Source organism: Curtobacterium sp. Curtsp57 (assembly GCF_047324335.1).
Lineage (GTDB): Bacteria > Actinomycetota > Actinomycetes > Actinomycetales > Microbacteriaceae > Curtobacterium.
In genome coordinates this window covers 3,624,176-3,678,759 of record NZ_CP168511.1, presented here as the reverse complement: position 1 = coordinate 3,678,759, position 54,584 = coordinate 3,624,176, and the positions used below count along the sequence as shown (strand labels likewise).

Genomic DNA, 54,584 nt, shown 5'->3' with positions numbered 1-54,584 from the left:
AACGGCACCGCGGACACGGCCAGGCGGAACAGGCTGCCGCCCGCGTGCGACACCCGGAACGTCTCGAGCCGGAACGCGTCGAGCCCCATGATCGGGTGCTGCGCCCGCCGGAAGTGGCGGATCGCGAGCCAGCAGCAGGCGGCTCCGACCACGCCGGACACGATCGTGGCGACGACCGGCACGGTGTCGAGCGCGAGCAGCGACGCCATCGCGACGACCCCGCCGAGCCCGACGCACGCCAGCAACGACCCCGGCCAGTCGAACGGCACGCGCTCCGGCGCACGTTCCTGCGGCACGAGGACGAGCGCGGCGATCAGTGCGATGACCCCGAGCGGGATGTTGACGAGGAAGATCCAGTGCCACGACAGGGTGTCGACGAGCACACCACCGACGAACGGCGCGATGATCGGCGCCGCGAGGGCCGGCCACGTCAGGATCGCGATCGCCGTGACGAGCTGCTCGCGCCCGGCGCTCCGCAGCACGACGAGCCGCCCGACGGGCACCATGAGCGCCCCACCGATCCCCTGCACGATCCGCCAGATCGTCAGCTCGACCAACCCGGTCGACAGGGCGCAGAGTCCGGACGCGATCGTGAACACCGCGATGGCGCCCACGAACACCGTGCGCGAGCCGACCCGGTCGGTCAGCCAGCCGCTCACCGGGATGAACACGGCGAGCGTGACGAGGTACGCGGTGATCGCGATGCCGATCGCCGCGGAGTCCACGCCGAGGTCACGGCCCATCGCCGGCGCGGCGGTGGCCAGGATGGTGCCGTCGAGGAGCTCCATGAAGAACGTCCCCGCCACGAGCACGGCGACCGCGGTGCTCCCGGTGCGTCGGCGGGCAGGGGGTGCTGTCGATGTCGTCCTCGTCATGTCAGACCAAATGCTATGCCCGCCACCACCACATGACGTTCTGCAATGTGGAACGGTGGACGTGACGACGTTGTCCGGGCGAGCGCCGCTGGACCAGCGTGGGACCCGTCGAAGGAGGATCGATGCCGACCACCCCCGCCACCGTGACCGCGAAGGGCTCGTGGGAGCCGAGTGCTCCCGCACCGCACCACGTGCTGCAGGACGCGCACCTGCCCGTGATGACGCTCCGCGAGTCCGCACTGACGAACAACACCGCCGTCATGCAGGCGTACGTCGAGCGGCACGGGCTCCTCTTCGCGCCGCACATGAAGACGCACATGGCGCCGGCACTCGCCCAACGGCAGATCGACGCCGGCGCGTGGGGCGTCACCCTGGCGTCCGTGCAGCAGGCGATGGTCGCGTGGGAGCACGGCATCCGGCACGTCCTGATCGCGAACGAGGTCCTCGACCCGGCAGGACTCCGCTGGCTCGCATCGCGCCGCGCCGTCGACCCCTCGTCTGACGTGCTCTGCTACGTCGACTCGACCGCCGGGGGCGACGCGGCCGCCGCCGCCGCGTCCGCCGTCGACGGCGAACTCCACGTGCTGGTCGAGGTCGGGTTCCCCGGCGGTCGTACCGGCGCCCGATCCGCGGCGGCAGCGGTATCGGTCGCGGGAGCCGCCTCCGATGCCGGTCTCGTCCTCCGCGGGGTCTCCGGGTACGAGGGCGGTCTGCCCGGCGTCGACGAGGCCCGCGCGTACGTGGCCGGCGTCCTCGACGTGGCCGCGGCCGTCCGCCCGCTGGTCGCCGGTCCGCGCGCCCTGCTGACCATGGGCGGCAGCGCCTGGTTCGACGCCGTGAGCGAGGCCGTCGCAGCCCGCCCGGACGACCTCGACGTGCTGCTCCGCTCCGGTGCGTACCTCACGCACGACGACGGCTTCTACGAGGAGCGCACACCGTTCCACCGACACCCGACGGAGGGCGCGCTCCGCGCAGCCATCGAGGTGTGGGGTCGGGTCACGTCGTGCCCCGAGCCCGGTCTGGCACTCGTGGCCGTCGGCAAGCGCGACATCTCCTTCGACGAGGGGCTGCCGGTGGTCCGGCAGATCCGGACGGGAGGCACGGCTGACGCCACACAGAGCGTCCCGGCACCCGGGACGGTCACCGTCACCCGCCTCGACGACCAGCACTGCTACCTCGCGCTGGCGACCGGGGTGGCCCTGACGCCGGGCGACGTCGTCGTGTTCGGCATCTCGCACCCGTGCACGGTGTTCGACAAGTGGCGGCAGGTGCACGTCATCGACGACGACGACACCGTGCTCGAGACGATCGCGACGTGGTTCTGATGACCGTGACGGATGCGCAGGAGCTGCCGGCCCGCAACGCCGCCCTGTCGCTGCGCCGCGGCCTGCGCATCCTCGACCTCGTCGCGGACCGCACCAGGAACGGAGAGCCGTCCGTCAGCCTCACGACCCTGAGCGTCGAGCTCGGCACGTCGAAGTCGACGGTCCTGCGGCTCACGGCACCCATGATCGAGAACGACCTGCTGCGCCGCACCGCGGACGCCGGGTTCACGCTCGGGCTCGGGGCGCTCCTGCTCGGCCAGAGCTACCTCGAGGGCATCGACCTCCGCGCAGCCGCCGCACCGTTCCTGCGGCGGACGGCGGAACGCACCGGGCTGACGTGTCACCTCGTCGTGCCGGACGGCACCGACATCGTGTACGTCGACAAGGTCGAGACCCGCGGGACCGTCCGGATGGGGTCCAGGATCGGCAACCGTCTGGCGATGCGCAACACCGCCTCGGGCAAGGCCATGGTCGCGTTCGGGGACCCCGAGCTGCTCGACCGCGTCCTCGCGCACCCGGCGACCGCGATGACCGAGCACTCCATCACCGACGACGACCGGTGGCGGCAGGAGATCGGCAGGACCCGGGAACGCGGGTACGGCATCGACGACCGCGAGAACGAGCCGGACATCCGGTGCGTCGCCGCCCCGGTGTTCGACCACGCCAACCAGGTCGTCGGGGCGATGAGCATCTCGGGGCTCGCCTCCCGTTTCCGCACGACCGCGGTGCGCGAGCTCGGTGACGGGGTCGTCCGCACCGCGCTGGAGATCTCGGTGGCGCTCGGGTCGTCGTCCGCGCAGCTCGCCCTCGCGCGGGGTGCCCGGTGACCGGCGTCCTGACCTTCGGCGAGACGATGCTGCTCCTCGCCGGACGCGGAGCGCTGACCGAACTCGACACGATGCGCGTCGACACCGGCGGCGCCGAGAGCAACGTCGCGATCGGCCTGGCGCGTGCCGGGGTCGACGTGACCTGGATCGGCCGCGTCGGTGCCGACCCCGCCGGTGACCGGGTGCTCGCCGACGTCGCAGCAGAGGGCGTCGACGTGGTCGCGGTGCGGGACCCCGAGCGGTCGACCGGGATCATGGTCAAGGAACGACTGGCGGACGGCCGCACCCGTGTGACCTACCACCGACGCGGCTCCGCCGGTTCCGCGTTCACGCCGGGAGACCTGCCGTCGGGGATGGTCGAGTGCGCGTCGCTCCTGCACGTGAGCGGGATCACCCTGGCGCTGTCCGGGACCGCCCGTGAGACCGTGCACGCCGCGGTCGTCCGGGCGCACGACGCCGGGGTGCCGATCGCGTTCGACGTCAACCACCGGCCGAAGCTCGTCGACGACGTGACCGGACGCGAGTACTACCGCGCGGTCGCTGCACGGTCGTCGGTCGTGTTCGCCGGTGACGACGAGGCTCGACTGGTCCTCGGGCACGACGAGGACGACGGCGACGAGGAGTCGCTGGCGCACGAGCTGGCGGCCCTCGCGAACGGTCGCGCCGTCGTGAAGCTCGGGTCGCGCGGTGCGGTCGCCTCGATCGACGGCGTGCTGCACCGCCGCGCGGCGAGCCCCGTCGCCGTGGTCGATCCGGTCGGTGCCGGTGACGCGTTCGTCGCCGCCTGGCTCGCCGCCGACCTGGCCGGCGACTCCCCCGACCAGGCCCTCGACCGTGCCGCGGACGCCGGCGCGCTCGCCTGCACGGTGGACGGCGACTGGCGCCGTCCCGACCCGGCAGCGCTCGGCGTCGTGGACCCGGCCGGCATCGACCACGCCGTCCACGACCGCGTCGACCGCTGACCACGATCCGAAGAAGGAACGCACGATGACCGACACCGCATCCCCCGCCACGCGCCCCCAGCGACACCGTCACGACGCCGGCCCGACGATCGCGATCCTGCGGGGCGGGACCGGCGACCACGTCGAGGACGTCATCCGCACGCTCGTCGACAGCGGCGTGAGCGCGATCGAGATCACGACGAACACCCCGCGGTGGCGCGAGGGCATCGCGTGGGCCGCCGAGCGCTACGGCAGCGCTGCGTCGATCGGCGTCGGCACCGTGCTCGACACGCGACAGCTCGACGAGGCAGCGGCAGCGGGAGCCACCTTCGCCGTCAGCCCGCACACCGACCAGGCGATCGGCGAACGGGCCCACGAGCGGGGGCTCGGCTGGTACCCGGGCGCCGCGACGCCGACCGAGATCGTCCGGGCGTGGCAGCTCGGTGCCCGGGCCGTGAAGGTCTTCCCCGCCGCGCCGCTCGGCGGCCCCGCGTTCCTCAAGCAGGTGCTCGCGCCGCTCGACTTCGTGGACGTCATCCCCACCGGGGGCATCGGGGTCGACGACGCGGCCGAGTACCTCGCCGCCGGCGCGGTCGCGGTCGGTCTCGGCTCCCCGCTCGTCGGCGACGCGCTGACGTCCGGCGACCTCGAGGGGCTCCGTGGGCGGGCCGAACGCCTCGTCGCCGGGCTGTCGAGGTGACGGGCGTCCTGCTCCGCGGCGGCTCGGTCGTCGGCGAGACCGGAGCGCTCCGAGCGGACGTGCTCGTCGAGGACGGCCGGATCACCGCGGTCGGGACCGACCTCGACGTCCCGGCCGGCGCGACCATCGTCGACTGCGGCGAGCGCCTCGTCATGCCGGGATCCGTCGACGCGCACTCGCACGGTGGGTCGCTCGTCTTCGAACCGGAGGTCCAGCGCGCGCTCCTCCGGCAGGGCGTCACCACGATCGTCACCGGACAGGACGGCGTCGGCCCCGCTCCGGGAGACGCGTCCTACGCGGACACCTACTTCGCCGCGATCGACGGGCAGCACCCGACGTACCGCGGCGGCGGCATCGGCGCGCTGCTGGACACGTACGACGGGACGACCCCGGTCAACGTCGCGACGCTCGTCCCAGCCGGCACCGTCCGGCAGCAGGTCGTCGGCGACGTCGACGGGCCCGCGACCCCCGAACAGCTCGCGGCGATGCGGGCCGCCGTGCGAGCGGGCCTGGACGCCGGCGCCGTGGGGCTCGCGACCGGGCTCGACTACGTGCCGGGGCTCTTCGCGGACACGGCGGAGCTCATCGCGCTGTGCACCGAGGTCGCGGCCGTCGACGGGCTCTACGTGTCGCACATGCGTGGCGGCTACGAGACGAACGCCCGCGCGGGGCTCGACGAGATCGCCGCGATCGTCCGGTCGTCAGGGGTCCGGGCGCACGTGTCGCACCTGCACGCCCCGGTCGACCTGTTGCTCGAGGCGCTCGCCGACCTCGAGCGGGCCGGCGCCCCGATGTCGTTCGATGCGTACCCGTACTCCCGTGGGTGCACGATCCTGTCGATGCTCCTCCTGCCGGCGGCCCTCGCCCGCCCGGGGACGACGGACCTCGCCCGGACGATCGCCGATCAGGACGGTCGTGCCCGTGTCCGCGGTGCGGTGCTCGACCGGGTGCTCGGCCGCGCCGACCTCGGCACCGGGTGGGCCGAGCAGATCACGCTCTCGCACGTCCCGGCGGCGGAGTTCCACGCGCTGCAGGGCCGGACGCTCGCCGACGCGGCCGAGGCCACCGGGACCGACCCGGTCGACCTCGCCCTCGACGTGCTCGTCGACTCGGACCTGCAGGTCACCGTGGTGATGCGGGTCCCCCGGCCGCGGACCGCGGACGACCTCGCGCCGCTGTTCCGGCACCGGGGACACTCGGCGGGCTCCGACGGCATCTTCGTCGGCACGCACCCGCACCCGCGGGCGTACGGCACGTTCGCGCGGTACCTCGAGGAGTACGCGGTCGCGGGTCGGCTGACGTGGCCAGAGGTCCAGCGGAGCCTGTCGACCACCGCCGTCGAGCGCTACCGGCTCGGCGACCGCGGACGGGTCGCCGTCGGGGCGGTCGCCGACCTCGTCGTGGTCGATCCGGAGACCGTCGCGGCGCAGTCCACGTACGACCACCCGATGCGTGTCGCCGAGGGCATCGACGACGTCCTCGTCGCCGGGGTGCTGGTGCTCGCGGACGGTGCGCTGACGCACGAGACCCCCGGTCAGGGTCTCCGTCGAGGTCGGTGACGGGACTCCATGACCGGGGGTCGCTGAGACTGGACTCAGCTGCGCGGGATCAGGCGTCCTCGACGTCGGTGACGCGGGTCTTCGTCGGCAGGACCGCGACGACGTCGATCTCGACGAGGATGTTCGCGAGGTGCGACTGCACGGTGGTCCGGACCGGGTACGGCTCGGAGAAGTGCTTCGCGTACTCCTCGTTGAAGGCCGGGAAGTCGCGGTCCGAGTGCTCGAGGTGCACGGTCGACTTCACGACGTCGTCGAGCGTCGCGCCGTGTTCGGCGAGGACGGCGGCCACGTTCGCCAGGACCTGGGCGGTCTGACCGGCGACGTCGTCGGCGAGCGCCCCGGTCGCGGGGTCCTGCGGGCCGAAGCCGGCGGTGTAGATGAACCCGCCCGCGACGATGCCCTGGCTGTAGGGTCCTGCGGGCTTGGGGGCGTTGTCGGTCACGATGGCGGTCTTCGTCACGGTGGCTCCTCACGGTGGGGGTCGAACGGGGCCTCCAGGCTAGAGCGCGCCACGGGGGCGTGCCCGGCCGTCCGCTGGACGGATTCTGGCCTGCAGAACGCACCACGAGCCTCCAGTGCGAGCACCACTCAGCCACCGTGACTATCGTCGTGTCGTGCCGTCCGCCCCGTCGTCGATCGCCGCCGGCCGTCGCCGCGCGGTCGATCTGGTCACGAGCCTGCCCACCTGGGCGACGGTCGTGCTCGTCTGGGTCGGTGGGCGCGTGCTCTCCACGCTGTGGCTCGCGCTCGCGTACCCGCTGATCGGGCGGTCGCAGCCGGAGAACGCGATCTGGACGAACGACCACGGGTTCCTGCGGTTCCTCACCGCGTGGGACGGCCAGTACTACGAGCAGATCTCGCTGCACGGCTACCCCACGACGCTGCCGCTCGACGCCGCCGGACACGTGGCACAGAACCCGTGGGCGTTCCTGCCGGCGTTCCCGTTCACGATCCGGTTCGTGACCGTGTGGACCGGGATGACGTTCGAGGTGGCGGCGCCGCTGATCGCGCTCGTGGCCGGGATCGTCGCCACGTTCCTGCTGCACCGACTCGTCCGGGAGCGTGCCGGGGACACCGCCGCCCTGTGGGCCGTCTTCTTCTTCACCTGCGGGCCGCTGTCGTTCCTGCTGCAGGTCGGCTACGCCGAGAGCACGTTCCTCGCGCTGACCTTCGGTGCGCTGCTCGCGATCGAGCACCGGCGGTACGGGCTCCTGACGGCACTCGGGGTCGTCGCTGCCTTCACGCGGCCGGGGGCGCTGGCGATCCCGTTGACGCTCGGCATCGTCGCCCTGGTGCGCTGGGTCCGGCTGCGTCGTGCAGGCGATCGCGTGCTCGACCGGTTCCCGTTGCGGGAACAACTCACGGTCGTGCTGTCGGGGCTCGTGATGGTCGCCGCCGGTGTGGCGTGGCCGGTGATCGCGTCGCACGTGACCGGGCGGGCCGACGCCTACCTGGCGACCGAGATGTCGTGGTGGGTGAACTTCATCGGGCGTGTGGACTTCGTGCCGCTGACGCCGTGGTTCCTCACGACGCTGCAGTGGGTCGGGATCGGTGGGATCCCGATCGTGATCGGGCTCATGGTCGGGTACCCGATCTGGCTCCTGCGCCGCTCGACGCGGAAGCTCGGGCTCACGACGCTGGTGTTCTCCGGCGGGTACGCGCTCTACGTCTTCGCGGTCTCGCTGCCGATGGCCTCGACGCCGCGGCTGCTCATGCCGCTCGCGCCGCTGATGGGCTCGCCCGAGCTCGTCGCGAAGCCCTGGATGCGCTGGACACTGGTGTCGTGCGCGCTCATCGGGCAGCCCGTGCTGGTCGCCGTGCTCTGGCTGCTGGGCCCCCCGTGACCCCCGCTCGGTCCGTCCTCGTCATACGGGCGGACCGAGCGCGCCGGGACTAGAGCTCGACGGTGCCGTGACGGCCGACGTCCGGCTGGGACTGCCCGCCGAGTGCGGCCTTCATCGTCTGGACCAGGCTGCCGACCGTGCCGGTGTCCTGCGTCCAGTACTCCACGGATTCGCCCTCGACGGTGAGCAGTCGGATCGAGGGGTCGTCGCGGCCGTCCGGGAACCACGCCTCGGCGAACGGTGACCAGAGTTCGTCGATCACCGAGTCGTCCTGGGTGACGGTCGCGGTGCCGGCGATGGACAGGTACCCGCCCTGCGACTCGATCGCGACGTTCACGTGCGGGTTCCTGGCGATGTCCTCGACCTTCTCGCTGCCGTCCTGCACCAGGAAGCGGAGTGTGCCGTGGAAGGCCTTGTCCTGCACGGCGAGCGGCCTGGCGTGCAGGGAGCCGTCCTCGCTGACCGTGGTCAGCAGGGCGGTGCGGGCTCCGTGGACGATGTCCGAGATGGCGGCGCGCTGGTCCGTCTGGGTGTCGGTCATGGTGCTCCTTCGCATCGTGCGCCCCGCCGCCCGACGAGCGGCCTGGCGAGCGGGGCCGTACCGTTCGGACCAGTCTGCCCCCGATCCCTGGAACGCGTCCGAACGGCTCAGGCGGGCTCGTGGATCGTCGTCTCGACGTCGACGACCTGCGGGATGCGCGGCATCGACGCGAACCCGAACCGGACCGGCGGGTCGAGCGGCACTAGGGAGCCGAGCGGTTCGTCCGCCCAGGTCCCGCGGACACCGGTGACGTCGTGCGCCCCGGTCACGCCGTAGTACTCGCGTCGGCCGCCGCCCGCGGTGCCAGCGGTCCCTGCACCCGGTGCCACGAGACGTGCGATCGGGTCGATCGCGCGCAACCACCGAGGGTCGCGGGCGATCGGCTTCGGGACGACCCGCAGCACGCGACCGAGCGGCGAGATCGTGCCGACGTCGATCGCGGCGCGGAGCGGCCCCGCGTCGAGGTCGATGCCGGATGCGGTCCGCCTGGCGGTGACGTCGACGACCTCGACGGCGTCGAAGCGGTACGTGCCGGAGACGTACGCGGCGACGATCTCGTCGGGGGCGAGCAGCACGCTCGACCCGTCGGGGAGCTCCACGAAGACGTCCGTGAACGCTCCGAACGGGGACCGCTCCCACATCCCGACGACGAGTCGCACGCCGGAGCTGGTGCCGACGCCCGTGATGCGTCCGCGGAACCGGCGTTCGACGATGGCAGGGCGTGACGACATGCCCTGGACCGTACGCGGCGCTGCCGTGAGCCGACGCTCCGGGCCCGTGCCGAGCCTCCCGACCGCGCCGTGTGCGGGAACCCGCCCGCGCTACGGGACGGGGACCGGCTCCGCCAGGAGCTCGCGCACGCGGGGTGCGACCGCGGTGCCGTACAGCTCGATCGAGCGCATCATGTCGGCGTGCGGGAGACGCCCGGTGGCGTAGCGCATGTCGAACCGCGTCACGCCGAGGATCCGCATGTTCCGTGCGATCTTGCGCGCGACGGTCTCCGGGGACCCGACGTAGAGCGACCCGCCGGCCGACAGCCCGGCCTGGTACTGCGCCGCGTCGAGGGGCGGCCATCCACGCTCGCGCCCGAGGCGGTCGGTGACGGCCTTGTGGTACGGCCAGTAGCGCTCGGCGGCCTCCTCGTCGGTGGCGGCGACGAACCCGGGCGAGTGCATCGCGATGGGCTGCTGCGGCAGCTCGAGCTGCGTCAGGGCCTGCCGGTAGAGCCGCGAGAACGGGGCGAACTGCGCGGGCTGCCCGCCGATGATCGCGAGGAACAGCGGCATGCCGTAGGACGCCGCACGGATCACGGACTGCGGGGACCCCCCGACGCCGATCCACGTCGGGATCGGACCGTGCTCGAGCTTCGGGAAGACGTCCTGGTCGGTCAGGCTCGCGCGCTTGGTGCCGCTCCACGTGACGGGGTCGCCGCCGCGCAGTGCTGCCCAGAGCTGGAGCTTCTCCTCGAACAGGACCTCGTAGTCGGCGAGCTCGTAGCCGAAGAGCGGGAACGACTCGGTGAAGGAGCCCCGCCCGAGGATGACCTCGGCGCGGCCGTTCGAGATCGCGTCGACGGTGGCGAACCGCTCGTAGACGCGGACGGGGTCGTCGGACGACAGCACCGTGACCGCGGACCCGATCCGGATGCGCTCCGTGCGGGCGGCGATCGCCGCGAGGACGACCTCGGGGGCGCTGACCACGAAGTCCTCGCGGTGGTGCTCACCCACGCCGATGAAGTCGATGCCCACCTGGTCCGCGAGGACGGCCTGGTCCACGACGTCGCGGATGCTCTGCGCATCGGACTGCAGCGAGCCGTCGGCGAGTTCGGTGACGTCGCCGAACGTGTCGAGGCCGAGCTGCACGGGTCCGACGCGGTCGGGTGCGGGCGGCGGGACGTCCGACGGACGACCGGTACCGAATGCGTTGCTCATCGCGCCCTCCAAGTGAATGCGTTTGCATGAATCTAGCACAGTTGCGTGTCCTCGGACAGTCCGCGTGTACGGTCGCGCGCATGCCCAAGATCCCCGACCAGACCGGCCGCCGCATCGTCGTGACCGGAGCGAACAGCGGCACGGGCAAGGAGACCGCCACCCGGCTCGCCGAGGCCGGCGCCTCCGTCGTGCTCGCCGTCCGGACGCCGTCGAAGGGCGACGCCGCCGCCGCCTCGATCCGGCAGGCACACCCGGGCGCCGACGTCGAGGTGCGTGAGCTCGACCTGGCCGACCTGTCGAGCGTCCGTCGGTTCGCCGCGGGGATCGTCAACGAGGACCGGCCGCTCGACGTGCTCGTGAACAACGCCGGCGTGATGATCCCGCCGAAGCGCTTCGAGACCGTCGACGGCTTCGAGCTGCAGTTCGGGACGAACTTCCTCGGCCCGTTCGCGTTGACGAACCTCGTGATGCCGGCACTGCTCCGGTCGTCGTCGCCCCGGGTCGCGACGATGTCGAGCCTCGCGGCGATGCCCGGGAGGATCCGGTTCGACGACCTGCAGTGGCTGCGCGGGTACTCCCCGTGGCGGGCGTACGCGCAGTCAAAGCTCGCCGATCTGCTGCTGTCGCTGCACCTCCACACGCTGTCGGTCGAGCTCGACTGGCCGCTCGTGAGCACCGCGGCGCACCCCGGGTACACCCGCACGAACCTGCAGTCGTCCGGTCGCTCGCTCGGTCGATCACGGCCGGTGTCGACGAAGCAGCGGGCGTGGCCGTTCACGCAGGACGTCGCGCAGGGCAGCGAGCCGCTGTTGTACGCGGCGGTCGGGCCGAACGCCGTCGGCGGCGCGTACTACGGCCCGTCGGGGATGTTCGGCATGGTCGGTCCGACCACGAACGCCCCGATCCCCCGCTCGGCGCGGAGCCCGGAGCTCGCCCGCAGCCTGTGGGCCGTCGCCGAGGACCTCACCGGGACGCACCTGCCCGCCTGACGCGCGCCGCACGGCCGGGAGGCTCGGCGCACGCCCGCCCCGCCGGCCCGGCGGCGAGCACGGCCGGCGGCGCCGACGCCTCAGGCGTGGTGGAGCTCGACGCTGCCGTCGATGTCGCCCGGGTCGGCCAGGCGGGCGTGCTGCAACACGGTGCGCCCGGGTCCGACGGCCGCGGCCACGATCGACAGGGTCGCGAAGTGCCCCTCCGGCTCGTGCGCGTCGCGGAGGATCGCGTCGGGATCGTCCGACGGCAGCGCGGCCGAGGCGGCGAGGACCCCGAACCAGGGGCTCCACCCGTCACCGGCGTCCGTCCCGGCGTCGGCGGCGCGGAGCTCGTCGAACGGGGCGAGCTCAGGCGGCCCGACCGGTGCGTCGACGGCACGGAAGGGCTCGAGCCAGCGACCGATGCGCGGCGCTGCCGGATCATCGGGCTCGCCGTGCGTGATCATGTGCACGCCGGGCTCGAGCACGGTCGTCCGGACCCGCGACCCGTCCCAGGAGATCACCGACGCCCCGGACGACGTGGCACGGACGAGGTTGAACGCGCGGGTGGTCGGGACGGTGTCGTCGTGGCCGGGCAGCACGCCGTCTGCCACCGCGTCGACGGGCAGCGCCCCGCGCGTGGTCCACGTGCCGTCGGCGGAGGGGACGTCCTCCCAGCGGTTCAGCACGACCGCGAGCCCGCCCTCGTCCGAGGCCGCCAGCCAGGCACCGCCGGCCTCGCGGTCGCGGACGCCGCGCAGCCCGGGGTCGCGGTCGGGCCACCACGCCGCCGGTGGGTCCCACGGGCGGGTCGGGAACTCGTCGCGCATGGCGAGCACGGTGACGGGCCACGCCGAGCCCGGTTCGACACGGACGACGACGGTGCACATGGAGCCGATCCTGCCATGCGCGCCCGAGCACGAGCACACGCCGGCACCCGTGCCCAGCACACGCCCGCTCCGGCCACGCCCCGCCGGGTAGCGTGGCCGACGTGACCAACGCACCGCAGCAGCGCAGGACCATCGTCGTCGGGATCACCGGGGGCATCGCGGCCTACAAGGCCGTCCAGGTCGTCCGGGAGTTCGTGAAGGCCGGCCACGACGTGCACGTCGTCCCCACCGAGGGCGCCCTGCGCTTCGTGGGGCTCCCGACGCTCGAGGCGCTCAGCAGGAACCCCGTCTCGACGAGCGTCTTCGAGGAGGTCGCCGAGGTCCGCCACGTGTCGCTCGGGCGTCGGGCCGACCTCGTGGTCGTCGCACCCGCGACCGCCGACTCGCTCGCGCGGATGGCCGCCGGCCTCGCCCCCGACCTGCTCGGCACGACCCTGCTCGCGACCGAGGCGCCCGTCGTCGTCGCGCCGGCGATGCACCCGCAGATGTGGGAGCACCCCGCGACCCGGGCGAACATCGCGACCCTCCGCGAGCGCGGCGTGCACGTCGTCGGCCCGGAGGTCGGGGCCCTCACCGGCGACGACGCCGGCATGGGGCGCATGTCGGAACCCGACACGATCGTCGCGGCCGCCCTGGCGGTGCTGGGGCAGACGACGGACGCGGGACGACCCGACGGGGGCGAGCCGAGCCTCCAGGCCGGAACGACCGGGACAACCGGGACGACCGCCCGCGGCGAGCAGGGCGACCTGTCCGGCGTCCGCCTCGTCGTCAGCGCCGGTGGCACCCGCGAACCGTTCGACCCCGTCCGCTTCGTCGGCAACCGCTCGAGCGGCCGACAGGGCATCGCGATCGCCACCGCGGCCGCTGCCCGTGGCGCCGACGTGACCCTCGTCAGCGCGAACGTGGACGGCGGCCTGACCCGAGGACTCGACGCGCACGTCGTCCAGGTCGGGTCGGCGCTCGAACTCGCCGAGGCCGTGCACGCCGCGGCAGCGGATGCGGACGTCGTCGTGATGACCGCCGCCGTCGCCGACTACCGTCCAGCCGAGGTCCGCGCCGAGAAGCTCAAGAAGGACGCGCAGGGCGACCGGATGACACTCGAGCTCGTGCGGAACCCCGACGTACTCGCGGACCTCGTGGCGAACCGCCGGACCGGGCAGATCGTCGTGGGCTTCGCCGCCGAGACGGAACCGGACCGCGATGCCCGGATCGAGCTCGGCCGCGCGAAGATCGCCAGGAAGCCGGCCGACATGCTCGTGGTGAACCGGGTCGGCTGGTCAGAGGGGTTCGAACGCGAGGAGAACGCGATCGAGGTGATCGTCCCCGGCGGCGAGGTGGTGCGCGCCGCCTCCGGCACGAAGGCGGAGGTCGCGGCCGTCGTCCTGGACCTCGTCGCGACGGCGCTGGCCTGACCCGCCCCGGCCCCGTGCCCGCCCGATCGCGGCGCTGGCCGGATCCTGGGCCGGCTCTGAGAACGTCGACGGCCACGCGGGCCACGATGGTGCCATGGGACGACGCTCAGCACGCGCCAGACGCGCCAACCGGACGGCGGCACTCCTCGCCGTGATCCTCGGTGGCGCCGGCGTGACGCACTTCCTCCGCCCGCGCGGCTACGACCGCATCGTCCCGGAGGGCCTGCCCCCACGGACCACGACGCTGGCCTCCGGCGTCGCCGAGCTCGGGATCGCCGCGGGGCTCGCCGTCCCGGCCACCCGCCGCGCGGCCGGCATGGCGGCTGCCGCCCTCTTCGTCGCGGTGTTCCCCGCGAACGTCAAGATGGCGAAGGACCTGCTCGACAGCCCGCGGTCGACCCGCACCATGCGGGTCGTGTCGGTCCTGCGCCTGCCCCTGCAGGCACCGCTCGTGTCATGGGCGCTCCGCGTCGGCCGGTCAGCCCCACGCCGATGACGCCCTCGCCGGACAGTCGGGCCGCGGAGCCGCTCCTGCACCGTCCGGTCACGGTGCACGCGTGGGAGGACGTCGTCTTCGCGCACTGGCGGCACGACCCGGCGTCGCTCGACCGGCTCGTCCCCCGCGGGACCCGACCGGACGTGGTGGACGGGAACGCATGGGCCGGCCTCAGCGCGTACGTGTTCCGCGAGACGCGCGTGCCGCCGTTCCCGCCGTCGGGTCGTCTTGGCACGATGACCGAGGTGACGATCGAGATCCTCACCGTCGACGACCGCGGTCGGCACGGGGTCGCCTACCGGACGATCGACACGGCGAACGTCCCGGCCATCGTCGCGGCGCACGCGTTGCTCGGGGTCCCCTACGCGTTCGCGCACGCCAGGGGGAAACGGCGAGGGGACGCGCTGCGGTACCGCTCGGTGCGGCACCCTGACCGGTTGCGTCGCGCACGGCCGGGAGGCCCGGCTCGCCCCCGCCACGCCGCGTTCGTCCGCGTCGTGGCCGGTGCCACCGACTCCTCACCGCTCGCCGCCGAGCTCACCACGCGCGCGGGGATCCACGCCAGACACCTCGCGCAGACCGTCTTCTGGCAGCGGGAGCACCAACCCCTCGTGCTCCGCTCGGCGACGCTCGAACGGCTGGAGGGCGACCTGCCGGACGCCGTCGGCATGCCGGGGCTCTTCGACCGGGCACCGGATTCGCTCCTCGTCCTCGACGGCACGACCGTCCGCTACGGCTGGGGTGACGTCGTCCGATGAGCGACCCGTTCGCACTCGACCGCTTCGTCCGCGCGCAGGACGGCGTGCAGGACACCGCGCTCGCCGAACTCGCCCGGGGCCGGAAGTCGTCGCACTGGATCTGGTTCGTGTTCCCCCAGCTCCGCGGCCTCGGACACAGCCCGACCGCCGAGCGCTACGGCATCTCCGGCGCCGACGAGGCCCGCGCCTACCTGGCCCACCCCGTGCTCGGCCCGCGACTGCTCGCCGCCGCCGAGGCAGCCGGCACCGCCCCCGCGCGCTCGGTCGAGGAGCTGGTGGGCGGCATCGACGCGCTGAAGCTCCGGTCGTCGATGACGCTCTTCGCCGCCGTCGCCGAGGACCCCCGGCCGTTCCGATCGGTGCTCGACCGGTGGTGGGGCGGGGCCGAGGACCGCCGGACGACGGACCTCCTCGGGCCGAACCCGTCGACGGGTACGTGACACTCCCGGAACCGACCGGAACGCCGTTCGCATATCAGGTATCGTGACCGATGCGTCCGCACAGATCCCGAAACAGGTGCGGAGCCCCCGATCCGAAGGACACAACATGCCGGTCCCCAGCAGCGCCCCGACCGAACACCAGCTGCTCCGCGACACCGTCCGCCAGAAGATCCACGAAGCGATCATGGACGGCACGCTCGAGCCCGGTGAGCGACTCAACGACGACGAGCTCATCGCATGGCTCGGCGTCTCGCGCACCCCCATCCGCGAGGCCCTCAGCCAGCTCGCCCGTGCCGGGCTCATCGAGATGGCGCCGAACCGCTACACGCGCGTCACCACGCCGGACCCCGGAGAGGTGATCGAGGCGCTGCAGACCCTCGGCGTGCTCTTCGGCGGCGTGGTCCGGCTCGCGGTGCCGCGACTGGGCACCGCCTCGCGGAAGAAGATCCTCGCGGCGCTGGACAAGACGATCAAGGAACTCGAGTCGCACGACATCAAGGGCGTCAACACCGACGCCCTCGGGGTCTTCGCCCTCTACGTCGAGGAGTGCGGCAACGAGAACCTGCGGCGCGTCTGCGTCGACACGATGGACGGGCTCGCCTTCCGTCTGCGTCTGCCGAACCTCGACGAGCTCGTCGACTGGGACCGCATGACGGCGGACTTCAAGCGCCTCCGCACCGCGACCGAGAACGGCGACAACATCGAGGCCGAACTCGCGACCGAGGCGATCCACCAGCTCCCCGGCGAGAAGCACTGAGCTGCATCGATCCGCTGTTGCACTGAGCAGCCGTACAGGAACCGCCCGTCCCGGACCCCGGGGCGGGCGGTTCGTCCTTCGTGTGCCTCCCCACGCGACGCCCCTGGCACGCTCCCAGCGACGCGATCCGGGCAGCCGGTAGCATCGCCACGACCGCTCGACGACGACCCCGGAGCAGCAGATGACGCAGCGCCAACCCGAACCGCACACGGGGCAGACGGACCGCACCGAGATCGCCGCGCGCCTCGCCGCCGCGGTCGGCCGCATCAACCGTCGGGCACGCACCGATTCCGCCGCGCTCGGGTACGGGATCGTGTCGGCGCTCGCGACGATCCAGCGCGACGGACCCCTGCGCCCAGGCGACCTGTCGCGGCTCGAGGTGGTCACGAAGCCCACGATGACCCGTATCCTCACCGAGCTCGAGCAGCGCGGGTTCATCGCCCGCGAGGCCGACCCGACCGACGGCCGCGCATTCATGGTCAGCGCCACCCCCGAGGGCATCGCGGCGGTCGAACTCGCCCGCTCGGAGCGCACCGGGATCGTCGCGTCGCTGATCGCCGAGCTCCCCGCCGAGGACGTCGACGACATCGCCCGCGCCCTCGGAGCACTCGAGCGCGTGGCGCAGGGCCAGGTCACCCAGGAGATCCACAGCTCCACGGCCTGATCGGGCCGTTACCGAACCGTTATCGACGGGTGGACGGACGGTTCTGCCAGTGTTCCCGGACGGACCGTCCAGGGTGACCCGTCATCGTTGCCGCTTCGCCATCGCGGCGGCCGCCCCACACGGCTGCCCGCCCGGCGAACGGACGGGCCCCACACCACCGTCCGGTCTCACACCGGCTCTCGGTGCTCTCTCGCGATGACGCAGTGCGCACGTACGAACCGCCCGAACCACCGGAATCGATGACAGGACAGAACTCCGACCTCCCGACCACCACCACGACCGGCACCCGCCGAGCAGCCCTGGACTCCCCCAGCCGCAGGATCCGACGCACCCTCCGCAAGCGCGGTGTGCTCATCGCCAGCGGTGCAGCGGTCCTCGCGATCGCCGGCGGTGCACTCACGGTCACGACGCAGCCGGCACTCGCCGAGGCCGTCGGCATGCCGACGTCGAGCCCCACCCCCGGGCTCAGCGGCACCGCCCTCGACCGTGCCCAGGCAGCGGCGACCGTCGCGACCGCGAAGACCGTCGTCGAGAACGCCAACGACAAGACGGACACATCGAAGCTCGAACAGCAGATCTCGTCGCTGTCGAACCCCGCGAAGCTCTCCGGCGGTGCCCTGTCCGAGCGGATCGCGTCCACCGTCGACACGACCCAGGACGTCGCCCAGGCGAGTGCCGACCAGGACAAACAGGACGCCGACGCGAGGGCGGCGGCGGCGAAGGCAGCGGCGGACAAGGCCGCCGCGGAGAAGGCGGCCGCCGATGCGGCAGCGGCAGCGCAGGCCGCGGCAGCAGCGCAGGCGGCGGCGAACTCCCCCGCCGGGGCGAAGGCCACCGCGAGCTCCCTCGCGTCGTCGAAGTACGGATGGGGCTCCGACCAGTTCCAGTGCCTGAACAGCCTCTGGACCAAGGAGTCCGGCTGGAACTACAAGGCGTACAACCCGTCCGGCGCGACCGGCATCCCGCAGGCGCTGCCCGGCTCGAAGATGGCCACGATCTCGTCCGACTGGGCCGACAACGCGACCACCCAGGTCACGTGGGGGCTGCAGTACATCAAGGACGCCTACGGCACGCCATGCGCGGCGTGGGGACACTCGCAGGCGACCAACTTCTATTGATCGGCTGACCCTCCCCCTCTCGACCCGGAACGACAAGGTCGCTGTCGTACGACAGCGACCTTGTCGTCGTCAGGCGTCTGCAACAGTTGCGGGCGCTCGGCAGCGACAGCGTCGCTGTCGTACGACGAGGGAGCTGTCGTTCGTTGCGGACGCAACGGACGTGCCCTGGACGCGGCCAGCGCCGGACGGGAGGCGCGGTGCGGCGCCGCACCGGGCCTCCCGTCCGTCGCCGGGCGCGACCACGGCCCGTGGTGAGCCCGCAGGTCGTGTCGCCATCGCGGACGGCACCCGCCGTCGTGTAGGCATGCACGGTGACGACGATCGGCCTCCGCCGCATGCAGCCGCGCGACCCCGCTGAAGGACACCGCGCCGCCAGCCCGCTCGAGCTGCTCTTCGACCTGGTGTTCGTCGTGGCCGTTGGGTTCGCCGCGACCAACCTCCACGAGATCGAGGCCGAGGGGCACATCTCCTCCGCGATCGTGTCGTTCGCGTTCGTGTTCTTCTCGATCTGGTGGGCGTGGCTGAACTTCACGTGGTTCGCGACGTCGTTCGACACCGACGACTGGCTGTACCGCGTGATGACGTTCGTGCAGATGGCCGGTGTCCTCGTGCTCGCCGCCGGTGTCGGCCCGGCGATGCAGGACGGGTCGTTCACGATCGTCGTCATCGGGTACGTCGTGATGCGGCTCGCACTCGTCGGGCAGTGGATCCGAGTCGCGGTGTCCACGTCCGAGTACCGGTCGACCGCACTGCACTACGCCGTCGGCATCACCGTCGTGCAGGTCCTCTGGGTCGTGATGCTGTTCCTGCCCCGTGGATCGTCGGCGTTCGTCATACCGCTGTTCGTCCTGCTCGAGCTCCTCGTGCCGATCTGGTCCGAGTCCCGGGCGCAGACCACCCCGTGGCACACGCACCACATCGCGGAGCGGTACTCGCTGTTCACGCTGATCGTCCTCGGTGAAGGGCTCGTCGCGTCCGCGAGCGCCGTGATCGACGGCCTCCGGCACGCCGAGCACCTCGGGCCGTTGCTCGTCCTGGCCGCCGGCGGACTGGTCATCGTCGCGGGCCTCTGGTGGATCTACTTCTCGCACGAGCAGCACGACCACATCCGCGGCCTGCCGAGCGCGCTGGTGTTCGGCTACGGGCACTACTTCGTGTTCGCCGCCGCTGCCGCGCTGCCCGCCGGGATCGAGGTGGCGGTCAGCGCCGACGCGGGCGAGGCCGACCTGTCCCACGCGTCCGTCGCCGCCACGATCGCGGTCCCCGTCGCGCTGTTCGTCCTCGCGATCTGGGCGCTGGCCCTCCGGCCGTCGCTGTCCGTCGAGTGGAACACCGTGGTCGTCGTGCTGACGCTCGCCGTCCTCGCGACCATCGCAGTGCCGGAGGTGTCGCTCGTCGCGACCGCGGTGCTCGTCGCCGCGATCGTCGTGGTGCTGGAGGTCGCGGACGCGAGGGCGCGTGGGTGACGGTGGTGCGTGGTGCGTGGGCGGGTGGCGCGCCGGGTGGGTGGCGCGTCGGCGGGTGGCGCGTCGGTGCCGACTCGGAACGACAGGATCGCTGTCGTACGACAACGTGTCTGTCGCTACCGCGCGGCTGCAACAGTTGCGGACGCGCAGGAACGACACGATCGCTGTCGTACGACAACGACGATGTCGCTCCCGCGCGCGTGCAAGGACCCGACTGTCAGCCGACTCGCGCGACTCGGACGTCGATCCGAGCCAGCACGAGACCGTTGCGCGCCGCCTCGGCGAGGGCGGCGTCGTGCACCGCTCGTGCGACCTGCGGCGCGGGGACGACACCGTCGGTCCCGATGACGACGCGGAGCACGTCACCATCGACGACGATCCGTGGCGCCGATGCCGGCGTCGTCAGGTGCCGCACGGCCCTCGCGGTGCTGCCGAGTGTCGGCTTCGCGTGGAACAGGTCGGCGACACCGGCCACCCCCAGCACGGCCGTCTCGATCGAGGCCACGGCGGACCCCGTGTCCGTCGTGTCGGACTGCACGTCCTCGTCCCGCGTCTCGCTCATCGTTCCTCCTCCGACGTCGTCTGGATCAGGTCACGGACGACCACGTCGATCGCCTCGACCACCAGGTCCGTCTGCTCGGCGAGCGCCGAGGCCACCGCGGCGCGGACCAGATCGGCGGTCGTCGGGATGGACGGGCCGGCGACGATCGCGACCTCGACGGTCACCCGCACCGGGGCCGCGAGCACGGTGACGTCGCCGTCGATCGAACAGCGTGCGACGACGATGCCCGGGACGGCGTCACCTGCTCGACGGACCAGCGAGCGGATCGCTCCCTCGGTCATGACCGGGTGTTCCGTCGCTGCCTCGGCGCGGAGCGGGACGTCGCGGCCGGATCGGGCCTCAAGCGAGATGTTCGCGAGGACACCACCGATCCACGACTCGTCGGCGGGGGCTTCTGCCAGGGCCGCCGCCTCGAGCGAGCCGAACGACACCTGCCGCAGCCGGATGATCGCTGCGAGCGCGTTCTGGCAGGCCGGTGAGTCGTCGATGTCCGGGTCGGCCGGCTGCATGCCGGCGTCGAGGTAGTCGGCGAGCTCGTCGATCGTGTGTCCGTCGAGGTCCTCCGGCTCGAGGGCGGCGAGCACCACGCGGTCGGGCTCGAGCGGTTCGGGTGCGGCGGTCATCGCCATCCCTCCATCAGACGGATCATGTTCTTCCTGGCACGGGACAACAGCCCGCGGACGGTCGAGAGCGGCACGTCGAGTTCCTCGGCGATCTCCTCGTAGCGGTACCCGAGCACTTCCTTCATCAGCCAGCACCGCCGCTGCGCGTCCGGGAGCTCGGCGAGCGCGATCTCGACGGCGTGCTCGCGGTCGCGCGCCTCGGCAACGCGTTCCGGGGCGTCGTCGGACGGGGCAGCGACCTCGAGCTCGGTGACGTCGTCGTGGTCCCGGCGCGCTCGGATGCGGTCGATGCACTTCCGGCTGAGGATCCGCATCAGCCACGCCTTCACGTGCGCGTTGTCCTGGAGGGCGTCGAGGCGGTTCCAGGCGGTGATGAAGGTCTCCTGCACGACGTCGTCCAGCTCGTCCGTCGAACCGAGTGTCCGGCGTGCGTACGCGCGGAGCAGTGGTGTGTGTCGGCGGATGAGGACCTCGAAGGCACGGACGTCGCCGTCGGCCGACCGTCCGGCGAGGACGCCGTCATCGAGGTCGACGAGTGCCGTCCTGGGTGGTGGGTGGTGCACGGTTTCCTTCTACTGGTCGGAGTTGCGAGCATGCTGCGCTCACGGATGTGACGCGTCCAGACTGCACTTCGTCACACATCTCGGGCACCCTGTTCCCATGTCGCTCGTCACCGCCGTCTGCCGCGTCGACCGCCTGCTACCCGATTCCGGCACGATCGGGATCACCGCGATCGACAAGCGTCCGGTCGACGGACCGGTCCGCGTCCGACCCCTCGGCCTCTACGCCGACGTGCAGGCGGACCGGAAGCACCACGGCGGGGAGGACCAGGCCGTCTACGCGTACGCCGACGAGGACGCCGCCCACTTCGCCGACCTGCTCGACCGTCCGATCCCCGCCGGGCTGTTCGGCGAGAACCTCCGGACGTCGGGGATCGACGTCACCGGGGCCGTGACCGGCGAACGCTGGCTCGTCGGCGACACCCTGCTGCTCGAGGTCACGATCCCGCGGATCCCCTGCGGCACCTTCGCCCGCCGGCTCCGCGTGGACAAGTGGGTGAAGCGGTTCACCGAGGAGGGCCGACCCGGCGCCTACTTCCGGGTGGTCAAGTCCGGACCGGTCGCGGCGGGCGACCCGATCACGGTGCTCGAGCGCCCCGACCACGGCGTCACGATCGGCGACATGTTCGCGGGGATGACCCCGGACCAGGCACGGGCCGTCCTGTCGAGCGAACGGCCGCTCGCGCCGAAGGTGCAGCGCGACGTGACGAAGGTCCTCGCCAGGGCCGCTGTCTAGACCACCCGGAAGCGGACGACCTCGACCAGGTCGTCGTCACGCAGCTGTGGGTAGTGCCCGGTGAGCCCGTCGCGCAGCGCCGCCACGTCGCCGGCTCCTTCGTCCCGGGCATCGGCGTCGTCGATCTCGCGGACGCGCTTCACCGTCACGGAGTCGACCACGGCGTCGGCGGTCACGAACCCGTCGGCGTGCTCGTCCTCGAACACGAACGTCGTCGGGCCGATGCCCTGCGGATCGCGGAACCGGATCGTCGCGGTCTTCCGTCCAGTCAGCACGTCGTCGTGGTACCGCCCGGCGAACCGCACGACCCGCTGAGCACGGGCGTCCGGCCAGTCGTAGGCGCCGGGGAGCAGATCGCGCACCGGGGTCCCCACCGGGTCGTCGTCCCCGTCTCCCGGCATCAGCACCATCGCCTGGGACTGCAGGTCGAGCAGCACCTGGCGGCACCGACCGCACGGCGGGATGACCCCGCGTCCGGCATCGGCGACCGCGACGATCGTCATGATCGGGTCGTCGGACACCGCTGCCGCGGCACCGAGGACGGCGAGTTCCGCGCACGGGCCTCCGGTGAAGTGCGAGACGTTCACGGCCGTGTGCACGCGGCCGGACAGGTCCATCGCAGCCGACGCCACGGTGTGGGTGACGTCACCGCCGAGTCGTTCGGCCACCGCCGTCGCGGCTTCGAGCACGGTCCGGTCGTTGCGCCACTGCATGGCCACAGCCTGCCAGATGCCCCGGCGCCGTCAGTCCGACCCGCGTCGGCGTGCCGGATCGATGGGCCGCTTCACCACGGGCAACCCCGCGACCACGAGCTCGTAGGCGTTCGCCACGAGGTCCTCGACGACGGTCTCGTCGATGCCGTCCCCTGGCGCGAGCGTGATCCAGTGCCGCTTGTTCATGTGCCACCCCGGCGTGATCTCCTCGTGGTCACGGACCAGTGCGGCGCCGTGCGGCGGCGCGCACTTGAGGTTCACGATCGGCACCCCGCGGAGCTCGGACGTCATCACGAACATCTTGCCGACGACCTTGTAGACGAACGCGCCTTCGCCGAAGGGCTGGGTCTCCTCGGTTGCCGGCAGCGCCAGCGCGGTGCGGGCAGCGACCTCGTGCAGCTCCGTGCCGTCCATGCCCCCAGCATGCCCCACACCGCCGACAGCACCCCGTTCTGGGGTGCGACGTCGCGGCACGACGCTGCCTACGATCGCTCCTGCCGCATGCCCGATGCGGCGATCTCGATCCAGGGGGAACCATGCGCGTCATCCGTACCATCGCCGTCGCTGCGGCCACCACCGTCCTCGCCGGGACGGTCGCGCTCGGCGGCGCGACCTCGGCGCAGGCGGCCACCACGACGTACAAGAACTGCGACGCCGTCCACAAGGCCTACTCCGGTGGCATCGCGTTGAAGGCCACGAAGGACAACACCGTGCGGTCGGGCGGCAAGGTCACCCACCGTGCGTTCAAGGGCACGGTGAAGAAGGACGACGCGCTCTACAACGCCAACAAGAAGCTCGACGCTGACGCCGACGGCATCGCCTGCGAGCTGAGCTGACCCGAGCGCCTACAGCGTCGGGACGCCCTCGCCACCGGACCGCGGACGGGCGGTGCCGGCGACCCCGGTGACGACCGAGTGCGGCGGGACGTCCTTCGTCACGACGGTGTTCGCGCCCACGACGGAGTCGTGCGCCACCGTGATGTCCCCGATCAGCGACGACCCTGCGCCGAGTACCACGCGGTCGCCGACGGTCGGGTGCCGTTTCGCGCCGGGGCCGTGCGCTCCCCCACGACCGCCGAGCGTCACGCCGTGGAACACCAGGACGTCGTCGCCGACGACCGCGGTCTCCCCGATGACGACACCCATGCCGTGGTCGATGAAGAACCGTCGCCCGATGCGTGCCCCCGGGTGGATCTCGATGCCGGTCAGGGCGCGGGCGGTCTGCGCGACGACCCGCGCCGCGAACCGGGAGCCGGGCAGCCCCTCCGCGATCCACAGTTTGTGGGCGAGCCGGTAGGCCCAGATCGCGTGCAGCCCCGAGTAGACGACGGCGTTCTCGAGGTCCCCGCGAGCAGCGGGATCACCTCGGCGTGCTGCGGCGAGGTCCTCCCGGACGGTCCGCAGCACGCCACGTCGGCGATGCGTCACGCAGTGAGCCCTTCGAACAGCACGGTCGACAGGTAGCGCTCGCCGGTGTCGCACACGATGGCGACGATGCGCTTGCCCGCGTTCTCCGGGCGCGCGGCGATCACGAGCGCGGCGTGGATGATCGCACCGGACGAGATGCCGGCGAGGATGCCCTCCTGCGTCCCGAGGTCACGGGCGACCCGCAACGCGTCGTCGAGCTCGACGTCGAACACCTCGTCGATGACGGACTGGTCGAGCACCTCGGGGATGAAGTTGGCACCGATGCCCTGGATCTTGTGCGGGCCGGCCTTGCCCTCCGTCAGCAGCGGGGAGTCCTTCGGCTCGACGGCGACGACCTGGACGCCGGGCACACGCTCCTTGAGGACCTGCCCGACACCGGTGATCGTGCCGCCGGTGCCGACGCCCGCGACGAACACGTCGACATGTCCCTCGGTGTCGCGGAGGATCTCCTCGGCGGTGGTCTTCCGGTGGATCGCGGCGTTCGCGGCGGTCTCGAACTGGTGCGCCAGGATCGCGCCGGGCGTCTCCTCGACGATCGACGCGGCCTTGGAGACCGCACCCTTCATGCCCTCCGGCCCCGGGGTCAGCACGATCTCGGCACCGTACGCTCGGATCAGGGCACGACGTTCGACGCTCATCGTCTCCGGCATCGTGATGACGACCCGGTACCCACGAGCGGCCCCGACGAGCGCGAGCGCGATGCCGGTGTTGCCGGACGACCCCTCGACGATCGTGCCGCCCGGCTTCAGGTCCCCGGATTCCTCTGCCGCGTCGATGATCGCGACGCCGAGGCGGTCCTTGACGCTGGCGCCGGGGTTGTAGAACTCGAGCTTCGCGAGGACCTCTGCCCCGCCTTCGGCTGGAAGCCGGTTCAGCTTCACCAGCGGGGTGTTGCCGAACGCCTGGGAGATGTTGTCGTAGATGGTGCCGCTCATCCGGTCCGTCCTCACTCGGGTCGAGTCCGCGACCCTTCCTGGAGGCGCGGTGTGCGCCCGATCCTAGCCACCGGACCCGACCCGGCCCTGTCCATGACGCGCCCCACCCACCCAGGTCGGCTCGCGCCTCCAGTCGGTCCCGCCGTGGCGACAGCGCGGCTGCCCTCACGACCGCTCGTTCTCGCTTCCGCTGAGCGCTCGACGCAGATCGGCTCCGACGGCAGCGCGCGCTGGACCTCCGGCGGCAGTCGTAGCTCCGGGACGGCGTGCCCTCCCTGACGTACTCGACGACGGCGCGCGGCACGGAGGCGATCATGCCGGTCGCGCACGTCATGGACCGCACGGTGTACGGACGGCAGCAGGACTGGGAGGACAGCCCCGACGGCTGGCCGCAGTTCCCGACGTACGGCTGACGCGCTAGACGTTCAGCGCGAAACGGTCATCGGTGGCCTCGAGCACGCGGAGCACGTTGCCGCCGGCCAACGCCTCGAGGTCGGACGCACCCCATCCGCGGCGCGACAGCTCCTCGGCGAGCACCGGGTAGCGGGAGACGTCCCGGACGTCCGGTGGCAGCACGGGGGTGCCGTCGTAGTCGCCGCCGATGCCGATGTGCGCGGCTCCTGCGACGTCCCGGGCGTGCTCGACGTGGTCGGCGATGTCGGACACCGTGACGAGGGGCCCCTCGCCCACGGAGCCCGCCTCTTCCCAGTCCGCCCATGCCCGCGACACGAACTTCGGCACGAACGTGATCATCACGACGCCGCCGTTGTCGGACAACCGCGCGAGGACGTCGTCCGGGACGTTCCGCGGGTGGTCGTTCACGGCGATCGTCGAGGAGTGGCTGAAGACGACGGGCCGGGTGGCCACGTCGAGGGTGTCCCGCATCGTGGACGGTGCCGTGTGGGAGAGGTCGACGAGCATGCCGATCCGCTCCATCTCCGCCACCACCTGTCGGCCGCGGTCGGTCAGTCCGCCGTGGGCGCGGGCACCCGTCGCCGAGTCGGCCCACGGGGTGTCGTCGTTGTGCGTCAGGGTCATGTACCGCACGCCGAGCCGGGCGAAGTCGCGGAGCACGGCGAGGTCGTCCCCGATGGAGTGGCCGCCCTCGGCGCCGAGCAACGACGCGATCCGTCCCGACGCGACGGCGGCCCGGACCTCGGCGGCGGTGCGGGCGAGCGCGAGGTCGTCCGGGTACCGCGCGATGATCCGGTGCGCCAGGTCGATCTGCTGCAGGGTCGTGCGAACCGGGTCGGGTTCGTCGGCGGGGACGAAGACGGACCAGAACTGCCCGACGACACCGCCGGCGCGGAGCTTCGGGATGTCGGTGTGGAGCGACGACTCCTCGGTGTCGATGCCCTCGACACCGGAGTCGTGGGACTCGCGCCGCTCCCACGGCAGGTCGTTGTGGCCGTCGATCACCGGGAACGTCACGCTCATGCGGACGACGGTACCGCGGCCTACAGTGCCCCGGTCAACGCCATCAGCCCGAGACTCGATCCGGTGACGACGACCCAGAGCACCAGCCCGAGCACGAGCGGCCGGAACCCGGCGCGACGGAACCCCGCGATGTCGGTCGAGAGCCCGATCGCGCTGAGCGCCACCGTGATGAGGAACGCCGCGACGGTGGAGATCGCGGGGTGCACGGGCCCGGGGAGGATCCCGGTGGAGTTCACCGCGGCGGCGATCACGAAGCCGGTGAGGAACCACGGCACGAGCTTCCAGACCCGCCGGAACGACCAGCGAGCCGGGGCCGTCGCCGCACCGTCGACGGTGGCCGAGGACCGCCGCCCGACCAACCACGCCAACCCGAGCACGATCGGGATGATCATCAGCGTCCGGACGAGCTTCACGACGACCGCGAAGTTCGCCGCCTGGGTGCCGTAGGTGCTCGCGGCCGCCACGACCGACGACGTGTCGTTCACGGCCGTGCCGGCGAAGAGCCCGAACGCGTGCTGGCTCATGCCGAGGGCGTGCCCGACGATCGGGAAGACGATCACGGCGGCGACGTTGAACAGGAAGATCGTGGAGACGGCGTACGCGACCTCGACCGACACCGCACCGATCACGGGCGTCACGGCGGCGATCGCCGAGGCGCCGCAGATGCCCGTCCCGACGCCGATCAGCGTCCGCAGGTTGCCGACGACGCCGAGCAGCCGCCCGACACCCCACGCCGCGAGCAGGCAGACGACGAGCGTGCCGAGCATCACCGGCAGCGACTCCACCCCCACGCGGGCGACCTCGGCGAGCGACAGCTGCGCGCCGAGGAGCACCACCGCCAGCTGCAGCACGAACTTCGAGGCCGTCGTGATCCCGGGCTTCAGCGAGTCGGCCGGACGACGCACCATGCCGATGACCGCACCGAGCACCACGCCGCTGACCGGCGCCCCGACCACGGGCAGGAACCGGCCGATGACCGTGGCGACCACGGCGATGCCGGTGGCGAGCGCGAGACCGGGGGCGAGCCTCCTGGCGGTTTCCATCGTCGATGCCACGTGACCATCCTGCACTGCGGGAGGATCGGGGCATGACCGTGTCTTCCGCATCGTGACCGAGCTCGATGCCTCACCCGAGCGCGCGTTCGCGCTGTCGCTCGACATCGGTGCGCACGAACGCTCCCTCGCCGGCACCGGGGAGCGTGCCGTGGCCGGCACGACGAGCGGCCGGATCGCGCTGGGCGAGACCGTCACGTTCCGTGCGCGGCACTTCGGCATCGTCTGGCGGCTCACCAGCCGGATCACCGCATTGGAGGCACCGCACCGGTTCGTCGACGAACAGGTCCGCGGTCCGTTCGCCCGGTTCCGGCACGAGCACCGGTTCGAGCCGTCGGGTGACGGCACGCGGATGGTCGACGAGATCGAGTTCACCGCGCCGCTCGGCCCGCTGGGCGTGATCGCCGAGCGGCTCGCCCTCGCGCGGTACATGCCCGCCCTGATCCGCGCCCGCAACGCGTCGCTGGCTGCCGAGCTCCGCGGGCCTGCGGGGTCGAATCGCGCGTAGAAGGTCGAACGTTCCGGCCCCCTCCGCGCGATTCGGCTTCCCATTGCGGACGTGATGGGTCGTTTCGGCCCGTGAGCCCGAGCCCCCGTGTCAGGAGCCGGCGAGCTCCCCGAGCGTGTCGTACGCCGCTGCGACGGCATCGACGTGTGCACGGCCGGCGGGGCCCGAGGCCTCGTAGACGTCGTTCGCGATCGCGGCGACCACGGCGAACAGCGCCGCGAGCGAGTCGAACGCGGACGGCGAGTCCACCGGGCAGAGGATCGTCGTCGCAGCGGGGGCGGCGATGACGGCGGCCGTCGGGTCCCCGATCACGACGACGTCGGCGCCCGATGCCACGCAGTGCCGCACGAGCCGGTCGATGCCCGCCGCGTGCCGCCGGACGGTGACCACGATGACGAGGTCCCGGCGATCGAGGTCGGCCACTTCTTCCCCGAGTCGCTGCCCGGGTGCCGGACCGACCCGGACGTCCGGACGGACCTGAGCGAGCTGCGCCCGCAGCTGCAGCGCGATCGGGTGCGCGCCGCGCTCCCCGAACACGAGGACCCGGCGCGCGCGCATGATGCGCCGGGCGAGACGGGGGCGTTCGGCGCGGGCGAGCGAGGCGAACGCGGCGTCGAGGTTCCGGGACTCGACGGCACGCTGGTCCACGTGCGCGGCGTCCTCAGCGGCCCAGGGCAACCCGCTGCCCCGTGCCGACATGAGTTCCTGCCGGACCTCGGCGGCGTCCTGGAACCCGAGGGACCGGACGAGCCGCGAGACCGTGGCCTTCGAGGTGCCGGACTCGGCGGCGAGCTGCGCCGAGGTCCCGACGAGCAGGAGCTCCGGGTCGTGGCGGACCATCGCGGCGACCCGGCGTTCGGCGGGTGAGAGCTGCTCCCACACGGCGTCGATGCGCCCGCGGACGTCGGGCTGGGCGGCGGTCACGAGGGCTCCGCTGCGAGGGTCGTGATCGCGGTGACGAGGGCGTCGAGCCCGAGGGCGATGTCGGCCTCGGAGACGAACTCGTCCGGGTGGTGGCTGATGCCGTCGGGGTTCCGGAGGAACAGCATCGCGACGTCGGTGACGAGCCCGAGTGACATGGCGTCGTGCCCCGCGCGGGAGAACAGCTCCATCGGCGCGGGCGAACCCGTGGCGACGATCCCGGCCCGGACGGCGTCCATCAGACGCGGCGCGCAGAACACGGCGGGGGCCCGGTGCACCTCGGTCGGCTCGACGCTGACACCGCGGCGCTCACCGATCAGCGCGAACGCCTTCGTGATCTCGTCCCACACCCGGTCGCGTCCGTCGTCGAACTCGCCCCGCAGGTCCACCGAGAAGTGTGCGAGGCCGGGGACGACGTTCACGGCACCCGGTTCGACCGTCATCGTGCCGACCGTCCCGACGTGCTGGGACGCCCGGCAGATCCGCTCGACGGCGAGTGCGGCCTCGGCGGCGGCCAGGAGCGCGTCGTGTCGGCGCTCGTACGGCGTGCCGCCTGCGTGCCGGGCCTCCCCGACGGCCTCGACCGTGAAGCGGCGGGCACTGGCGATGCTCGTGACGACCCCGAGTGCCTGGTCGGCCTGTTCGAGGTACGGCCCCTGCTCGATGTGCGCTTCGAGGTACCCGACGAGCCGCGACGGGTCCACCGCGGCGTCGCCGACACGCGATGGGTCGAGCCCGAAGTCGGTGAACGCCTGCCGGAGGGAGACCCCCTCGGCGTCGGTCAGCTCCCACCAGGCGTCGTCCCAGACCCCGGCGACCGCCGAGGACCCGAGCAGCGCCTTGCCGAAGCGCGTTCCCTCTTCGTCGGAGAACGCGATCACCTGGATGCCGAACGGCAGCGCCCCGTGCTCGGCGCGGATGCGGGCGACGGCCGCGATGCCCATGAGCACCCCGACGATGCCGTCGTACCGGCCGGCGTCCACCACGGTGTCGAGGTGCGAGCCGACGAGCAGCACGGGGGCGTCGTCCGTGGCGCCGGGGACGCTGCCGTGCAGGTTGCCGGCGTCGTCCTGCCACGTGGTCATCCCGGCGTCCTGCATCCAGCGCGCGACGATCGTGTTCACCCTGGCGTGCTCCGGCGACAGGTAGACGCGGGTGATCTGGCCCGGCGTCGCGGTGACGGCGGCGAGTTCGTCGCACCACGCGACGATCGTCGCGGCGTCGACGGTCACGGTCGTGCTCCCGCGTAGGTGTCGAGGGCCGCGTCCACGCCGCCGCCCTGCGGCACGGAGAACCCGCCGCGACGGAGCGACTGCTCGAGTGCCGAGAGCGTCGTCACGACGGCGTCCTTCCGGGCGTTGTAGCCCATCGTCCCGATGCGCCAGACCTTGCCGTGCAGGGGCCCGAACGACGTGCCGATCTCGATGCCGTGGTCCTCGAGCAGCGACGCCCGCACCGCGTCGCCCTCGACCTCGGACGGGATCGAGACCGCGACGACGTTGTGCATCTTGTGTGCGACGTCGCCGAACACCTCGAGCCCGAGGGCTTTCACCCCGGCGAGCATCGCGCGTCCGGCCAGCTCGTGCCGCGCGACGACGGCGTCGCGTCCTTCTTCGAGCAGGATGCGCGCGCACTCGTTCGCGGCGTAGAGCATCGACGCGGCTTCGGTGTGGTGGTTCAGGCGCCGGGGGCCCCAGTAGTCGAGGATCATCGCGAGGTCGAGGTAGTTCGACCGGATCGGCTCGTCGGAGACCTCGTCGCCGGGTTCGCGGATGCCGGCTTCGACGCTGCGACGACCGTCGAGGACCGACACGGCGCGCGGCGACAGGGTGAGCGGTGCGCTGCCGGATGGCCCGCCGAGGCACTTCTGCAGCCCGGCGCTGACGGCGTCGATGCCCCACGCGTCGACCTCGAGCGGGTTGCCGCCGATGGTCGCGGTGGCGTCGGTGTAGAACAGCACGCCGTGCCGGTCGCAGATCGCCCCGAGCTCGTCGAGCGGCTGGTTCATCGTCGTCGAGGTGTCACCCTGCACGATCGCGAGGACCTTCGGCTTCGTGCGCACGATCGCGTCCTCGATCACCGAGGTCGGGAACACCTGGCCCCACTCGGTCTCGATCGTGTGGACGTCCGCCCCAGCGCGCCCGGCGATCTCCGCGAGCAGGTGTCCGAAGCGACCGAACACCGGCACGAGCACGCGGTCCCCCGGCGCGAGCAGGGACACGAGCGCGGCTTCGATGCCGGCGCGCGAGGTGCCGTCGACCAGCACGGTCGCGTCGTTGACGGTGCCGAACACCTGCCGGTACAGCGCCTGTGTGTCGTTCATCGCGGACGTCATCCACGGGTCGTACTGCCCGACGAGCGGGGTGGACAGGGCACGCAGCACCCGCGGGTCGGCGTTGATCGGCCCCGGCCCCATGAGGAGTCGAGCGGGCGGGTTCACTGGCAGCATCGGTACCTCCGTTCCGTTCACGAGCATATCGGAACGATCGTTACGGCAGTGTTTCAGGGCGGGGTCTCAGAGCAGGGTCTCGGCGAGTGCGACGATCGCCCGGTCGGACCCTGCTGGTCCGACGAGGCAGACGCCGACGGGTGCACCGTCGACGGTCAGGAACGGCGCGCTGACTGCGGGCAGGCCACCGATCCCGGCCACGGCGGTCATCCGCAGGGTCGCCACCCGGGTCCGCAGCACGGCGTCACCGGTCGCGGTCCGCAACGGGGCCGGTCCCGGGACGGTCGGGAGGCACAGCACGCCTCCGCCGATCACGTCACGGACGCAGGTGCGCAGCTCCTCGAGCCGCCCACGAGCGAGCGCTTCGGCCTCCGCCGTGATCGCCGCCGCAGCGGCGAACCGTGCCGCGACGTCCTCGCCGAGGGCATCCGGGTGTGCCTCGATCCAGGCCCCGTCGTTCCGCCACGCCTCCGCCGCCTGGACCACGCGGAGGGTCTCGGCGAGGTCGTCGAGCGGTGGCAGCTCGATCCGGCGGACGGGACGGCCGGCCCGGTCGAGCCAGGCCGTGAACGCGGCGGCCGTCGCGGGCTCGACGGCGTCCAGCAGTGCGTCGCTGACGAGGAGCTCGCCGTCGTCCACCCCGACGCAGGCACCCGGCACGGACACCCCGGCGGCGGCTGCCAGCACCGATGCCGAACGGGCGACCCACCCGACCGTGTCGAAGGACTCCGCGAGCGGCAGGAGACCGTCTCGCGGGACACGGTCGTGCGTCGTCCGGAGTCCCCAGAGCCCCTGGTACGACGACGGCACGCGGAGACTGCCCGCCGTGTCGGTGCCGAGCCCGAGGTCCGCGGTGCCGAGCGCGACGGCCGACGTGGAGCCCGACGTCGATCCGCCGCCGATCCGCGTCGGGTCGGCCCCGTTCGGCGGCGACCCGAAGTGCGGGTTGCGGCCGGCGAGGGCGTAGGCGAACTCGTCCGTCCTGGCGATCCCGGTGACGACCGCGCCGGCGTCGAGCAGCGTCTGCACCGCGGACGCGGACACGCCCTCCGTCCGGGCCGAGCGTTCCCACGTCGGGTTGCCCGCACCGATGACCTGTCCCCGCACGGCGAAGAGGTCCTTCACGGCGACGCGCACCCCGACGAGCGGCCCGGCATCCGCACCGTGCACGAGCGGGTCGCCGACCACGCGCCAGACCGACCGGTCGAAGGCCTTCGGTCGACCCGTCACGTGCGCTGTCCGGATCCGCCAAACGCCGTCGGTGCGACACCACAGCTGGGTCTGCAGTCCGCGGCCACCACCGGCGAAGTGCGACTCCCCGACGACCAGGACGGTGTCAGGGGCGAGCCGCTGGACGTCCACGGCGGCGATCGTCCTGCGTGCCACACCGCCACGACCGCACCGGAAGGCGCTGATGGCGTCGTGTCCGCGCAGCAGTCCCGAGTCGTCCCCGCGGAGCGTCCCGTCGCCCGCTTCGAAGAGGTCGTCGAGCACGGCGGTGTCGTCCCGCATCAGGGCGTCCTCGTACGCGGTGAAGGCCTGCTCGAGGCCGTCGGGCCACTCGCCGCGCACGATCACGCGCCGACCTCCGCGAAGTCGGCCTTCCGGATGGTGGCGTGTGCGCCGCACACCAGGTCCACGACCTGCGAGATCCGGAAGTCGGTCGCGGCACTGAGGTACGCGTACGCGATGTGCTCGTCGACGCCCCAGCGTGCCCGGAGCAGGGCGATCGCCGCGCGGACGCAGCGACGGACGGCCTCGTCGAGGTCCTCGTCCATGCCGGTCGGCACGAGGTACTCGGTCGTCTCGGCGATCGGACCGACGAGTTCGCCGAACCGGTCGAGCGCCGTCCTCCGCTGCACGAGATCGAGCCGGAGGACCAGCCGGAGCGACGCCTCCATCGCGGTGAGTGCGACCTCGCCGTCACCCTGCGCGAAGTGCGGGTCGCCGACGTACACGCCCGCTCCCGGCACGAACACCGGCAGGTGCAGCGTCGACCCGGCGGTGAGCAACGCGATGTCGACGTTCCCGCCGTGCGGTCCTGGTGGCACCGAGTGCGCGCGCTCGTCCGAGTCCGGTGTGACCCCGACGATGCCGGGGAACGGGTGGAGCGGGAACGTGATGGTCCGGGGGCCGCCCTCGACGACGGGCAGCCGGCCGTGGTCGACGCCGTCGCGCCGGACGACGTCCGCGAACACGGACACGGACTCCTCCGCGCGGGGCAGCTCCCCCGGCAGGGCGCCTCGGCCGTGCCGGTTCGAGATGACCCCGTACGGCACCCGCGGCATCGCCTCGAGGATCGTCACCGAGACGACGTCGCCCGGTTCCGCGCCGGCCACCGCGATCGGTCGGGAGACCACGTGCGGGCCGTCGGCGGGGTCGCGCGTCAGGGTCCTGGCGATGGCCACGGCGTCCGCGAGCACGTCGCCGGCGTCCACCCCGTGCCGACCGAAGTACGCGAGCGGGTCCTGCCCCTGGTCGGGCAGGATGCCCTCGTGCGAGACGGTGTCGACCGTCACCACGGACCCGGGCGCGACGGTCAGCGCCGGCACGTCCGCACGCGACGGCAGCCGCCCCCACAGGACGTCGTCCGGTGTCGACCCGAGTCGCGCCTCAGCCACGGGTCACCAGCTGCCCGGCCACGGACGTGGCGGTGACCCGCTGCCCGCGCAACCAGGTCTCGGTCACCCGGCCCCGAGCCTCCAGGCCGGCGAACGCGGAGACCGGGTTCCGGTGCGCCAGGGCGGCCACCTCGATCACCTCGGTGGCGGACGGGTCGAACACGGCAAGGTGGGCGAGCGCGCCCGGCGCGATGCGGCCGCGGTCGGCGAAGCCGGCGAGCGCCGCCGGCCCCGTCGTGAACCACGGCAGGATCGTCTCGAGCGACAGACCGCGACGCAGTGCCTCGGTCCAGACCGCGCGGAACCCGACCTGCAAGCCGGCGATCCCGCCCCAGGCGAGGCCCCAGTCGTCGGTCTTGAGGTCGGCGGTGGACGGCGAGTGGTCGGACACCACCATGTCGATCGTGCCGTCGACGAGGCCCTGCCAGAGCGCGTCGCGGTTGGCGTCGTCGCGGATCGGCGGGCAGCACTTGAACTCGGTCGCGCCGTCGGGGATGGTCGACGCCTCGAAGGCCAGGTAGTGCGGGCAGGTCTCGACCGTGATCCGCACGCCGTCGTCCTTCGCGGCGTGGATCATCGGCAACGCGCCGGCGTCGGACAGGTGCAGGACGTGCACCCGCGCCCCGGTCGCCCGAGCGCCGTCGATCACCTGGGCGATCGCGGACTCCTCGGCGGCGGCCGGACGGGTCGCGAGGAAGTCCTCGTAGTGCCCGCCGAGCGCCTCGTGCGGGACGAGGTGTGCGGGGTCCTCGGCGTGCACGATGAGGAGCGCGTCGATGCCTGCGACCTCCTCGATCGCGGCACGGAGCAGTGCCGGTTCGAGGTGCGGGAACTCGTCGACGCCGGACGGCGCCGTGAAGCACTTGAACCCGAAGACGCCCTGCTGGTGCATCGCGTCGAGGCTCCCGAGACTGTCGGGCACGGCACCGCCCCAGAACCCGACGTCGACGGCGACCCGCCCCTCGGCGCTCGCACGCTTCGTGGCGAGTGCCTCGACCGTGGTCGTCGCGGGGATCGAGTTGAGCGGCATGTCGATGATCGTCGTCACCCCGCCGAGCGCTGCCGCACGGGTGGCGGACGCGAACCCCTCCCACTCGGTGCGCCCCGGCTCGTTGACGTGCACGTGCGTGTCGACGAGCCCGGGGAGCAGCATGTGCCCATCCGGGATGACCTGCACGTCCGCGTCGGCGGGTGTCGCGGCGCCACCGGGCAGGACGTCCACGATCCGGCCGTCGCGCACGATCACCGTGGCCGGCCGGAACGCGCCGTCGATCCACGCGTGCTGCGCCCGGAACACGGTGCCGGTCACGCGACGGCTCCGAATTCCGCCAGCAGACCGGTGAACTGCTTGCGGGGCGGCGACGCGTACTCGCCGTGCTTGCCCGTCGACAGGCCGAGCCGCACGAGCGACTCGGCGAGCACCGTCGCCGCGGTGACCCCGTCGACCACCGGGGCACCGATCGCCCGCGAGACCTCGGCGCAGAAGTCCGCCATCCCGGCACAGCCGAGCACGACCGCGTCGGCACCGCCGGCGATCACCGCCCGGCACTCCTCGACGACGAGCGCGCGGGCACCGGAAGCGGGGTCGTCGAGCTCGAGCACCGGGACCTCGCACGCACGGATCTCGGTGACGAGCGGGGCGAACCCGTAGCGGTCCGCCAGCTCGTGCGCCCGACCGACCGTCCGCCCGAGCGTCGTCACGACCCCGAACCGACGACCGAGCATCGCGGCGGCGTGGAAGCCGGCCTCGGCGATCCCGACCACCGGGCCCGTGGCGAGTTCCCGTGCCGCGTCGAGCCCCGGGTCACCGAAGCAGGCGACGACGTACGCGTCCACCCCGTCCGACTCCCCGATCGCGATCTGCTCGAGGAGGCCGGGGACCGCGAGCGCCTCCTCGTAGTGGCTCTCGATCGAGGCGGGACCCATCGTCGGGTTCACCGCCTCGACGATGGTCCCGGGGCCCGCGACGGCCGACGCAGCAGCGCCGACCGTCCGGGTCATCGAGGTGGTGGTGTTCGGGTTGACGACGCGGATGCGCATCGAGGTCCTTCCGGTGGAGCAGTGGAGCGGGTGGAGCGGTGGTTCTGTGGTGCTGTGGTGCCGCGGTTCAGGCTCGGCCGATGGCGGCGCCGTCGTCGACCGTGGGGTCGTCGGCGTCCAGGACCGGCATGCTCGGCCGAGCACGCTCGAGTGCCCAGAAGACCACGAGACCCAGGCCGCAGCCGATGAACCAGCTGTAGTTGCTCAGCCACGGCAGGACGCCGAGGGCCGGCGGCAGCACCGCGCTGGCGACCGAGACCACGCCGGTGCCGACGAGCGTCCAGATGGCGTTCGGGTTGAAGCCCCCGCGGTACCAGTACCGTGCGGCGGTGTCCTTCGTGTACATGTCGTCGACGGCCACGCGCTGCTTCGACACCAGGTAGTACCCGGCGATGAGGATGCCGAACAACGGGCCGATCAGGGCACCCAGCACGCCGAGCGTGTAGAGGATCGCCTGGTCGTTGCCGTACCAGTTCCACGGGGTGAGGAGCACGGAGCCGACAGCGGCGATCATGCCGCCCATCCGCCAGCTGATCTTCCGCGGGGCGACGTTCGAGAAGTCGAACGCGGGGCTGATGAAGTTCGCGACGATGTTGATGCCGACCGTCGCCGTGACGAACGTGAGGCCGCCGAGCAGGATCGCGAACGGGGCGTCGATCGCCTGGACGGTCTCGATCGGGTCGGTGATGAGCTTGCCGAACACCGGGACGGTCGCGCTGGCGCACAGCACGGTGAGGATCGAGAAGAAGAGGAAGTTGACCGGCAGCCCCCACATGTTGCCGCGCTTGACCGCCTGGAACGACTTGCCGTAGCGGGAGAAGTCGCCGAAGTTCAGCATCGGGCCGGAGAAGTAGCTCACCACGATCGCGATCGCCGACAGCATCACCGGGATGCTCGCACCGAACGACAGCGGCTCCCCTGCCGAGAGGTTCAGCGAGATGTTCCCGATGCCCGCACGGCTCACCAGGTAGATCGCCAGCGCGATCATCACCACGTACACCGCCGGGCCCGCCCAGTCGATGAACTTCTTGATCGCCTCCATGCCCATCGAGAACAGGGCCGCCTGCGCCACCCAGAGGATCGCGTACGAGATCCACCCGAGCGCCGAGAGGCCGAGGAACGAGTGCTCCAGCAGGCCGGCCGACGCGGGGATGAACTTGAGGAAGATGATGTTGAGCGACTGCGCGGCCAGGAACGTCTGCACGCCGTACCAGGCCATCGCGATGAGGCCGCGGATGATGGCGGGGACGTTGGCTCCGAGGACGCCGAACACCGCGCGGTTGATCACCGGGTACGGGACACCGGTGCGCTGGGACGGCTTCGCCACCAGGTTCGCGAAGACCTGCACCACGAGGATGCCGACGACGAGTGCGATGAGCACCTGCCAGCTGGCGATGCCGAGTGCGAAGAGCGAGCCGGCGGTGACGTACCCGCCGACCGAGTGCACGTCGGACATCCAGAACGCGAAGATGTTGTAGCTCGTCCACGACTGCTTGCGGAGCGGAGCGAGGTCCTCGTTGGTGAGGGCCGGGTCGTACCCGGGCTTGACGACGCCGGCGCCGGCGGGGGCATCCAACGTGACGGGGGCGTGGGGCGCTGCGACGGGTGCCGCGGTCTCTGTTGCCATGGCGTCCTCCGATGGGAGTGGGAAGCGGGGGCGGTGCTTGCTTGTGCAGAAAGCTACGGACCGCGTTCGTCCCCACCGTTTCCCCCGTGTAACGACCGTGTGACGCGACACCGGTCCTGAAACGCCCGTTCCAGCGCCAGGAACCTGCACAGGAGTGTGCAGGAAGATGGCGACATGCATGACGCGATCCGGTACGTCGCCATCGGCGACAGCTTCTCCGAGGGGATCGGCGACGACGGTGCCGTCCCGTTCCCGGGCTGGACCGGCCGACTCGCGAGCGGCATGGCCCGGGAGCTCGACGCGGACGTCTCCTACGCCAACCTCGCCGTGCGCGGACGGCTGCTCGCCGGGGTCCTCGACGGGCAGCTCGACGTAGCACTCGCGCTCGACCCGGCGCCGACGCTCATCACGTTCTGCGCCGGCGGCAACGACCTGCTGCGCCCGCGGTTCGACGTCCGGACGCTCATCGACCCCCTCGAGCGCGCCGCGGCGAAGGTCCGCGACCGGGGCATCCGTCTCGCGCTCCTGAGCCCGGCGGACCCGAGCGCCGGGCTCCCCCTCGGGCACCTCATCAACTCCCGCGGCGACGCGTGGGCCGATGCCGTCGCCGACCTCGCCGATCGTCACGGCCTGCCCTTCGTCGACGTCTCCCGTGACCCGCACCTGAAGCGTGCCGAGTTCTGGTCCGCCGACCGGCTGCACATGAACCCGTCCGGACACCAGCGCGTCGCCGAACTCGCCCTGCACGCGATCGAGGACGGCCCGGCACCGACCGAGCCCGCACCGGCGCGGACCGGACCGAAACGCATCGCCGAGGAACTCCGCTACTACCGCGAGCACGTCCTGCCCTGGGTGCAGCGGCGCGTGACCCGGCGGTCGTCGGGCGACGGGCGATCCGCGACGTTCCCGGACTGGACACCGGTGCGCTAGGGGCCCACCCGCTTGCACCCTTCGATGCAAGTCCGGCAGGACCCTCCCTCTGCGGGTCGTCCGGCGCTCCCGCGATTCCTAGCGTCGAGGGCATGACGAACACCCAAGTCCAGGGCATCCGCGGCGTCGTCGCCCGGTACCCGATCCGCACGTTCTTCACCCTCGCGCTCGCCCTCAGCTGGCTCGCGTGGATCCCGTACATCCTGTCCCCGCACGGGCTCGGCGTCTGGGACCTCCACTTCCCGGAGTTCCTCGGCACCGCCCAGTTCACCGGGGTGCTCCCGGGCGCACTGCTCGGCCCGCTCGGCAGCGCCTTCCTGGTCACGGCGCTCGCCGACGGCCGCGCCGGACTCCGCCGCTGGGTCGGGCGGCTCTGGCGGTGGCGGGTCGCGTGGCCCTGGTACGCCCTGGCGCTCGTCGGTGTCCCGGCCGTGATCGTCGCGTCCGGCCTGCTGTTCTCCGGCGGCCAGGTCCAGGCGCCCTCGTGGACGGCCGTGGCGATGCTGGTGCCGGGGCTCGTCATCCAGCTGTTCACGACCGGACTCTCCGAGGAACCGGGCTGGCGCGACTTCGCGCTCCCCCGGCTGCAGTCGAAGGTGGGTCCGCTGGGAGCCGCAGCGGTCCTCGGGCCGGTGTGGGCGCTCTGGCACATGCCGCTGTACCTCAGCGACTGGGGCGGCTGGCCGAACGCGCACTGGACGGAGCCGCTCGTCTTCGCGGCCTTCACGATCACCTTCAACGTCGTGATGATCTGGGTGTTCAACCGGACGGGCGAGAGCCTGCCGCTCGCACTGCTCCTGCACGTCGGCGTGAACAACACGATCAGCACACTGTGGGCCGACATGTACCCGGGCATGACCGCCGGGACGATGATGGCCGGCCTGACGATCCTGTCCACGATCGCCGCCGTCGCGATCCTCGTCACCACCCGCGGCCGGCTCGGGCTCCCGCGACGACGCCCGGACGCCGAGCCGACCGAAGCCCCCGCACGCGACGCCGCCCTCGTAGGATCGAACGATGGCACCCGCTGAGGCCCGCGCACGCCGGACGGACGTCCTGATCGCGGTGGGCACGGCAGCCCTCGCGATCGGACTGCAGTTCGGGCTCCCACCCCTCGACCGTGCCGATCCGGACGGCACCGGGTACCGCTACCCGGACGTCCTCAGCTGGCCGTGGATCGTACTCGCGGTCGGCATGCTCGTGCAGTCCGCCGTCCTGCTCCGCGCCCGTCGCGCACCACGCACCACGCTGCTGGTCACCGCGGTCCTGCCCGCCGTCCTCGTCCTGATCGCACCGAGCACCCTGTCCGGTCTCGCGATGCTGCCCGTCGTCGTCGCCGTGGTCCTCGCAGGGCTCCGGGTCCCGCTCGCCCGGCTCTGGCCGACGCTCGTCGCCACCGTCGTACCGATCGTCGTCACGCAGACGGTCTTCGCGTTCTCGGTGCTCGGCGCCGGACAGGCGAGCGTGGCGACCGGACTGGCCACCGGGATCGCCATGGGCGTCCTGCAGGCCGTCGGCGCGATCGGGCTGCCGATGCTCGTCGTGCTGGTGGTCCGCTCCCGCCGGGACGTCCGTGCGGCCCGCACCGCGGAGGCCACCGCGGTCGACCGGCAGCAGGACGCGCAGGTCGACGCGGCCATCGCCCGGGAGCGTGCGGCGATGGCACGGGAACTCCACGACATCGCCGCCCACCACCTCTCCGGCATCGCGCTCATGTCCGCTGCGATCGACCGGCAGATCGACAGCGACCCGGAGCGCGCCCACGAGGGCGTCAGGCAGGTGCGGGCGCAGAGTACCGCGGTGCTCGACGACCTGCGGCGGCTCGTGGGGCTCCTCCGCGAGGACGCCCCGGCCGAACGGCTCGTCGAGACGGTCCCCGGGATCGTCGACCTGGTCGAACGGTCCCGGCACCGCGGCACCGTCGAGCTCGACGTCCGCGCCGGCTCCGACCGTCGGCCCCTCGGTGACGGCGTCGGTCCGCTGGCGCAGCTCGCCGCGTACCGCACGGTGCAGGAGGCCCTCGCGAACGCGGCCATGCACGCCCCGGGCGCGCCCTGCACCGTCCGGATCGACGACCGGACAGCCGACCACCTCACGATCCGCATCGAGAACGGCCCGGCGACGGCCCGCGTCCCGGACAGCTCGGCCGCCGGCGGGAACGGCCTGCGCGGCATGCGGGAACGGGCGGAGCTCGTCGGTGCACGCCTGCAGGTCGGCCCGTCCGACGACGGCGGCTGGCTCGTCGTGCTGGGACTCGATCGGGAGACCAGGTGAGCGAGGTGATCCGCGTCCTCGTGGCCGACGACCAGCCCCTCGTGCGCGCCGGTGTCTCCGCGCTCCTCGACGCCGAACCCGACATCGAGGTCGTCGCGGTCGCCTCCGACGGCGCCGAAGCACTCGAACTCGCCAGGACCACCGCACCGGACGTGGCGTGCCTGGACATCCGGATGCCCGTCCACGACGGCATCACGGTGGCGCGGGAACTCTGCGGTCCCGGCGCGGACCCCGTCATCCCGGTGCTCGTGCTCACCACGTTCGACCTGGACGACTACGTGTTCGGCGCGCTCGAGGCCGGTGCGAACGGCTTCCTGCTCAAGGACGCCGAACCGGACGTCATCGTCGGCGCCGTGCGGCAGGTGGCGGCCGGGAACGGGACGCTCGACCAGGCGCTGACCCGCCGCGTCCTCCGGGAGTTCGTCTCCCGTCGCCGGCTGCAGCCCGTCACGGGCGACCGCGCGGACGAGGTCCTCACCGCTCGGGAGCGGGACGTCCTGCTGCTGCTCGCGCAGGGGATGTCGAACGAGGACATCGCCACGGCACTGGTCGTCGAGGTGTCAACCGTGAAGTCGCACCTGGCGCGGATGCTCCCGAAGCTCGGTGTCCAGTCGCGGCTGCAGGCCGTCGTCTGGGCCTACCAGAACCGGATCGTCGCGATCCCGGCACCCGATCAGCGCGACGCCTGACGCGTCGCCCCCGGCGCGTGGCGCCGACCGCCGGACGGGAGGCACGGTGCGGGCCCGCACCGTGCCTCCCGTCCGCAGGATCCACGCGGGAACCCGCAACCCTGCTCGCTGAGGCTTGTCGCGACGGGCCGTGGCGGCTCCGCTGGGTGCTTGCAGGTTCCGCCGATGGCAAGGGAGACGGCCAGATGACGACCACCGCACCACGCGCACGCACCCGCACGTCCAGCGCCCGACGTGCCGATCACGCCACCGTCGTCCCGTCCGTCCGCGGGATCGACCACGTCGGACTGACCGTGCCCGACATCGACGAAGCCACGGACTTCTTCGTGTGCGGACTCGACGCGACCGTCCTCTACGACCGGTTCCTGCGGGCCGAACCCGTCCGAGTCGGCGCCGACGTCCAGCAGCGGCTCGGGATCCCGCACACGATGGCGCAGGGGGCGCTCCGGATGCTCGCGTTGCCGAACGGGCCGGGGCTGGAGCTCTTCGAGTACCACGGGCCCGATCAGCGACCGGCGGCACGCGCCAGCGACCTCGGCTGGCAGCACGTCGCGTTCTACGTCGACGACCTCGACCACGCGCTGGTGCGCCTGGAGACGGCCGGCGGGCACCGCTACTCCGAGCCGCGGGACCTCGGCGGGGTCGAGAGCGGTCACGGGAACCGGTTCGTGTACGTCGGGACGCCGTGGGGGTCGACGCTGGAGCTGATCACCTACCCGACGACGCAGCCGTACGAAGCGCACGCGCCGCGCCCGAAGTGGCGGGCCTGACCCCTGGCGCGCATGGGAGGCGGAATCGCGCGTCGGAGGTCGAATCGCGCGTAGGAGGTCGGATCTTCCCGCCACCAACGCGCGATCCCGCTTCCCATTCGGCGCGCCATGGGAAGGAACGTGCGCGGGATGCTCCGTCAGTGCCGCTCGGTGACGTAGGTGCGGGTGACGATGCCGGTCACGGCGTGCGGGAACTCCGTCCCGGTCGGGCGGAAGCCGCCGGCCTCGTACAGCCGCACCGCACGGTCGTTGTCGGCGAGCACGTGCAGGGCGACCCGGGGGTGCCCTGCCGCGGCAGCCGCTCGCAGGGCGGCGGTGAGGAGCGCTCGTCCGCAGCCACGGGTCTGCACGCCGGGGCGCACCGCGAGCAGCGAGAGGTAGGCGGCGTCGGCGGGGTCCGTGGGGCGGCCGCTGCCAGGTGCGGTGAGCAGGGCGAAGCCGTCCGGTCGCCCGTCGTCGCCGGGGACCACCAGGCACGCGACCCGTGGCGCGCGGAACTTCTCCTCGGCGCGGGCACGGACCGCGACCAGGACGGGATCGAGGTCGACCGTGGCGGGCGCGGTTCGTCCGTCACGGTGGGCGACCGCCGCGACCCAGAGCTCGACGCAGTCGTCGATCTCCGCGGGCCTCGCTTCGCGGACGAGGGCGGAGGACTCGATCACCCGGTCAGCCTACGACCGCGTCACTCCCGATCCGGTAGCCGGCACCGCGGTGCTCCTCCGGCAGACGGTCACCGCGCCCGTGCAACTTGTGCCGGAGCGACCCGGCCTCGTAGCCCTCCGGGTAGGCGCCGCGCGCGCGGAGCTCCGGGACGACGAACTCGATGACGTCCTCCCAGGTGCCCGGTGTGACCGCGTAGGCGAGGTTGAAGCCGTCGACGTCCGTCTGCTCCTGGATCTCCTGCAGCTGCGTCGCGATCGTCGCTCCCCCGCCGACCGCGACCGGGCCGAGCCCGCCGATCGCCGTGTGCCGCGCGAGGTCTCGGATCGTCCAGGCACTGCCGTCCTCGCCGGTCGCCGCGGAGATGTTCGCAGCGGCCGACTGGATGGCGTTCGACTCGACGTCGCCGAGCGGCTCGTCGAGGTCCCACTGCGACAGGTCGACGCCCATCCAGCCCGAGTTGAGCACCAGCGCACCGAGCTCCGATGCGTAGGACAGGTAGTCCTCGTACTTCGCCTGCGCCAGCTCGTCCGTGGCATCGGTGATGATCGTCAGCAGCGTGTAGATCTTCGCGGCGTACCGGTCGCGGCCAGCTGCTTCGAGTGCGTCGCGGATCTTCGTCACCGTCGCGGCGAGCTGCGGGACGGTCGGGGCGCCGACGAAGATCGCCTCGGCGTTCTCGGCGGCGAACGCGATCCCGCGGGGTGATGCCCCGGCCTGGTAGATCACCGGCGTGCGCTGCACCGACGGCTCAGACAGGTGGATGCCCGGGACGTCGAAGTGCTTGCCGTGGTGCTCGATCGGGTGCACCTTCGCCGGGTCGGTGAAGACACCGGTCTCGCGGTCCTCGACGACCGCGTCCTCTTCCCACGACCCCTCCCACAGCTTGTAGAGGACCTCGAGGTACTCGTCGGCGACGTCGTACCGGTCGTCGTGGCTGAGCTGGTCGGTCTGTCCCATGTTCCGCGCGGCACTCGGCAGGTACCCGGTGACGACGTTCCAGCCGACGCGGCCCTTCGTGAGGTGGTCGAGCGTCGAGACGCGGCGGGCGAAGGGGTACGGGTGCTCGTAGGCGGTCCCCGCGGTGATCCCGAACCCGAGGTGCTCGGTCACCGACGCCATGGCGGAGACGAGGAGGATCGGGTCGTTCACCGGGACCTGCGACCCCGTCCGGAGCGCTGCCTCGTTCGAGTCGCCGTACACGTCGTACGTGCCGAGGACGTCGGCGATGAAGATGCCGTCGAAGGCGCCACCCTCCAGCGTCTTGGCGAGGTCGGTCCAGTACGACAGGTCGCGGTAGTTCCGGGAGCGGTCGCGCGGGTGGCGCCACAGCCCGGAGGACTGGTGCGCGACGCAGTTCATGTCGAACGCGTTGAAGCGGATCTGCCTGGTCGGGTTCGTCGAGTCCGTCACGATCGCGACGTTACGGACCGGAGGTCTGACCGTCACGCAAGGTGACGAACGATGACGTGGTGATCCGGTTCACCTGACGGTTCCCCGCTGACACCAGGCGGCGGTCAACGCGATCGTCGTGCCGAAGGCCTCGAGCCCCGGGCGGTTCAGGAACGCGTGGCGCGTCCCGGCGAGGACGTGGTGCTCGACGTCGATCCCCGCGGCAGCGAGCTCCGCCGCGAACAGGTCACCGGACGCCCGCATGTTGTCGTGTTCGGCGTTGACGACGAGCGTCCGCGGGAACGCTCCGACCTCGTGCCCGCCGGGGAACGCGAGACGATCGGCGAGCGCATCCCTCGACCCCGCGTAGTTGCGGTTCATCACGTCCAGCGCCCACGGCGCGTGGGTGATCCGGCGGTGCCGACGAGACCGCAGTCGGGTGTCCCGGCTCCTGGGGTGTGTGGCGTGGAAGAAGCCGTACGCGAAGACGGCTCCCACCGGAGGCACGCCCTCGTCCGTCGCGCGGAGTGTCGCGGCCGCCGCGAGGCACGCGCCGGCGCTCGCTCCGCCGAGGACCACGCCGCCGGGTGATGCGGCGTGCACCTCGTGGTACGCGGCGAGCACGTCGTCGAGGGCCACCGGGTAGCGCGGCCGCGACGTCGCCCACCCGGTACCCGGCACCGGCGCCAGACGGTAGTCGACGGTGGCGACGGTCACGCCCTGCGCGGCCAGGGACCGCGCGACGTCGTGTGCCTCTGGTTGCTCGAGGCCGCCCCGGAAGAACCCGCCCCCGTGCAGCCAGAGCAGCGTCGGCCCGCCTGGCGTTCCGACGCCCGGCACCGCGCCGTACCAGCGGATCGGAACCGCGCGCCGGTCCGTACCCGGGTTCGTGCCGACGGGGTCTGCCATGCGATCACCTTGGCAGAACAGCGGTCGTCGGAGCGAGCAGGGTCAGCGCACCCGTTTCACGAAGGGGTCGACGGCCGCCCAGGTCGCATCCGGGGCTTCGAGGTGCGGGAGGTGGCCGGCTGCGTGGACCTCCGCGAACTCCGCACCGGGGATCGCGCGGGCGACGGCGCGACCGTACGACGGCGTGACGATGCGGTCGCTCTCGCCGAAGACGACGAGCGTCGGCACGGTGATCGTCGCAGCGCGGTCCAGGAGGGTCGGGTCGCCCATCCCGCGGCCCGCGAGGACCGCCATCGTGCGTCCGTTCGACTGCTGCACGGCTCGCTGCTCCGCTGTCAGACCGGCGGGGTCGACGTAGCCCCGCTCCGGGTCGTGCCACGCCGCCTCGGCGAGCCCGCGGGCGTCCAGCGTGAAGAAGTCCGCGATCGGCTCACCGTCGACGACGGCTCCGACGCCGTCGATGTCCACCATGGCGCCGATCACCCCCGCGTACCGTTCGCTGCCCGCCGCCGCGATCGCCATCTCGAGCGCGAGCCACCCGCCGATCGACGAGCCGACCACCACGACCCCGCGGGCGCCGCTGGTGACCAGTTGCTCCAGGTACACGCCGGCCAGGTCGGCGACGGAGGTCACGTCGTCCGGGAGCGCGGTGCCGTTCCAGCCGGGGTGGGTCGGCGCGAGGACTTGCATGGTCGCGGCGAGGTGGTCGACGATCGGGACGACCGTCTGCGGACCGCCGCCGCCGTGGAGCACGAGCGCGATGGACCCGGTTTGTCCAGTGGTCATCAGATACCTATCTCAACATGTTTATCTACGGATGTTGATACGGTAGCACCGTGATGACGGATCTGGAAGCGCTCGGGCAGGCGGTCAAACGGGCGCAGTACCGCAACCACCGCACCATGGACGCCGCACTGCGGGATCTCGGCGTGAGCCTCGTGCAGTGGGACGCCCTGCGCGCGATCGACAGGCTGCCGGGAGCATCGGGACACGACCTCGCCACGGAGACGTTCCAGAGCGACCAGGCGTTCGGTACCCTCGCGGCGCGGATGGAGGAACGCGGGCTGATCGCCCGCACCGCCGGCCGTGGCCGCCGGATCGAGCACTCGCTCACCGAGGCAGGTCGGGCAGCGCTCGAGGGCGGACGAGATCGTGCCGCCGGGGTCCTCGACGAGCTGTTCGCACCGCTCGACACCGACGAGCGGGCGACGCTCCTCCGACTGCTCCGCCGACTCACCGAGCAGGAACGGTAGCGTCTCCCCATGCTCGCGCGCCTCCGACCCCAGGCCACGGCACTCGTGCTCCTCCTCGTAGCCGGTGTCGCGGTGCTGGTCGCCGTCGTCGCGGATCACATCGCGTGGCCGATGGCCCCGGCGTTCCCGTGGCTGCATCACGGAGACTTCGCCTACGTCGCCACGAAGAGCCAGTGGGACACGGCGATCGCTGCACGCTCGATCGCGCGGGTCGCCGTGGTCATCGCCGGCCTCTCCCTCATCGCATCGGTGGTCGCCTTCCTCCGCTCGCTTCTCCTGAGCCGTCGGACCTGACGGTAGCCGAGCACGGGCTCCGCGCCACCGGACGGGAGGCTCGTGGCCGTGTCCGCCACGAGCCTCCTGTCCGGTGTCTGACGGATCGATCCGGGTGACCGCCTCGGGGTACGCGGATCCGCGCAGGGCACAGCGGGGTACCGGTACAACTTGCACCATGACCAGTTCCTCGCGCTCACCGCTCGGCGTCACGCTCGTCGACGGCGGCGCCAACGTCGCCCTGTTCTCGACCACCGCAGACCGTGTCGAGTTCTGCCACTTCGACGACGACGGGACCGAGCACCGCACCGAGCTCACCCACCGCACCGGGTACACCTTCCACGACATCGTGCCGGACGTGACCGTCGGCACCCGCTACGGCTTCCGCGTGCACGGCCCCTGGGACCCGGCGAACGGTCTGCGGCACAACCCTGCCAAGCTCCTGCTCGACCCGTACGCCACGGCGATCGACGGCACCTACGAGTGGGGTCAGGCGCTGTTCGGGCACGACATGGAACACCCGGACCAGATCGACGAGACCGATTCGGCGAGCGCGATGCCGAAGTCCGTGGTCGCCGACCGCACGTTCGACTGGGGCGACGACACCCGTCCCGACACGCACCTGTCCGACACAGTGGTGTACGAGGTGCACGTGAAGGGGTTCACGCAGCAGCACCCCGACGTCCCCGAGGACATCCGCGGCACCTACGCCGGCATGGCGCACCCGGCGGCGATCAAGCACCTGGTCGACCTCGGCGTGACGGCCGTCGAGCTCCTGCCGACGCAGCAGTTCGTGCAGGACTCGACGCTCGCCGACAAGGGGCTGCGCAACTACTGGGGCTACAACTCGATCGGTTTCTTCGCGCCGCACGACGAGTACGCGTCCTCGGGTACCGCCGGACAGCAGGTCGCGGAGTTCAAGCAGATGGTCAAGGCCATGCACGCCGCGGGGCTCGAGGTCATCATGGACGTCGTCTACAACCACACCGCCGAGGGCAACCACATGGGCCCGACGCTGTCGTTCAAGGGCATCGACAACCCGTCGTACTACCGCCTGGTCGAGGACGACGGCTCGAGCTACTTCGACACCACCGGCACCGGCAACTCGCTCAACGTCGCACACCCCGCCGCGCTCGGACTGATCGCGGACTCGCTCCGCTACTGGGTCGAGGAGATGCACGTCGACGGCTTCCGCTTCGACCTCGCGACGACGCTGACCCGCCAGGACAACGAGGCGAGCCGCCGCTCCGCGTTCCTCGACATCATCCACCAGGACCCGGTGCTCCGCCGGGTGAAGATGATCGCCGAGCCGTGGGACACCGCCGGGTACCAGGTCGGCGGGTTCCCGGCCGAGTGGTCCGAGTGGAACGGCAAGTACCGCGACGACATGCGCGCGTTCTGGCGCGGCGACGAGGGCGTCCTCGGTGACGCGGTCCAGCGCTTCCTGGGCAGCCCGGACGTGTACGAGGGCTCGCGGCGGGCACCGGTGTGCTCGGTGGACTTCGTGACCGCGCACGACGGCTTCACGCTCGCCGACCTGACGATGTACGCCGAGAAGCACAACGAGGCCAACGGCGAGGACAACGAGGACGGGGAGAGCAACAACACCTCGTTCAACGGCGGCATCGAGGGGCCGACCGACGACGGCGCGGTGAACGACTACCGCGACCGGCAGCGTCGGAACTTCCTCGGCACGCTCCTGCTGTCGGCCGGGGTCCCGATGATCCTGGGCGGCGACGAGATCGCCCGGTCGCAGGGCGGCAACAACAACGCGTACTGCCACGACGACGAGATCTCGTGGTTCGACTGGACCGCGGCGGACCGTGACCTGCTGGCCTTCACCCGCTCGGCGATCGCGTTCCGCAAGCAGCACGCCGCGCTGCGCCCGGAGTGGTACCGCACGGCACCCGGCGATTCCGATTCGACCGTCTCGGTCCTGCGTGCGGACAACGCCGGCTTCGAGGACGCCGACTGGGCTGACCCCGGCAACCGGGCCGTCATGCTCGTGCTCGAGCACGGGGCGGACGCGGTGGCGGTGCTGTTGAACGCCTCGGAAACGACCGTCGAGTTCACGCTGCCGGAGAAGCCCGGCGGCGGGACGTGGTCCCTCGGCCTCTCGAGCGACCCCGACCAGCAGGTCGACGACGGGGCCGGGTCCGTCCTGGTCCGGGACGCGTCCTTCACGGCGTTGACCTGACGGGCGCACCGCGTCGAGGCACCGGGTCCGCACTCGAACGCGCGATCCGGCCGATTGTTGCACCGGCGCGCTCCCGGACACAGACTCGTGGTGATGACTGCACTGACCTCACTCGTGTACATGTCCGTCGCCGCCGACGAGATGACCGATGCCGACCTGGTCGCGATGCTCCGGGAAGCACGCCTGCGGAACGATGCACTCGGCGTCTCCGGTCTGCTGCTCGCGAAGGGTGGTCGGTTCCTGCAGGTCCTGGAGGGCCCGGTGTGGAGTGTCGAGGACCGGTTCCGTGCGATCGAGGGCGACCCTCGGCACCGCGAGGTCAAGACCCTCTCGCGTGAGCCCGTCGCCGCGCGCCGCTTCGACGGCTGGGCCATGGCGTTCGCCGCACCGTCCGACTCCGATGTCCGGGACGAACCGGGCTTCAGCACCTTCCTCGCGGACCGCTCACCGCTGCCGGCCGACCTGGCCGGCTCCCCTGCCGACTGGCTCCTCCGGTGGTTCCGCGGTCGTGACCTGCTCGATCTGCCGGAGGAGCGGATCACCCTGGGCCGACACGCCGCCTGACGGCAGCGGAACGGGTCCGGCGGCGACCGGTGGTCGCCGCCGGACCCACGCTCACGAGTTGTCGATCACGCGGACGAAGTCGACCTTCATCTGCTGCGGGAACTGCGTGGACCCGTCCGGGTACCCCGGCCAGTTCCCGCCGACCGCCAGGTTCAGCACGATGAAGAACGGCTTGTCGAACACCCACGGGTTGCTGCCGGTGTCCGCCGTCGTCACCGTCTTGTAGTCGATTCCGTCGACGGACCAGGTGATCGATCCAGGCTTCCAGTCGACCGCGAACGTGTGGAAGGTGTCCGCGAACGACCACCCCTGCGGGTGCTGGTAGCTCGACGTGATCCCCTGCCCGCCGGAGTACCCGGGCCCGTGGATCGTGCCGTGCACGGTCGCCGGTTCGTAGCCGACGTTCTCCATGACGTCGATCTCGCCGGAGTTCGGCCACCCGACCTGGGGCAGGTCCGAGCCGAGCATCCAGAACGCCGGCCAGATGCCCTGGCCGCGCGGAATCTGGATGCGCGCCTCGATCCGGCCGTACCGGGGTGTGTACTTCCCCTGCGTGGACAGCCGAGCACTCGTGTAGGACCCGTCGGCCTCGCGCTTCGCCGTGATGACGAGGTTGCCCTGGCCGTCGAGCGCCGAGTTGTCGCGTGAGTCCGTGTAGTTCTCGAGCTCGTTGTTGCCCCAGCCACCGCCTCCCGTCTCGTTCGTCCAGACGGAACGGTCCGGTGCGCTCCCGGCAGCGCCGTCGAAGTCCTGCGACCAGATGACGTCACCGTTCGCGGCGCTCGCCGGGCCGCTCGCGGTGACGGCGGGTGTGACGCCGAGCGCGACCGCGGCCGTTCCGGCGAGCACGAGTGCGACCGTCCGGCGCTTCCTGTTGCGTGTCATGTCCTCGGACCTCCTCAGTTGTACGACGCCAGTCGGTTGGGCGCCGTGTTGCCCGCCGATGTCGGGACCGCTCCCCCGACGCCGTTGATGACGCTCGAGATGGTGCCGGTGTCGCCGAGGGAGACCGTCACCAGTCCGTGCGCACGGACGCCGGACGTCTGCGGGACCTCGAACGCACGATCGGCGTGCACGGCCGGGTTCGTGTTGAAGAAGCAGTAGACGCCGCCGCCCCAGATCTCGTGCTTCGTGACGGTCGACGCCACCTTGTACGCGGCGTACCCGGCTCCGGTCGGGCTCTGCCACGACGAGTTGTCCGGCACGTCGTACGGCATCTCGTTCTGGAAGAAGATGGTCTTCCCGTTGTTGCCGTTCCACTGGACTTCGTACTGCTGGTAGTGCTCGACGAAGAGCCCGGTGGCGAGGACGTCGTCGCCGTTGACCTCGACGCCGGTCGCGCCGGTGTTCACCGTCCAACCGGTCGCCGCGCCGCCGTGGTCGGCCCGCCACGCCCAGATGTGGTCGACGAGGGTGTCGTCGGCGTTCACCTGCAGCGTGGTCGAGGCCTTCCCCTGGATGCTCGACCCGACGCGGAAGAACACGTCCTGGATGCTCTGCGGGTCGCCGGCGTGGTCGACGTGCGAGCCGGAGGTGCCCAGCCGGACGAGCTGGGCACTGTTCTGCGTGCCGGCGTCGACGACGAGGTTCGAGACGTTCACTCCCGCGACGTCCGTCGAGGTCAGGACGGCGTTGCCCTTCGTCGGCACGAGCGTCGGGAACCCGATGCCCGTCACGACGGTGTCCGCCCGCGTCACACTGATCGGCGCGTCGAGCTGGTAGGTGCCCGGCGTGAAGAACAGGTTGAGCCCCTGGGACAGCGCGCTGTTGATCGTCGCCGCGGAGTCACCGGGGTGCGCGACGTAGAAGTTCCGCATCGGGATGTCGGTGCCCGCGGTGTTCGGCCAGGTCACACCCGAGGAGTTCTGCCGGAGCGACGGCACGAACACGTGGTACTTGTTCGAGGAGTCCACGTACAGGTAGGGCTTCTCGCGCGTGGTCGGCGTCGTCGCGAGGGTCGTGTAGCTCTTCGAGAAGTCGTTCGCCGGGGCGCCGTTCACGCCCGAGAACGTCATGTTCCAGTTGCCGCCCTGCCACGACCCGATCGTGGAGTTCCGGGTGTACCACTGCTGCTGCGACCCGCTCGTGACGGTGCCGTCGACCTTCGAGTCGGCGATGTACCCGCCGGAGGAGTACCCCTGTCCGCCGTCCTGGTTCGACGGCCCCATCGTCAGGTTGCCCGCGATGTGGACGCGACGCATCGGCGCGGCCTGCGACACCGCCCACCGGTCGGTGCCGCCCTCCGGTGCGATCTTCACGTTCTCGACCGATCGCCAGAAGTTCTGCGTCGCGTTCTTCTCGTCGCCGGCGTTCCACCCGGAGTCGACGTTGACCGCGCCGTTGATGGTGACGTCGTCGGGGTTCTTCCCGAGCCCGGCGACCGAGGTGTAGAACCCGAGGTTCGCCCAGACACGCCCGTAGCTGCCGGGCTTGAAGAGGAACGCGTACCGCTGCGATCCGAACTGCGCGCTCGGGTCGCGGAGCTGGGCGTTGAAGGCGGCGTCGACGTCGGCCTGGATGGTCGATGCCGGCACCGAGGGGTCGTAGACCTTGACGCTGCTCCCGAAGTCGGGGGTGTCGCTCGTGGTGACCGCCTGAGCCGAGATCGCCGGAGCCAGTGCCCCCACGACACCGGCGCTCAGGGCGATCGCGACGAGCTGCTTCATCCGTCGTTGCATGATGCTCGATTCGTCGATGTGCGGCGACGTTGCCGCACGCAACAGAAGCTAGACCTGTTCGTCCGCTCAGACAGTCGGACGAATCGAGGACCAGTCATGTCCCCCGGACGAGGGGGACGCGCCGAGCGTCAACGCCCCCGGCGTCGAACCGCCGACCGCGGCGGCGCCGCCCGGAGCTCCTCGCTGACCCGTCCGAGGATCCTGTCGAGCTCGGCGGCGTCATCGTCGGTGAGGTGTGCGAAGAGCAGCCCGTGCACCGTGGCGATGTGCCCCGGGAAGACCGCGGCGAGGACATCGCGGCCGGCCGCCGTGAGCGTCACGACGGTGCTGCGCTCGTCATCCGGGGACGGTCCGCGGGTGACGAGCCCGCGCTGCTCGAGCAACTGCGCCTGGTACGTCAACCCGCTCCGGCTGTAGACGACGCCGTCCGCCAGGTCCGTCATGCGCAGGTGCCCGTCCGGCGCGTCGCCGAGCCGTGCGAGGAGCTGGAACTGCACGTAGCTGAGCTGCCCGACGTCCTTCAGCTGCCGTTCCACCGCGGGCCGCAGCAGCGCTCCGACCTCGGTGAAGGCGAGGTAGGCGCTGAGTTGCGTCGGCGTGAGGGCGGCAGGCGATTCCGTCATGTTCCGATCCTACCTGTTGATTCGAATTCGAAGCAGTGCTACAGTGCGAACAACTTCGAATTCGAAGCACATGACGAAAGGCACGATCATGCAGGCAGTCCAGTTCTCCGAGGTCGGCGGACCCGAGGTCCTCCGGTACGGCGAGGTCGAGCAGCCCACTCCCGCCGCCGGGCAGGTGCGCGTGCGGGTCGCGGCATCCGCGTACAACGCAGCCGACAACGGCATGCGGGCCGGGTTCCTCCCCATCCCGATCCAGCTCCCGCACATCCCCGGGTACGACGTCTCCGGGACCGTCGACGCACTCGGTGACGGAGTGACCGGACTGGCCGTCGGCGACGCGGTCATCGGGTTCCTCCCGATGGAGGCCGACGGCGGAGCAGCGGAGTACGTCGTCGCTCCGGCGGAGTCATGGGTGCCAGCACCGACGAGCATCCCCCTGGCCGACGCAGCCGCGCTGCCGTCCGTGGCACTCACCGCGTGGCAGGCGCTCTTCGACGACGGCCAGCTCACCGCCGGGCAGCGACTGCTGATCGTCGGCGCCGGCGGCGTGGTCGGCAAGTACGCGATCCAGCTCGCGAAGCGCGCCGACGTCCACGTCATCGCGACCGCGAGCCCGCGCAGCGCCGACGACGTCCGGGCAGCAGGAGCCGATCAGGTCGTCGACCACACCGAGGCCGACGTCCTCGGCGCACTCGACGGGCAGGTGGACGTCCTGCTGAACCTCGCGCCCCTCGATCCGGAGCAGTTCGCGGCTGACGTCGCAGCGGTCCGCAACGGTGGCATCGTGGTCAGCACGACCGCGTTCATCGCCACGCCGGGTGACGAGTCCCGTGGCGTGCGCGCCGCGACCGTCTTCGTCCAACCGAACCGGGAGCGGCTGGCCGAACTCGTGGCCCTCGTCGACCAGGGTGCGCTGACCGTCGAGGTCACACGGCGCATCGCGCTCGCCGAGCTGCCGGCGCTCCACGCCGAGGGCGCGGCCGGCCGGATCGCCGGCAAGGTGATCGTCCTGCCGTGACGCGACCGATGATGCGGACCGGAGGCTCGTGGCGGCCCCGCCACGAGCCTCCAGTCCGATGTCTGGTGGACTACCGGGCCGCGGTCGCCTCGCGCGCGGCGGCTTCCGCCGCGACCCAGGCGAGCATGCCGCACTTCACGCGCATGACGAACTTCGAGACACCGTGGAAGGCGATCAGGTCCTCGAGGACGTCCTCGTCCGGCTCGCCGGCGCCACGGGAGCGCATCATCGTCCGGAACTCCTCGGTGAGCGCGAGGAACTCCGGGACGGTCCGGCCGACGGCCATGTCCGTGAGCACCGAAGCCGAGGCCATCGAGATCGAGCAGCCGTCGCCCTGCCATCCGAGTCCGGCGATCCGGTCGGACCCCGGTTCGAGCCGCACGCTGACGGTGATCTCGTCGCCGCACGTCGGGTTCCGCTCGAAGTGCGACGCGTCGGCGTCCGGCAGTTCGCCGTCGCCGTGCCGGGCCTTCGCGTGGTCGAGGATGACCTGCTGGTACAGGGAGTCGAGGGTGTTCACGCGTCCACCCCCGCTGCTCCGAAGTACCCACGGATCTCGCTGACGGCCTGGACGAAGCGGTCCACGTCCTCGTCGGTCGTGTAGACGTAGGTGCTCGCGCGGCTCGTC

61 protein-coding genes (2 of these 61 running past the window's edge) are annotated in these 54,584 nt (G+C 71.8%); 29 read left to right on the top strand and 32 right to left on the bottom strand.

Going from position 1 to position 54,584, the window contains the following annotated elements; all coding sequences use genetic code 11:
- On the bottom strand, positions 1-875 hold the 5' portion of the coding sequence (locus ACEN9V_RS17675; protein WP_413601413.1) for an MFS transporter. 544 nt of this gene lie to the left of the window's left edge; 875 of the gene's 1,419 nt are visible here — the first part of the coding sequence; the start codon lies at positions 873-875; the stop codon falls past the left edge of the window.
- 122 nt (positions 876-997) lie between these two features.
- Between ACEN9V_RS17675 and ACEN9V_RS17670 the strand changes: the two genes are divergently transcribed.
- The 5 genes from ACEN9V_RS17670 to ACEN9V_RS17650 are packed head-to-tail and all read left to right on the top strand — an operon-like array spanning position 998 to position 6,227.
- On the top strand, positions 998-2,200 hold the full coding sequence (locus ACEN9V_RS17670; RefSeq protein WP_413601412.1) for a hypothetical protein: 1,203 nt from the start codon (positions 998-1,000) through the stop codon (positions 2,198-2,200).
- Positions 2,200-3,027 (top strand): IclR family transcriptional regulator, encoded by an 828-nt coding sequence (locus ACEN9V_RS17665; RefSeq protein WP_281265223.1) that lies wholly within the window; start codon positions 2,200-2,202, stop codon positions 3,025-3,027. The genes ACEN9V_RS17670 and ACEN9V_RS17665 overlap by 1 nt, the downstream gene beginning before the upstream one ends.
- Positions 3,024-3,989 carry a sugar kinase gene (locus ACEN9V_RS17660; RefSeq protein ID WP_413601411.1) on the top strand — a complete coding sequence of 322 codons (966 nt, stop codon included), beginning with the start codon at positions 3,024-3,026 and terminating at the stop codon, positions 3,987-3,989. Before ACEN9V_RS17665 ends, ACEN9V_RS17660 begins: the two co-directional genes overlap by 4 nt.
- 25 nt (positions 3,990-4,014) lie before the next feature.
- The gene (locus ACEN9V_RS17655) at positions 4,015-4,668 is read left to right on the top strand and encodes a bifunctional 4-hydroxy-2-oxoglutarate aldolase/2-dehydro-3-deoxy-phosphogluconate aldolase (protein WP_413601410.1); all 654 of its coding nucleotides are present in this window, start codon (positions 4,015-4,017) and stop codon (positions 4,666-4,668) included.
- Positions 4,665-6,227 carry an N-acyl-D-amino-acid deacylase family protein gene (locus tag ACEN9V_RS17650; RefSeq protein WP_413601409.1) on the top strand — a complete coding sequence of 521 codons (1,563 nt, stop codon included), beginning with the start codon at positions 4,665-4,667 and terminating at the stop codon, positions 6,225-6,227. The genes ACEN9V_RS17655 and ACEN9V_RS17650 overlap by 4 nt, the downstream gene beginning before the upstream one ends.
- Before the next feature lie 49 nt (positions 6,228-6,276).
- Here the strand turns inward: ACEN9V_RS17650 and ACEN9V_RS17645 are convergent, their stop codons facing one another.
- Entirely contained in the window at positions 6,277-6,687 is a 411-nt protein-coding gene (locus tag ACEN9V_RS17645) for a RidA family protein (RefSeq protein WP_281265227.1), read from the bottom strand.
- A gap of 154 nt (positions 6,688-6,841) precedes the next feature.
- On the opposite strand from ACEN9V_RS17645, the gene ACEN9V_RS17640 reads away from it, so the two are divergent.
- Positions 6,842-8,071, top strand: a complete 1,230-nt coding sequence (locus ACEN9V_RS17640) for a hypothetical protein (RefSeq protein ID WP_413601408.1) — start codon at positions 6,842-6,844, stop codon at positions 8,069-8,071.
- Positions 8,072-8,120: 49 nt separating this feature from the next.
- On the opposite strand, the gene ACEN9V_RS17635 is transcribed toward ACEN9V_RS17640, so the two are convergent.
- The 3 genes from ACEN9V_RS17635 to ACEN9V_RS17625 form a co-directional block, all read right to left on the bottom strand.
- Complete coding sequence (locus ACEN9V_RS17635; RefSeq protein WP_413601407.1) at positions 8,121-8,612, bottom strand: pyridoxamine 5'-phosphate oxidase family protein; 492 nt, start codon at positions 8,610-8,612, stop codon at positions 8,121-8,123.
- A gap of 107 nt (positions 8,613-8,719) precedes the next feature.
- The gene (locus tag ACEN9V_RS17630) at positions 8,720-9,343 is read right to left on the bottom strand and encodes a hypothetical protein (RefSeq protein WP_281265229.1); all 624 of its coding nucleotides are present in this window, start codon (positions 9,341-9,343) and stop codon (positions 8,720-8,722) included.
- 90 nt (positions 9,344-9,433) lie between these two features.
- Positions 9,434-10,543, bottom strand: a complete 1,110-nt coding sequence (locus ACEN9V_RS17625) for an LLM class flavin-dependent oxidoreductase (RefSeq protein WP_402729492.1) — start codon at positions 10,541-10,543, stop codon at positions 9,434-9,436.
- 80 nt (positions 10,544-10,623) lie between these two features.
- Between ACEN9V_RS17625 and ACEN9V_RS17620 the strand changes: the two genes are divergently transcribed.
- Positions 10,624-11,532 carry an SDR family oxidoreductase gene (locus tag ACEN9V_RS17620; RefSeq protein WP_413601406.1) on the top strand — a complete coding sequence of 303 codons (909 nt, stop codon included), beginning with the start codon at positions 10,624-10,626 and terminating at the stop codon, positions 11,530-11,532.
- A gap of 80 nt (positions 11,533-11,612) precedes the next feature.
- Here ACEN9V_RS17620 and ACEN9V_RS17615 read toward each other — a convergent pair whose 3' ends face one another.
- Positions 11,613-12,404, bottom strand: coding sequence for an NRDE family protein (locus ACEN9V_RS17615; protein ID WP_413601405.1), 792 nt, complete (start codon positions 12,402-12,404; stop codon positions 11,613-11,615).
- A 101-nt stretch (positions 12,405-12,505) separates the two neighbouring features.
- Here ACEN9V_RS17615 and ACEN9V_RS17610 point away from each other — a divergent pair, with 101 nt between their 5' ends.
- The 8 genes from ACEN9V_RS17610 to ACEN9V_RS17575 all read left to right on the top strand — a co-directional run bounded on the left by ACEN9V_RS17610 (position 12,506) and on the right by ACEN9V_RS17575 (position 19,515).
- Positions 12,506-13,816 (top strand): bifunctional phosphopantothenoylcysteine decarboxylase/phosphopantothenate synthase, encoded by a 1,311-nt coding sequence (locus tag ACEN9V_RS17610; RefSeq protein ID WP_413601404.1) that lies wholly within the window; start codon positions 12,506-12,508, stop codon positions 13,814-13,816.
- A gap of 94 nt (positions 13,817-13,910) precedes the next feature.
- On the top strand, positions 13,911-14,312 hold the full coding sequence (locus tag ACEN9V_RS17605) for a hypothetical protein (RefSeq protein WP_413601403.1): 402 nt from the start codon (positions 13,911-13,913) through the stop codon (positions 14,310-14,312).
- Entirely contained in the window at positions 14,309-15,070 is a 762-nt protein-coding gene (locus ACEN9V_RS17600) for a YqjF family protein (protein ID WP_413601402.1), read from the top strand. The genes ACEN9V_RS17605 and ACEN9V_RS17600 overlap by 4 nt, the downstream gene beginning before the upstream one ends.
- Positions 15,067-15,510, top strand: coding sequence for a DUF1810 domain-containing protein (locus tag ACEN9V_RS17595; RefSeq protein ID WP_413601401.1), 444 nt, complete (start codon positions 15,067-15,069; stop codon positions 15,508-15,510). Before ACEN9V_RS17600 ends, ACEN9V_RS17595 begins: the two co-directional genes overlap by 4 nt.
- 106 nt (positions 15,511-15,616) lie before the next feature.
- Positions 15,617-16,267, top strand: a complete 651-nt coding sequence (locus ACEN9V_RS17590) for a GntR family transcriptional regulator (RefSeq protein ID WP_413601400.1) — start codon at positions 15,617-15,619, stop codon at positions 16,265-16,267.
- A 181-nt stretch (positions 16,268-16,448) separates the two neighbouring features.
- Complete coding sequence (locus ACEN9V_RS17585) at positions 16,449-16,931, top strand: MarR family winged helix-turn-helix transcriptional regulator (RefSeq protein WP_413601399.1); 483 nt, start codon at positions 16,449-16,451, stop codon at positions 16,929-16,931.
- Positions 16,932-17,170: 239 nt separating this feature from the next.
- Positions 17,171-18,049, top strand: coding sequence for a phospholipase (locus ACEN9V_RS17580; RefSeq protein WP_413601398.1), 879 nt, complete (start codon positions 17,171-17,173; stop codon positions 18,047-18,049).
- 311 nt (positions 18,050-18,360) lie between these two features.
- The gene (locus tag ACEN9V_RS17575) at positions 18,361-19,515 is read left to right on the top strand and encodes a low temperature requirement protein A (protein ID WP_413601397.1); all 1,155 of its coding nucleotides are present in this window, start codon (positions 18,361-18,363) and stop codon (positions 19,513-19,515) included.
- Positions 19,516-19,732: 217 nt separating this feature from the next.
- On the opposite strand, the gene ACEN9V_RS17570 is transcribed toward ACEN9V_RS17575, so the two are convergent.
- The 3 genes from ACEN9V_RS17570 to ACEN9V_RS17560 are packed head-to-tail and all read right to left on the bottom strand — an operon-like array spanning position 19,733 to position 21,263.
- Positions 19,733-20,077 carry a hypothetical protein gene (locus ACEN9V_RS17570; RefSeq protein ID WP_413601396.1) on the bottom strand — a complete coding sequence of 115 codons (345 nt, stop codon included), beginning with the start codon at positions 20,075-20,077 and terminating at the stop codon, positions 19,733-19,735.
- Complete coding sequence (locus ACEN9V_RS17565; protein ID WP_413601395.1) at positions 20,074-20,700, bottom strand: hypothetical protein; 627 nt, start codon at positions 20,698-20,700, stop codon at positions 20,074-20,076. The genes ACEN9V_RS17570 and ACEN9V_RS17565 overlap by 4 nt, the downstream gene beginning before the upstream one ends.
- A complete protein-coding gene (locus ACEN9V_RS17560) occupies positions 20,697-21,263 on the bottom strand; it encodes an RNA polymerase sigma factor (protein ID WP_413601394.1) in 567 nt (188 codons plus the stop codon). Before ACEN9V_RS17560 ends, ACEN9V_RS17565 begins: the two co-directional genes overlap by 4 nt.
- 97 nt (positions 21,264-21,360) lie before the next feature.
- On the opposite strand from ACEN9V_RS17560, the gene ACEN9V_RS17555 reads away from it, so the two are divergent.
- The gene (locus ACEN9V_RS17555) at positions 21,361-21,996 is read left to right on the top strand and encodes an MOSC domain-containing protein (RefSeq protein WP_413601393.1); all 636 of its coding nucleotides are present in this window, start codon (positions 21,361-21,363) and stop codon (positions 21,994-21,996) included.
- Here ACEN9V_RS17555 and ACEN9V_RS17550 read toward each other — a convergent pair.
- Complete coding sequence (locus ACEN9V_RS17550; RefSeq protein WP_413601392.1) at positions 21,993-22,709, bottom strand: ASCH domain-containing protein; 717 nt, start codon at positions 22,707-22,709, stop codon at positions 21,993-21,995. The two genes, ACEN9V_RS17555 and ACEN9V_RS17550, sit on opposite strands and share 4 nt — an antisense overlap.
- A 30-nt stretch (positions 22,710-22,739) precedes the next feature.
- Positions 22,740-23,123, bottom strand: coding sequence for an MmcQ/YjbR family DNA-binding protein (locus ACEN9V_RS17545; protein WP_413601391.1), 384 nt, complete (start codon positions 23,121-23,123; stop codon positions 22,740-22,742).
- Positions 23,124-23,245: 122 nt separating this feature from the next.
- On the opposite strand from ACEN9V_RS17545, the gene ACEN9V_RS17540 reads away from it, so the two are divergent.
- Positions 23,246-23,545, top strand: coding sequence for an excalibur calcium-binding domain-containing protein (locus tag ACEN9V_RS17540; RefSeq protein WP_281265247.1), 300 nt, complete (start codon positions 23,246-23,248; stop codon positions 23,543-23,545).
- A gap of 9 nt (positions 23,546-23,554) precedes the next feature.
- Here ACEN9V_RS17540 and epsC read toward each other — a convergent pair whose 3' ends face one another.
- Entirely contained in the window at positions 23,555-24,136 is a 582-nt protein-coding gene (epsC, locus tag ACEN9V_RS17535) for a serine O-acetyltransferase EpsC (protein WP_281265248.1), read from the bottom strand.
- Positions 24,133-25,071: a cysteine synthase A gene (gene cysK / locus ACEN9V_RS17530; protein ID WP_413601390.1), complete on the bottom strand. Its 939-nt coding sequence runs from the start codon at positions 25,069-25,071 to the stop codon at positions 24,133-24,135. Before cysK ends, epsC begins: the two co-directional genes overlap by 4 nt.
- 266 nt (positions 25,072-25,337) lie before the next feature.
- Here cysK and ACEN9V_RS17525 point away from each other — a divergent pair, with 266 nt between their 5' ends.
- Positions 25,338-25,484, top strand: coding sequence for a DUF899 family protein (locus ACEN9V_RS17525; RefSeq protein ID WP_413601389.1), 147 nt, complete (start codon positions 25,338-25,340; stop codon positions 25,482-25,484).
- A gap of 4 nt (positions 25,485-25,488) precedes the next feature.
- Here the strand turns inward: ACEN9V_RS17525 and ACEN9V_RS17520 are convergent, their stop codons facing one another.
- Both ACEN9V_RS17520 and ACEN9V_RS17515 read right to left on the bottom strand, forming a co-directional pair.
- The gene (locus ACEN9V_RS17520) at positions 25,489-26,508 is read right to left on the bottom strand and encodes a dipeptidase (protein WP_413601388.1); all 1,020 of its coding nucleotides are present in this window, start codon (positions 26,506-26,508) and stop codon (positions 25,489-25,491) included.
- Between the two features lie 20 nt (positions 26,509-26,528).
- On the bottom strand, positions 26,529-27,563 hold the full coding sequence (locus tag ACEN9V_RS17515; RefSeq protein WP_413601387.1) for a YeiH family protein: 1,035 nt from the start codon (positions 27,561-27,563) through the stop codon (positions 26,529-26,531).
- A 52-nt stretch (positions 27,564-27,615) separates the two neighbouring features.
- Here ACEN9V_RS17515 and ACEN9V_RS17510 point away from each other — a divergent pair, with 52 nt between their 5' ends.
- On the top strand, positions 27,616-28,068 hold the full coding sequence (locus tag ACEN9V_RS17510; protein WP_413601386.1) for an SRPBCC family protein: 453 nt from the start codon (positions 27,616-27,618) through the stop codon (positions 28,066-28,068).
- 90 nt (positions 28,069-28,158) lie between these two features.
- On the opposite strand, the gene ACEN9V_RS17505 is transcribed toward ACEN9V_RS17510, so the two are convergent.
- The 8 genes from ACEN9V_RS17505 to ACEN9V_RS17470 form a co-directional block, all read right to left on the bottom strand.
- Complete coding sequence (locus tag ACEN9V_RS17505) at positions 28,159-28,992, bottom strand: MurR/RpiR family transcriptional regulator (RefSeq protein WP_281265255.1); 834 nt, start codon at positions 28,990-28,992, stop codon at positions 28,159-28,161.
- On the bottom strand, positions 28,989-30,221 hold the full coding sequence (locus tag ACEN9V_RS17500; RefSeq protein WP_413601385.1) for an allantoate amidohydrolase: 1,233 nt from the start codon (positions 30,219-30,221) through the stop codon (positions 28,989-28,991). The genes ACEN9V_RS17505 and ACEN9V_RS17500 overlap by 4 nt, the downstream gene beginning before the upstream one ends.
- Positions 30,218-31,438: a pyridoxal-phosphate-dependent aminotransferase family protein gene (locus ACEN9V_RS17495; RefSeq protein WP_413601384.1), complete on the bottom strand. Its 1,221-nt coding sequence runs from the start codon at positions 31,436-31,438 to the stop codon at positions 30,218-30,220. Before ACEN9V_RS17495 ends, ACEN9V_RS17500 begins: the two co-directional genes overlap by 4 nt.
- Positions 31,439-31,504: 66 nt before the next feature.
- Positions 31,505-33,016 carry an AtzH-like domain-containing protein gene (locus ACEN9V_RS17490; protein ID WP_413601383.1) on the bottom strand — a complete coding sequence of 504 codons (1,512 nt, stop codon included), beginning with the start codon at positions 33,014-33,016 and terminating at the stop codon, positions 31,505-31,507.
- Complete coding sequence (locus tag ACEN9V_RS17485) at positions 33,013-34,059, bottom strand: acetamidase/formamidase family protein (RefSeq protein ID WP_413601382.1); 1,047 nt, start codon at positions 34,057-34,059, stop codon at positions 33,013-33,015. Before ACEN9V_RS17485 ends, ACEN9V_RS17490 begins: the two co-directional genes overlap by 4 nt.
- Positions 34,052-35,368, bottom strand: coding sequence for an allantoinase AllB (gene allB, locus ACEN9V_RS17480; protein WP_413601381.1), 1,317 nt, complete (start codon positions 35,366-35,368; stop codon positions 34,052-34,054). The genes ACEN9V_RS17485 and allB overlap by 8 nt, the downstream gene beginning before the upstream one ends.
- The gene (locus ACEN9V_RS17475) at positions 35,365-36,099 is read right to left on the bottom strand and encodes an aspartate/glutamate racemase family protein (RefSeq protein WP_413601380.1); all 735 of its coding nucleotides are present in this window, start codon (positions 36,097-36,099) and stop codon (positions 35,365-35,367) included. The genes allB and ACEN9V_RS17475 overlap by 4 nt, the downstream gene beginning before the upstream one ends.
- Positions 36,100-36,166: 67 nt before the next feature.
- Complete coding sequence (locus tag ACEN9V_RS17470) at positions 36,167-37,726, bottom strand: NCS1 family nucleobase:cation symporter-1 (RefSeq protein WP_413601379.1); 1,560 nt, start codon at positions 37,724-37,726, stop codon at positions 36,167-36,169.
- Between the two features lie 174 nt (positions 37,727-37,900).
- On the opposite strand from ACEN9V_RS17470, the gene ACEN9V_RS17465 reads away from it, so the two are divergent.
- From ACEN9V_RS17465 to ACEN9V_RS17445, 5 genes are all read left to right on the top strand, one after another.
- Complete coding sequence (locus tag ACEN9V_RS17465; RefSeq protein ID WP_413601378.1) at positions 37,901-38,656, top strand: SGNH/GDSL hydrolase family protein; 756 nt, start codon at positions 37,901-37,903, stop codon at positions 38,654-38,656.
- A gap of 92 nt (positions 38,657-38,748) precedes the next feature.
- On the top strand, positions 38,749-39,687 hold the full coding sequence (locus ACEN9V_RS17460) for a type II CAAX prenyl endopeptidase Rce1 family protein (RefSeq protein WP_413601377.1): 939 nt from the start codon (positions 38,749-38,751) through the stop codon (positions 39,685-39,687).
- Positions 39,674-40,930: a sensor histidine kinase gene (locus ACEN9V_RS17455; RefSeq protein WP_413601376.1), complete on the top strand. Its 1,257-nt coding sequence runs from the start codon at positions 39,674-39,676 to the stop codon at positions 40,928-40,930. Before ACEN9V_RS17460 ends, ACEN9V_RS17455 begins: the two co-directional genes overlap by 14 nt.
- 5 nt (positions 40,931-40,935) lie before the next feature.
- Positions 40,936-41,619 (top strand): response regulator, encoded by a 684-nt coding sequence (locus tag ACEN9V_RS17450; RefSeq protein WP_413603082.1) that lies wholly within the window; start codon positions 40,936-40,938, stop codon positions 41,617-41,619.
- Positions 41,620-41,804: 185 nt separating this feature from the next.
- Positions 41,805-42,389: a VOC family protein gene (locus tag ACEN9V_RS17445; RefSeq protein WP_413601375.1), complete on the top strand. Its 585-nt coding sequence runs from the start codon at positions 41,805-41,807 to the stop codon at positions 42,387-42,389.
- 137 nt (positions 42,390-42,526) lie between these two features.
- Here ACEN9V_RS17445 and ACEN9V_RS17440 read toward each other — a convergent pair whose 3' ends face one another.
- The 4 genes from ACEN9V_RS17440 to ACEN9V_RS17425 all read right to left on the bottom strand — a co-directional run bounded on the left by ACEN9V_RS17440 (position 42,527) and on the right by ACEN9V_RS17425 (position 46,136).
- Entirely contained in the window at positions 42,527-43,051 is a 525-nt protein-coding gene (locus ACEN9V_RS17440) for an N-acetyltransferase family protein (protein WP_413601374.1), read from the bottom strand.
- Between the two features lie 4 nt (positions 43,052-43,055).
- Positions 43,056-44,462: an LLM class flavin-dependent oxidoreductase gene (locus ACEN9V_RS17435; protein ID WP_413601373.1), complete on the bottom strand. Its 1,407-nt coding sequence runs from the start codon at positions 44,460-44,462 to the stop codon at positions 43,056-43,058.
- Positions 44,463-44,531: 69 nt separating this feature from the next.
- Entirely contained in the window at positions 44,532-45,350 is an 819-nt protein-coding gene (locus tag ACEN9V_RS17430) for an alpha/beta hydrolase (RefSeq protein ID WP_413601372.1), read from the bottom strand.
- A 42-nt stretch (positions 45,351-45,392) separates the two neighbouring features.
- Positions 45,393-46,136 carry an alpha/beta fold hydrolase gene (locus ACEN9V_RS17425; protein WP_413601371.1) on the bottom strand — a complete coding sequence of 248 codons (744 nt, stop codon included), beginning with the start codon at positions 46,134-46,136 and terminating at the stop codon, positions 45,393-45,395.
- 53 nt (positions 46,137-46,189) lie between these two features.
- Here ACEN9V_RS17425 and ACEN9V_RS17420 point away from each other — a divergent pair, with 53 nt between their 5' ends.
- From ACEN9V_RS17420 to ACEN9V_RS17405, 4 genes are all read left to right on the top strand, one after another.
- Complete coding sequence (locus ACEN9V_RS17420) at positions 46,190-46,603, top strand: MarR family winged helix-turn-helix transcriptional regulator (protein WP_413601370.1); 414 nt, start codon at positions 46,190-46,192, stop codon at positions 46,601-46,603.
- Positions 46,604-46,612: 9 nt separating this feature from the next.
- Positions 46,613-46,897, top strand: coding sequence for a hypothetical protein (locus ACEN9V_RS17415; protein WP_413601369.1), 285 nt, complete (start codon positions 46,613-46,615; stop codon positions 46,895-46,897).
- A 157-nt stretch (positions 46,898-47,054) separates the two neighbouring features.
- On the top strand, positions 47,055-49,073 hold the full coding sequence (gene glgX / locus ACEN9V_RS17410; protein ID WP_413601368.1) for a glycogen debranching protein GlgX: 2,019 nt from the start codon (positions 47,055-47,057) through the stop codon (positions 49,071-49,073).
- A gap of 93 nt (positions 49,074-49,166) precedes the next feature.
- Positions 49,167-49,637: a BLUF domain-containing protein gene (locus ACEN9V_RS17405; RefSeq protein ID WP_413601367.1), complete on the top strand. Its 471-nt coding sequence runs from the start codon at positions 49,167-49,169 to the stop codon at positions 49,635-49,637.
- Positions 49,638-49,688: 51 nt separating this feature from the next.
- Here ACEN9V_RS17405 and ACEN9V_RS17400 read toward each other — a convergent pair whose 3' ends face one another.
- The 3 genes from ACEN9V_RS17400 to ACEN9V_RS17390 all read right to left on the bottom strand — a co-directional run bounded on the left by ACEN9V_RS17400 (position 49,689) and on the right by ACEN9V_RS17390 (position 52,938).
- Positions 49,689-50,522: a family 16 glycosylhydrolase gene (locus tag ACEN9V_RS17400; protein WP_413601366.1), complete on the bottom strand. Its 834-nt coding sequence runs from the start codon at positions 50,520-50,522 to the stop codon at positions 49,689-49,691.
- 14 nt (positions 50,523-50,536) lie between these two features.
- Positions 50,537-52,303, bottom strand: a complete 1,767-nt coding sequence (locus ACEN9V_RS17395; RefSeq protein WP_413601365.1) for a hypothetical protein — start codon at positions 52,301-52,303, stop codon at positions 50,537-50,539.
- A gap of 140 nt (positions 52,304-52,443) precedes the next feature.
- Positions 52,444-52,938 carry a MarR family winged helix-turn-helix transcriptional regulator gene (locus tag ACEN9V_RS17390; protein WP_413601364.1) on the bottom strand — a complete coding sequence of 165 codons (495 nt, stop codon included), beginning with the start codon at positions 52,936-52,938 and terminating at the stop codon, positions 52,444-52,446.
- 88 nt (positions 52,939-53,026) lie between these two features.
- On the opposite strand from ACEN9V_RS17390, the gene ACEN9V_RS17385 reads away from it, so the two are divergent.
- Positions 53,027-53,956 carry an NADP-dependent oxidoreductase gene (locus ACEN9V_RS17385; protein WP_413603081.1) on the top strand — a complete coding sequence of 310 codons (930 nt, stop codon included), beginning with the start codon at positions 53,027-53,029 and terminating at the stop codon, positions 53,954-53,956.
- Between the two features lie 70 nt (positions 53,957-54,026).
- Here ACEN9V_RS17385 and sufU read toward each other — a convergent pair whose 3' ends face one another.
- Entirely contained in the window at positions 54,027-54,476 is a 450-nt protein-coding gene (gene sufU / locus ACEN9V_RS17380; RefSeq protein ID WP_281265280.1) for a Fe-S cluster assembly sulfur transfer protein SufU, read from the bottom strand.
- A protein-coding gene (locus ACEN9V_RS17375) for an aminotransferase class V-fold PLP-dependent enzyme (RefSeq protein WP_413601363.1) crosses the window boundary here: on the bottom strand, positions 54,473-54,584 show its final stretch. The gene runs 1,223 nt beyond the window's last position; the window shows 112 of its 1,335 coding nt (coding positions 1,224-1,335); the start codon falls outside the window, past its right edge; it ends in the stop codon at positions 54,473-54,475. Before ACEN9V_RS17375 ends, sufU begins: the two co-directional genes overlap by 4 nt.

Coding starts and splice junctions, on each gene's coding strand:
- ACEN9V_RS17670 (WP_413601412.1), top strand. CDS start 998: ATGCCGACCACCCCCGCCACCGTGACCGCGAAGGGCTCGTGGGAGCCG.
- ACEN9V_RS17665 (WP_281265223.1), top strand. CDS start 2,200: ATGACCGTGACGGATGCGCAGGAGCTGCCGGCCCGCAACGCCGCCCTG.
- ACEN9V_RS17655 (WP_413601410.1), top strand. CDS start 4,015: ATGACCGACACCGCATCCCCCGCCACGCGCCCCCAGCGACACCGTCAC.
- ACEN9V_RS17635 (WP_413601407.1), bottom strand. CDS start 8,612: ATGACCGACACCCAGACGGACCAGCGCGCCGCCATCTCGGACATCGTC.
- ACEN9V_RS17630 (WP_281265229.1), bottom strand. CDS start 9,343: ATGTCGTCACGCCCTGCCATCGTCGAACGCCGGTTCCGCGGACGCATC.
- ACEN9V_RS17625 (WP_402729492.1), bottom strand. CDS start 10,543: ATGAGCAACGCATTCGGTACCGGTCGTCCGTCGGACGTCCCGCCGCCC.
- ACEN9V_RS17620 (WP_413601406.1), top strand. CDS start 10,624: ATGCCCAAGATCCCCGACCAGACCGGCCGCCGCATCGTCGTGACCGGA.
- ACEN9V_RS17615 (WP_413601405.1), bottom strand. CDS start 12,404: ATGTGCACCGTCGTCGTCCGTGTCGAACCGGGCTCGGCGTGGCCCGTC.
- ACEN9V_RS17605 (WP_413601403.1), top strand. CDS start 13,911: ATGGGACGACGCTCAGCACGCGCCAGACGCGCCAACCGGACGGCGGCA.
- ACEN9V_RS17600 (WP_413601402.1), top strand. CDS start 14,309: ATGACGCCCTCGCCGGACAGTCGGGCCGCGGAGCCGCTCCTGCACCGT.
- ACEN9V_RS17595 (WP_413601401.1), top strand. CDS start 15,067: ATGAGCGACCCGTTCGCACTCGACCGCTTCGTCCGCGCGCAGGACGGC.
- ACEN9V_RS17590 (WP_413601400.1), top strand. CDS start 15,617: ATGCCGGTCCCCAGCAGCGCCCCGACCGAACACCAGCTGCTCCGCGAC.
- ACEN9V_RS17585 (WP_413601399.1), top strand. CDS start 16,449: ATGACGCAGCGCCAACCCGAACCGCACACGGGGCAGACGGACCGCACC.
- ACEN9V_RS17580 (WP_413601398.1), top strand. CDS start 17,171: ATGACAGGACAGAACTCCGACCTCCCGACCACCACCACGACCGGCACC.
- ACEN9V_RS17570 (WP_413601396.1), bottom strand. CDS start 20,077: ATGAGCGAGACGCGGGACGAGGACGTGCAGTCCGACACGACGGACACG.
- ACEN9V_RS17565 (WP_413601395.1), bottom strand. CDS start 20,700: ATGACCGCCGCACCCGAACCGCTCGAGCCCGACCGCGTGGTGCTCGCC.
- ACEN9V_RS17555 (WP_413601393.1), top strand. CDS start 21,361: ATGTCGCTCGTCACCGCCGTCTGCCGCGTCGACCGCCTGCTACCCGAT.
- ACEN9V_RS17550 (WP_413601392.1), bottom strand. CDS start 22,709: ATGCAGTGGCGCAACGACCGGACCGTGCTCGAAGCCGCGACGGCGGTG.
- ACEN9V_RS17545 (WP_413601391.1), bottom strand. CDS start 23,123: ATGGACGGCACGGAGCTGCACGAGGTCGCTGCCCGCACCGCGCTGGCG.
- ACEN9V_RS17540 (WP_281265247.1), top strand. CDS start 23,246: ATGCGCGTCATCCGTACCATCGCCGTCGCTGCGGCCACCACCGTCCTC.
- cysK (WP_413601390.1), bottom strand. CDS start 25,071: ATGAGCGGCACCATCTACGACAACATCTCCCAGGCGTTCGGCAACACC.
- ACEN9V_RS17520 (WP_413601388.1), bottom strand. CDS start 26,508: ATGAGCGTGACGTTCCCGGTGATCGACGGCCACAACGACCTGCCGTGG.
- ACEN9V_RS17495 (WP_413601384.1), bottom strand. CDS start 31,438: ATGCTGCCAGTGAACCCGCCCGCTCGACTCCTCATGGGGCCGGGGCCG.
- ACEN9V_RS17475 (WP_413601380.1), bottom strand. CDS start 36,099: ATGCGCATCCGCGTCGTCAACCCGAACACCACCACCTCGATGACCCGG.
- ACEN9V_RS17470 (WP_413601379.1), bottom strand. CDS start 37,726: ATGGCAACAGAGACCGCGGCACCCGTCGCAGCGCCCCACGCCCCCGTC.
- ACEN9V_RS17465 (WP_413601378.1), top strand. CDS start 37,901: ATGCATGACGCGATCCGGTACGTCGCCATCGGCGACAGCTTCTCCGAG.
- ACEN9V_RS17460 (WP_413601377.1), top strand. CDS start 38,749: ATGACGAACACCCAAGTCCAGGGCATCCGCGGCGTCGTCGCCCGGTAC.
- ACEN9V_RS17455 (WP_413601376.1), top strand. CDS start 39,674: ATGGCACCCGCTGAGGCCCGCGCACGCCGGACGGACGTCCTGATCGCG.
- ACEN9V_RS17445 (WP_413601375.1), top strand. CDS start 41,805: ATGACGACCACCGCACCACGCGCACGCACCCGCACGTCCAGCGCCCGA.
- ACEN9V_RS17430 (WP_413601372.1), bottom strand. CDS start 45,350: ATGGCAGACCCCGTCGGCACGAACCCGGGTACGGACCGGCGCGCGGTT.
- ACEN9V_RS17425 (WP_413601371.1), bottom strand. CDS start 46,136: ATGACCACTGGACAAACCGGGTCCATCGCGCTCGTGCTCCACGGCGGC.
- ACEN9V_RS17420 (WP_413601370.1), top strand. CDS start 46,190: ATGACGGATCTGGAAGCGCTCGGGCAGGCGGTCAAACGGGCGCAGTAC.
- ACEN9V_RS17415 (WP_413601369.1), top strand. CDS start 46,613: ATGCTCGCGCGCCTCCGACCCCAGGCCACGGCACTCGTGCTCCTCCTC.
- glgX (WP_413601368.1), top strand. CDS start 47,055: ATGACCAGTTCCTCGCGCTCACCGCTCGGCGTCACGCTCGTCGACGGC.
- ACEN9V_RS17405 (WP_413601367.1), top strand. CDS start 49,167: ATGACTGCACTGACCTCACTCGTGTACATGTCCGTCGCCGCCGACGAG.
- ACEN9V_RS17400 (WP_413601366.1), bottom strand. CDS start 50,522: ATGACACGCAACAGGAAGCGCCGGACGGTCGCACTCGTGCTCGCCGGA.
- ACEN9V_RS17395 (WP_413601365.1), bottom strand. CDS start 52,303: ATGAAGCAGCTCGTCGCGATCGCCCTGAGCGCCGGTGTCGTGGGGGCA.
- ACEN9V_RS17390 (WP_413601364.1), bottom strand. CDS start 52,938: ATGACGGAATCGCCTGCCGCCCTCACGCCGACGCAACTCAGCGCCTAC.
- ACEN9V_RS17385 (WP_413603081.1), top strand. CDS start 53,027: ATGCAGGCAGTCCAGTTCTCCGAGGTCGGCGGACCCGAGGTCCTCCGG.